Source organism: Clostridia bacterium, assembly GCA_034926675.1.
Classification (GTDB): Bacteria; Bacillota; DTU025; order DTU025; family DTU025; genus JAYFQW01.
Genome location: JAYFQW010000029.1, coordinates 1 through 50,938 on the forward strand (window position 1 = coordinate 1; position 50,938 = coordinate 50,938).

At 56.9% G+C, this 50,938-nt stretch carries 40 protein-coding genes and 6 pseudogenes; 13 read left to right on the forward strand and 33 right to left on the reverse strand.

Translation table 11 applies throughout. The features are described from left to right. Positions 1-105 precede the first annotated feature (105 nt). Complete coding sequence (locus VB144_08675; protein MEA4883715.1) at positions 106-336, forward strand: ATP-binding protein; 231 nt, start codon at positions 106-108, stop codon at positions 334-336. 190 nt (positions 337-526) lie between these two features. Here the strand turns inward: VB144_08675 and VB144_08680 are convergent. Together VB144_08680 and VB144_08685 are read right to left on the reverse strand one after the other, a co-directional pair. Further along, positions 527-591 (reverse strand): annotated as a pseudogene (locus VB144_08680) (hypothetical protein). A gap of 949 nt (positions 592-1,540) precedes the next feature. Then, positions 1,541-2,302, reverse strand: a pseudogene (locus VB144_08685) (IS3 family transposase). Positions 2,303-2,486: 184 nt separating this feature from the next. Between VB144_08685 and VB144_08690 the strand changes: the two are divergent. The 4 genes and pseudogenes from VB144_08690 (at position 2,487) to VB144_08705 (ending at position 5,214) form a co-directional block, all read left to right on the forward strand. Continuing rightward, positions 2,487-3,296, forward strand: coding sequence for an ABC-2 family transporter protein (locus tag VB144_08690; protein ID MEA4883716.1), 810 nt, complete (start codon positions 2,487-2,489; stop codon positions 3,294-3,296). Next, a complete protein-coding gene (locus tag VB144_08695; protein MEA4883717.1) occupies positions 3,297-3,983 on the forward strand; it encodes a hypothetical protein in 687 nt (228 codons plus the stop codon). 317 nt (positions 3,984-4,300) lie between these two features. Further along, the gene (locus VB144_08700) at positions 4,301-4,894 is read left to right on the forward strand and encodes a type IV toxin-antitoxin system AbiEi family antitoxin domain-containing protein (protein ID MEA4883718.1); all 594 of its coding nucleotides are present in this window, start codon (positions 4,301-4,303) and stop codon (positions 4,892-4,894) included. Then, positions 4,894-5,214 (forward strand): annotated as a pseudogene (locus VB144_08705) (nucleotidyl transferase AbiEii/AbiGii toxin family protein). Before VB144_08700 ends, VB144_08705 begins: the two are co-directional and overlap by 1 nt. 174 nt (positions 5,215-5,388) lie before the next feature. Here VB144_08705 and VB144_08710 read toward each other — a convergent pair. The 9 genes from VB144_08710 to VB144_08750 form a co-directional block, all read right to left on the reverse strand. Beyond that, positions 5,389-5,559: a hypothetical protein gene (locus tag VB144_08710; protein ID MEA4883719.1), complete on the reverse strand. Its 171-nt coding sequence runs from the start codon at positions 5,557-5,559 to the stop codon at positions 5,389-5,391. 138 nt (positions 5,560-5,697) lie between these two features. Then, positions 5,698-5,889: a hypothetical protein gene (locus tag VB144_08715; protein ID MEA4883720.1), complete on the reverse strand. Its 192-nt coding sequence runs from the start codon at positions 5,887-5,889 to the stop codon at positions 5,698-5,700. Between the two features lie 304 nt (positions 5,890-6,193). Then, complete coding sequence (locus VB144_08720) at positions 6,194-8,944, reverse strand: phospholipase D-like domain-containing anti-phage protein (GenBank protein MEA4883721.1); 2,751 nt, start codon at positions 8,942-8,944, stop codon at positions 6,194-6,196. 9 nt (positions 8,945-8,953) lie between these two features. Further along, positions 8,954-11,770, reverse strand: coding sequence for an anti-phage-associated DUF1156 domain-containing protein (locus tag VB144_08725; protein ID MEA4883722.1), 2,817 nt, complete (start codon positions 11,768-11,770; stop codon positions 8,954-8,956). Then, on the reverse strand, positions 11,767-12,318 hold the full coding sequence (locus VB144_08730) for a DUF3780 domain-containing protein (protein MEA4883723.1): 552 nt from the start codon (positions 12,316-12,318) through the stop codon (positions 11,767-11,769). Before VB144_08730 ends, VB144_08725 begins: the two co-directional genes overlap by 4 nt. Beyond that, entirely contained in the window at positions 12,315-15,449 is a 3,135-nt protein-coding gene (locus VB144_08735) for a DUF499 domain-containing protein (protein ID MEA4883724.1), read from the reverse strand. The genes VB144_08730 and VB144_08735 overlap by 4 nt, the downstream gene beginning before the upstream one ends. Positions 15,450-16,245: 796 nt before the next feature. Next, a complete protein-coding gene (locus VB144_08740) occupies positions 16,246-16,896 on the reverse strand; it encodes a hypothetical protein (GenBank protein ID MEA4883725.1) in 651 nt (216 codons plus the stop codon). A gap of 105 nt (positions 16,897-17,001) precedes the next feature. Beyond that, complete coding sequence (locus VB144_08745) at positions 17,002-17,154, reverse strand: hypothetical protein (GenBank protein MEA4883726.1); 153 nt, start codon at positions 17,152-17,154, stop codon at positions 17,002-17,004. A 57-nt stretch (positions 17,155-17,211) separates the two neighbouring features. Next, positions 17,212-17,868, reverse strand: a complete 657-nt coding sequence (locus VB144_08750) for a DUF4277 domain-containing protein (protein MEA4883727.1) — start codon at positions 17,866-17,868, stop codon at positions 17,212-17,214. A 234-nt stretch (positions 17,869-18,102) separates the two neighbouring features. Here VB144_08750 and VB144_08755 point away from each other — a divergent pair, with 234 nt between their 5' ends. After that, a complete protein-coding gene (locus tag VB144_08755; GenBank protein ID MEA4883728.1) occupies positions 18,103-19,065 on the forward strand; it encodes a hypothetical protein in 963 nt (320 codons plus the stop codon). 16 nt (positions 19,066-19,081) lie between these two features. On the opposite strand, the pseudogene VB144_08760 reads toward VB144_08755, so the two are convergent. Beyond that, positions 19,082-19,377: pseudogene (locus tag VB144_08760) on the reverse strand (ABC transporter permease subunit). Between the two features lie 365 nt (positions 19,378-19,742). Here VB144_08760 and VB144_08765 point away from each other — a divergent pair. The 4 genes and pseudogenes from VB144_08765 (at position 19,743) to VB144_08780 (ending at position 23,503) form a co-directional block, all read left to right on the forward strand. Then, a complete protein-coding gene (locus tag VB144_08765) occupies positions 19,743-20,972 on the forward strand; it encodes a transposase (protein ID MEA4883729.1) in 1,230 nt (409 codons plus the stop codon). Between the two features lie 207 nt (positions 20,973-21,179). Then, positions 21,180-21,404: pseudogene (locus VB144_08770) on the forward strand (GNAT family N-acetyltransferase). Between the two features lie 316 nt (positions 21,405-21,720). Then, positions 21,721-22,953 (forward strand): ATP-binding protein, encoded by a 1,233-nt coding sequence (locus tag VB144_08775; protein ID MEA4883730.1) that lies wholly within the window; start codon positions 21,721-21,723, stop codon positions 22,951-22,953. A gap of 190 nt (positions 22,954-23,143) precedes the next feature. Further along, entirely contained in the window at positions 23,144-23,503 is a 360-nt protein-coding gene (locus VB144_08780) for a hypothetical protein (protein ID MEA4883731.1), read from the forward strand. 79 nt (positions 23,504-23,582) lie between these two features. On the opposite strand, the gene VB144_08785 is transcribed toward VB144_08780, so the two are convergent. The 4 genes from VB144_08785 to VB144_08800 form a co-directional block, all read right to left on the reverse strand. Then, positions 23,583-23,897, reverse strand: a complete 315-nt coding sequence (locus VB144_08785; protein MEA4883732.1) for a hypothetical protein — start codon at positions 23,895-23,897, stop codon at positions 23,583-23,585. Between the two features lie 67 nt (positions 23,898-23,964). Next, positions 23,965-24,288, reverse strand: a complete 324-nt coding sequence (locus VB144_08790; GenBank protein MEA4883733.1) for a hypothetical protein — start codon at positions 24,286-24,288, stop codon at positions 23,965-23,967. Next, the gene (locus tag VB144_08795) at positions 24,224-24,502 is read right to left on the reverse strand and encodes a hypothetical protein (GenBank protein MEA4883734.1); all 279 of its coding nucleotides are present in this window, start codon (positions 24,500-24,502) and stop codon (positions 24,224-24,226) included. The genes VB144_08790 and VB144_08795 overlap by 65 nt, the downstream gene beginning before the upstream one ends. Next, positions 24,499-24,867 (reverse strand): hypothetical protein, encoded by a 369-nt coding sequence (locus VB144_08800; protein ID MEA4883735.1) that lies wholly within the window; start codon positions 24,865-24,867, stop codon positions 24,499-24,501. Before VB144_08800 ends, VB144_08795 begins: the two co-directional genes overlap by 4 nt. A gap of 145 nt (positions 24,868-25,012) precedes the next feature. Between VB144_08800 and VB144_08805 the strand changes: the two are divergent. Further along, a pseudogene (locus VB144_08805) lies at positions 25,013-26,173 on the forward strand (IS256 family transposase). A gap of 353 nt (positions 26,174-26,526) precedes the next feature. Here the strand turns inward: VB144_08805 and VB144_08810 are convergent. The 8 genes from VB144_08810 to VB144_08845 all read right to left on the reverse strand — a co-directional run bounded on the left by VB144_08810 (position 26,527) and on the right by VB144_08845 (position 36,612). Then, positions 26,527-27,165, reverse strand: a complete 639-nt coding sequence (locus VB144_08810; protein MEA4883736.1) for an O-methyltransferase — start codon at positions 27,163-27,165, stop codon at positions 26,527-26,529. A 51-nt stretch (positions 27,166-27,216) separates the two neighbouring features. After that, positions 27,217-28,860 (reverse strand): ABC transporter ATP-binding protein, encoded by a 1,644-nt coding sequence (locus VB144_08815; GenBank protein MEA4883737.1) that lies wholly within the window; start codon positions 28,858-28,860, stop codon positions 27,217-27,219. A gap of 247 nt (positions 28,861-29,107) precedes the next feature. Beyond that, positions 29,108-30,472 carry a TolC family protein gene (locus tag VB144_08820; protein MEA4883738.1) on the reverse strand — a complete coding sequence of 455 codons (1,365 nt, stop codon included), beginning with the start codon at positions 30,470-30,472 and terminating at the stop codon, positions 29,108-29,110. Beyond that, a complete protein-coding gene (locus tag VB144_08825) occupies positions 30,469-31,617 on the reverse strand; it encodes a TolC family protein (GenBank protein ID MEA4883739.1) in 1,149 nt (382 codons plus the stop codon). Before VB144_08825 ends, VB144_08820 begins: the two co-directional genes overlap by 4 nt. Before the next feature lie 75 nt (positions 31,618-31,692). Next, positions 31,693-32,358 carry an ABC transporter ATP-binding protein gene (locus VB144_08830; protein ID MEA4883740.1) on the reverse strand — a complete coding sequence of 222 codons (666 nt, stop codon included), beginning with the start codon at positions 32,356-32,358 and terminating at the stop codon, positions 31,693-31,695. Between the two features lie 68 nt (positions 32,359-32,426). Continuing rightward, positions 32,427-33,767 carry an HlyD family efflux transporter periplasmic adaptor subunit gene (locus VB144_08835; protein ID MEA4883741.1) on the reverse strand — a complete coding sequence of 447 codons (1,341 nt, stop codon included), beginning with the start codon at positions 33,765-33,767 and terminating at the stop codon, positions 32,427-32,429. Positions 33,768-33,782: 15 nt separating this feature from the next. Further along, positions 33,783-35,213 carry an ABC transporter permease gene (locus tag VB144_08840; GenBank protein ID MEA4883742.1) on the reverse strand — a complete coding sequence of 477 codons (1,431 nt, stop codon included), beginning with the start codon at positions 35,211-35,213 and terminating at the stop codon, positions 33,783-33,785. A 4-nt stretch (positions 35,214-35,217) separates the two neighbouring features. Further along, positions 35,218-36,612: an ABC transporter permease gene (locus VB144_08845; protein MEA4883743.1), complete on the reverse strand. Its 1,395-nt coding sequence runs from the start codon at positions 36,610-36,612 to the stop codon at positions 35,218-35,220. 318 nt (positions 36,613-36,930) lie between these two features. On the opposite strand from VB144_08845, the gene VB144_08850 reads away from it, so the two are divergent. Next, a complete protein-coding gene (locus tag VB144_08850; protein MEA4883744.1) occupies positions 36,931-37,671 on the forward strand; it encodes a DNA alkylation repair protein in 741 nt (246 codons plus the stop codon). Positions 37,672-37,814: 143 nt separating this feature from the next. Then, on the forward strand, positions 37,815-39,602 hold the full coding sequence (locus tag VB144_08855) for a 1-acyl-sn-glycerol-3-phosphate acyltransferase (GenBank protein MEA4883745.1): 1,788 nt from the start codon (positions 37,815-37,817) through the stop codon (positions 39,600-39,602). 65 nt (positions 39,603-39,667) lie between these two features. Here the strand turns inward: VB144_08855 and VB144_08860 are convergent, their stop codons facing one another. From VB144_08860 to VB144_08900, 9 genes are all read right to left on the reverse strand, one after another. After that, on the reverse strand, positions 39,668-41,518 hold the full coding sequence (locus VB144_08860) for a methyl-accepting chemotaxis protein (protein ID MEA4883746.1): 1,851 nt from the start codon (positions 41,516-41,518) through the stop codon (positions 39,668-39,670). 129 nt (positions 41,519-41,647) lie between these two features. Beyond that, entirely contained in the window at positions 41,648-42,856 is a 1,209-nt protein-coding gene (gene icd / locus VB144_08865) for an isocitrate dehydrogenase (NADP(+)) (protein MEA4883747.1), read from the reverse strand. A gap of 58 nt (positions 42,857-42,914) precedes the next feature. Beyond that, positions 42,915-44,429, reverse strand: a complete 1,515-nt coding sequence (locus VB144_08870) for a tripartite tricarboxylate transporter permease (protein ID MEA4883748.1) — start codon at positions 44,427-44,429, stop codon at positions 42,915-42,917. 13 nt (positions 44,430-44,442) lie between these two features. Continuing rightward, entirely contained in the window at positions 44,443-44,916 is a 474-nt protein-coding gene (locus VB144_08875) for a tripartite tricarboxylate transporter TctB family protein (protein MEA4883749.1), read from the reverse strand. A 91-nt stretch (positions 44,917-45,007) separates the two neighbouring features. After that, entirely contained in the window at positions 45,008-46,012 is a 1,005-nt protein-coding gene (locus VB144_08880; GenBank protein ID MEA4883750.1) for a tripartite tricarboxylate transporter substrate binding protein, read from the reverse strand. A 124-nt stretch (positions 46,013-46,136) separates the two neighbouring features. Continuing rightward, entirely contained in the window at positions 46,137-48,065 is a 1,929-nt protein-coding gene (locus VB144_08885) for an aconitate hydratase (protein ID MEA4883751.1), read from the reverse strand. A gap of 142 nt (positions 48,066-48,207) precedes the next feature. Continuing rightward, positions 48,208-48,888: a GntR family transcriptional regulator gene (locus VB144_08890; protein ID MEA4883752.1), complete on the reverse strand. Its 681-nt coding sequence runs from the start codon at positions 48,886-48,888 to the stop codon at positions 48,208-48,210. A 186-nt stretch (positions 48,889-49,074) separates the two neighbouring features. Further along, complete coding sequence (locus tag VB144_08895) at positions 49,075-49,539, reverse strand: hypothetical protein (GenBank protein MEA4883753.1); 465 nt, start codon at positions 49,537-49,539, stop codon at positions 49,075-49,077. Positions 49,540-49,545: 6 nt separating this feature from the next. Further along, the gene (locus VB144_08900; GenBank protein MEA4883754.1) at positions 49,546-49,911 is read right to left on the reverse strand and encodes a class I SAM-dependent methyltransferase; all 366 of its coding nucleotides are present in this window, start codon (positions 49,909-49,911) and stop codon (positions 49,546-49,548) included. Positions 49,912-50,938: the final 1,027 nt, after the last annotated feature.

Below are 50,938 nucleotides of genomic sequence, written 5' to 3' on the forward strand. Positions count from 1 at the left end.
GTGACCATCTTAAGCAATTCCTTTCCTCCTGTTGCCGGTAGATCGTTCACCTATCAGCATACAGGAATAGGTTCTTAAGGTGGTCAACTTCTCGACGCCCACAGTCTGTACTGGTGGTCAAGTTTTAGATTAGCATACACACTCGAGTTCTCTCGGTGGGCTGAGGTGTTCGGAGACGTCACCATGACGGCCGCCTTACTAGATCGGCTGACTCATCACGTTCATACCTTTGTCCTAACGGGTCAATCATACCGACTGAAGCAAAGCAAGACACGAAGCGGGGTGACGAAGATGACGGATGCCGGAGCATACTCAGATCAGCCAGTGACATCCTAAACAGGTAGGATTTAGTGGTAAACTTTTCGATTGTCATTCACAAGAACTGGCTGTACTGGATCCCATCGGGGTTTGCCTGCTTGTACTCATACCATAAAAGGTGCAGAGTAACGGACTTCTTGCTTTTGAGCTCGCGGTGAATCTGTTGATCACGTCGCCGACGGTGCCGTGGGCAACTTGCAGGCTTTCGGCAATCTGGCGACGGCTCAACCCCATCTCGTGATAAAGCCTCAGAATCTCCCTAATCTTGCGCATCGACGACCTCCTATTTGCCACGGCCCCCAATCACCCTCCCAAAAGCATCTTGCTTACGGGAGTTCGGTGGCTTCACTTGGCGATCCTCCTGTGGCATAGTTGCCGGCGCGCATCAGCTCCGAGCCAAGGTCATTGCCCTGGACGATTTGCCCCGGAATCAGTGGACGATTTGGACCGGAATGTGCACCTGATCTTGATCTCGACGATATCGATTGGTCCTTCAGCCGACTCGCGGCTAGCTGCAGCATGTGTGCCAATTTGTCGACAGGTTGATGCAAATGAACTGTAACAAGGAGGGGTCTGGGTGATCTGCGGCATCTACCGGCCTCACAGATCCATAGGGGCAGACCTAATTGATCGCGGATGTTGTTGAGACATAGGTTCATCCCCCACTTACGGTTACTTTTCTTAGGGCTCGGTTTCGCAGAAAGAGGTATATCATTGCGGTAATGCAATTCGACAAGAGCAGAACAATAATCTCTCTACTGGCGTCTATGTGTCTCCCAAGCATTAGCTGTATAGGGTTGTAGAATAGCCCTTCAAACGGAAGCGCTCTTATTACTCTTAGCACCGTCATGGGATAGAAACTAAGCGGGATTGCCCTTCCAGATAGCAGACTCACTAGGGCAATCTTAAGCTTTGATATGCCCCAAATGCTGCTAGTGTAGAATATGGTGGACCCCTTCGTCAAGACACCGTTAATAGGTTTCCTAAGCAATGCCCCGTACGCTTGTGAGGGGTGAGGGTGGTCCTTGGCGTAGGCCCCAGGGGGTGCTCTGCGGGACCCGGGCGCAGGGGGTGTACTTCGCCGGGGCACCGGGACGCTGGCTTGACCCACACATGGCGAGACTTATGCACAGGGCGCCATGAGCGTGCAGAGGACCCCGCCTTAGCATCCGCGGATCGCACCTCCCCCCACACTGAAGGCTGCTGGGGCGGTCCGCCTGTTTTACCCCAGATACACCTCAGCCGGAGTCCTGTATGCTAGCGCTTGATGAGGCCTGAGGTCATTGTAAAACCCGATGCAGTCCCCAATGCCAAGTCTGGCCTCGCGCGGGATTGAGTACTCCTTATCTCCAAGCCCCGAAGCAGGTAAGGATATAGCCTGCTCTGAAGATCGCGGCGGCTCAGGTTCGGCCCCGGGCAGATCTCGGCGATCTGCATGTCGCTCATGCAGTGCTGAATCCGCTTTCGGTTAACCTGCCAGCCGCGCCGGCACAGCTCTTCAGTGATGCGCCTTGAGCCGTAGAAAGGGCGCGCAGTATAGATCTCGTCTATCTCCCGCCTGATGGCCACTTCCTCTGGGGATGGAGGCCTGGGAGCGTAATACAGGCTGGATCGGCTCACGCCGAGCAGCTTAGCCTGAACACTGAGCGGAATCTTCGAGCCCCCCAGTTCAAGCAGTTCCACACGTTCAGATTTGGACACGGTTGATGCCAGTCCTTTTTTACCAAGCTAGTTGAGTGTTCAGCCGCCCGATCTCTGCATAAAGCTCCTTCAGCCCCCGTTCGTGGGCGGCTCTCAGCGTTTCCTGCGAGCGCCCTTCGTCAGCGAACAGGCTCGTCATGTTCTCAACGGCAGTAGCTTTCCAGCGAACTAACAGCGAAGGGGATACGCCTAACTCAGACGCAATCTTGGATATGGGCCTATCCTCCCTGAGAAGCGCCATTACGGCTTCGGCCTTGAATGACGGTGTGTAGCTCTTTCTCATGGGCACAGTCTATCGTATTCCTCCTCGCTGCAGTGTCCAGATTCCTGAGTCCACTATATCCTGCCCCATTCAAAATTCATACGGCATTACCAAATGGTCCGAACTGGTTAGCTTGGTATCTCAACCGCGGCAGTCTTGGTATAATTGACCAGAGCCTGCGAGTGTGACGAAGGAGGAGCATACCATGATCTCATTACTGAGAGAAGTAAGGCACAGCTTCTGTGTTTTCGCAGCATATTTGCGAATTGGCTTTCGGTCAATAGCGTACAACACTGGAGACTTTTCTGTTGGCATAGTCACAATAGTCTTTGAGAACGCCTTAAGCCTAGTCCTCTTGTCCTTTGTCTACATGCGTGTCGATCGTGTAGCTGGGTGGCCAATCCATGACCTGCTTTTTCTATATGCGTTCAACTCCCTGGGGGTATCATTGTGGTCATTCTTCTTCATCAACACGATTACGTTGCCGTACTACCTGAGGAATGGGGAATTTGACAGGTTTCTTGTTAGGCCACTAGCACCCTTGGCTCAGATACTGCTAGATGGCCTTGATGAAGACTCAATTGGCGACATCGTGGTGAGTGTAGCATTGCTGTCAATTACCGTTCCACATACCTCGATATCCAAGTCCAGGCTGGTTTTGATCGCCCCACTACTCATATGTTCATGCCTCATATATGCAGGAATGTCGATACTCTTATCATCGTTGAACTTTGCATTTCAATCAAACGCCAACTATGCAAACATTACTATGCGCTTGTCTAGCTACGGGAACTATCCGCTTCGGATATTTCCCGTAGGACTAAGGGTTGTGTTTACGGCCGTTTTCCCAATTGGGCTGGCCTCGAGTGTTCCATTTCATATACTGAACCTGGTGAGTATGAAGACGGCCATTCTTTGGACGGCTGGACTACTAGCTATTGCAGTAGCCTACTTCTTTATGACGATGGCGATCTGGAATCGGCTCTTGAGGAGATATGCTAGTGTAGGATCATGAATGAACGCAAGGGGAAACCGCGGCGACAACTTTTGGAGGTTCTCTGGCCACCTGATGCGTATTCCGATGAAATCGGTTGTACATGATGTGAGGCTACTGATTGTCCGTGTGCTCTCTTTTCTTGGTGTCCTCGCAAGTCTAGTCTGGGTCCTCCTTCCGAATGGGGAATACGACTTCCAGTGGCGTTGGGATCGCGTCATTCTCTTCCTAACAGCACTAACGGCATTCGTCGGTAGTGAAGGCGCAGATATTCGCCGGAGCGCCAGACGAAGCCACCCACGTGACGTAACCCTCGCTGACGAGTTCTTCAAAGCACTGCCTCCAGGCGGGACAGTGAGGTTCCTGAGAGTACATGATTTCGGAGGCACGTTTCGCCGCCACGACACAGAGCAGCTGTTCCGTTTTATTCATGACTGGGACGAACCTGACAAGGAGTTCATTGACACCGTGATAGAGAGACGGCGGAAGGAGCTTCTACGTACCGGCAAGGAACTGCACGGGTCAATCGGTGAGTATACATTCACCTTTCTTGACGACAGGCAGTCGGTTGCACCCAAAGTCCCGCAAGACAGACCGCGTTCTGAGTCTGACATAAGGCGCGCAGAGGCCCTAAATGAAGCCGCAACACGATTTGTCGAGAAGTATGATGAATTCTGCCGGCTAGTGCGCAGGAGGATACACGAGTGATTCGTGTGCCGGACCAGTTTATCAGGCGCATCCAGCAGACAGACCTGATCATAGCTCTCACCTGAAACTGCGGCGTCAATGATCAGTAGTTTCGTAGATGTGGCGCACATATCGGAAGAGCTCGGACAAGCGAGGAGACTAGAGGAGATTCGGGAGTCTGGATCCGAGGAGAATCGCAGCGGCAGTTTACACTACTTGACACAACGTGACCAGGGCAAGTGCCTGCAATGCAGAGCGAGATACTGCCGAAGTTGGCAAGAGCTACTTACTGTCGTGCTAATTTTGATTATGATATTAGCACGAAGGGATTGAGCGCCATGGTGCAGTATGAACGACTTGAACAGCTGATTTCCGCGAATCGCGGAATCGTTCAGACGGCAGAAGCTGTTGCCGCCGGCATTTCGAAACCGGTGTTCTACAAATTTGTTAAAGACCGAGATTTCGAGCGAGTTTCCCACGGTGTCTATGCCGCGCCGGACGCATGGATCGATACAATGTATCTGATTGGCCTGCGCTCTAGGCAAGCTGTGTTTTCCCATGAGACAGCTCTGTTTCTCCACGACCTGGCCGACCGGGAGCCAACACAATACTCCGTTACCGTAAAGACAGGGTACAATCCATCAAAGCTGAAGGCAGACGGAATCAAGGTCTACACAGTCAAACGAGAGCTTTACGAGATCGGTATGTCGGAAGCGCAAACGCCATTCGGGCACTCGGTTCGCGTGTATAATCCGGAGCGTACCGCTTGTGATATCATCCGCTGCCGGAGTGGAATTGAGATTCAGACCTTCCAGGATGCCTTGAAGCAGTATGCTAAACGAACGGACAAGAATCTGCGCCTGCTGATGCAGTATGCACAGGCATTCCAGGTGGAGAAAATCCTGGACCGCTATCTGGAGGTACTGCTGTAATGATCAAATCATCGCGCCAGTTAAAGGATCTGGTCCGCAATCTCTCAAAAGAAAAGAAAGCGGATGCGCAAATCCTGATGCGCAATTACATGATGGAGCGCTTCCTGGAACGGGTTTCACTGTCGGCATATAGGAATGCATTTATTCTTAAAGGTGGTATGCTAGTGGCGGCTATGGTCGGGCTGGATGCCCGTTCCACAATGGATATGGATGCTACTATCAGGGGTATACGGGTTGACGTTGATGCTGTTGCCGGCATGATGGCAGAGATGCTGTCCGTACCGGTTGATGACGGGGTAGAGTTTCACATCAGGCAAGTTTGTGTATGATTCTCGAGTACGCGCGGCAGGCTTTGTAACCCGAGTTTGACAACTGAGGATCAGATGGCCAGTTAAAGCGCGTTTAGTGTAGTCGGAGTAGTCGAGAGCACACGTCTGTTGCGCTCGCAGAATCGAGCTCAGCGAAGGTTCCCAAATGAACGGCGCAGCATGACTCTATATCAGTGTCTGTACTCTGCTTCCCGCTGTGATATCACTGAAGGTAGTCGAGACGAACGGAGATGCCGGGTGTTTCTCAAGACGACCGTCAGTCGAGCCGGCGATGGGAGCAAGCTCAGGTATTACACTATCGTCAAGTCTATCAGACGGGACGGAATTCCTAGGCATGAAGCGTTGCACTACCTCGGAGCCTTAACCGACGAAGAGGCTCAGGGCATTCGAAACGCTCTTCAGGCAGCTAAGCCCATTTTCCGCAGTAGGGGCCCATCGAGTTAATCGCTACAGGACGGAGGGGATGGAACACAGTCATCCTTGAGGGCGACGGTACTCTCCGATCAGGAGTCCGAGTTTGTCGAGGATATGGTAGTGAAAAGGCAGGGCGTTTTCGACGTGGCTTACCTCGGCGCCGTTGGGTAACTTGACCTTGGTCAGGGCAATCTGGTCGAAATCGAGGAACAGCTCACGGACGGATTCATCCATGCCGGTTTTTTTCAGCATGTGCTCGAGAAGGCAATAGACGACAAGAGCGAGGTTCGTGACAAACGCAAAAGGAGTTCCAGGCAGCGCCCGAGTTTGTCGTCGTTGAGCAGAGAGGGAGATATGCCGAAGAGGTCAACGGTGGATACATGATCCGCCTAATCCTCGACCTTGAACAGCGGCCTGGGAGAGTTGAGCCTGTTGGATACGGGTTGAAGGTTCCTCGGTGCTGCTTTTTGGGATTTTTGAGTGCCATGCCTACAGAATCAGGCGCTTTCGTGACTTGTCAACCAGATGGCCCAAGCTATCAAGAAGGAAATCACGCTTACCAACCATGCATGAGTTCCTGCCATTCGTCGGATTTGTCCAATACCACGGCGCATTTTTCCCAATCACCGCAGTCGGGGATTGCTTCCTCGTATTTGAGGATAAACGGGTTCTTCTGCGGCAGTTTGCTAATCGCCAATTCTGCGCGGGCCTCGTCTTTCTGGGCGATAGCGATCCACACATCTTCCAGTACATCGGGGATTTGCCCGAACAGGGCATAAATGCCCTGCAACCTGCCGGAGAGCTTGCTGTGAACCTTGTCCTCAACCGAGTCCTTGTAACGCATGTTGTATATGTAAATCTTGTCGGCCAATTGCCCTATACGCTGAATACGTCCTTTGCGTTGTTCGAGCCTTGTCGGGTTCCATGGAAGGTCGATATTGATGAGCGATCCCAGCGCCTGAAGGTTTAGCCCTTCGGACGCAGCATCCGTGCCGACTAGAATTAGAAGCTCCCGAGCCTTTACGAGCCGCTTGATTTCGTCCTTGCTCTCCTTCCTGAACAAGCCATTCAGGTATGTGCCGGACTTATCGCCGCCAGCGTACAAGCCGATGCGGGCATCCGGGAAGTCTCTTGATAACCGTTCCGCCACATACCACGCGCTATCAAAGTATTGAGAGAACAGAATGCAGCCCTTGTCCCTCCACGCGCCTTCGCCTTCTACGCCTTGCCCAAGGATCGTTTTGACGCGGTTATACTTCGGGTCGGTATCGGTGTTCGAGTTCAAAACCGCTACCAGTTTGCCCAGGCACTCGGTTTCTCCCGGCGTGAGGTCTTTGATGTCACTTTGACCGGTTTCCTCTGGTTCATCATCATCTTCGCCCGCAAACTCATCGCAGAGCGAGCGGAGTAGGTCTTTCCCTTCTGCTGTCCAGGCAAGCATCTTCTTTGCGGTGTTTTCGCCTGCGATCATTGTGCTCCCGATACGCTTCAGGAGCAGTGTGGACATAAAGCCGCCACCATTAACCCTTGATGACAGCATATCGCAGAAGTCCTCGGCTATGCCGTATGCCTGCGCCAGATAGCCGGAGAGCTCGAGAGCTTCATCATCCTTTTCGCCGAGCAGAACCGGCTCTATCTTTTTGAGATAAGGTTCGCCCGTGTCGGGGTTTTTGTGGGTCTCCAAGTAATCACGGGTACGACGGACAATCGTGCGAATATATGGATTGCGGTTCTGTATGAAGTTATCATCGTTGTAGATCAGCTTAACTCGGTTCTTCTGCGGCCAGTTTAGCTTATCATACACATTTTGCGCGAGTACGTTTTTGTCGTCGGGTATGCCGAGCTGTTGACGTAGAATCTCAAAGCTCTTGTCCTCGCTTCGCGGCGGGAAGGGGTTACGAACAATCTCCCACATCTCGGCTTCCGCGGATGGATACGGTTCTTCACCCTGAATGTACTTAATGCCTGTTCCCGGCGTTCTTCTCCAGACACTGTAATTGTCGCCCAATACCCGATCCGCGTCCGGGGGATAACCTAACGCCGATAGCAAATCGAACGCCTCTATCGGGTCAATCTGAACGGGCGTGGCCGTTGCGAGAAGCAGGCTCTTTGTACGGAGCGTGATCTCGTTCAGGAACGCCAGAAGATTGTTCATCTGCGGCTTATGCTTGTCGGGATCCTTGCCGAGATTCTTGCGTCTCGCACGATGCGCTTCGTCCAGTATCACACAAGAGAAGCGTAAAGACTTCAATAGCTCTGCTGACTCAGACTTGCGAATAATCAAACCCTGTGAGATTATCCCAACCCTGCGGGGGCATCTCAATATCGCCTTCGCGCTGTCGGCAGGATATTCGTAGCCGTTTTCATCAACCCAATAGCGCCCCGTCCATACGGCAGACGGGAGGTTGAGCAGGGTCTTTAACTCATCTTGCCACTGAAAGAGCAGCGTTTTTGGCACGATAATCAACACGGGCTTATCGTCATACAGTGCAATGAGTTTTGCTGACATCGCGAGCTGAACGGTTTTTCCCAGGCCTACCTGGTCGGCAAGCAGTAATCTCGCGCCCCCGCGCTGTTTATGTTCGTTGAATGCACGGGCGACGAAATACTTTTGGTGCGCCCATAGCCCAAACTCGTTGCGATAAATCGGTTCCTCGACAGCGACAGCGGGAATCGTTTGGTCATCCGATTCACGCCAGTCTTTCAGAGGGATAGAGCGGCGTTCGGATATGCGTTTCACGTCGTCAATCACATAATCGGAAAGCGAGATGGCGTGAGGGTTACTCCAGAAGAAATCGAACTCCGCTTGCACCCATGCGACGGACTCGGGATCATCATCCTCCCACACCATCTCATAGTTGGTGGTAAACGCGCTTTTCGTTTCGTTGATACTGCCGAGGAAAGAGGTCTTGCTGCCATCAGCGTAAGTGATCACGCCCGCCTTGCCATGCATAAGTCCGTATATCTCATCGGGAAGCACCCTAACTTCCAGTTTACCGGAATTCAAGAGCTCATACAGCCTTTTCAAGCGTGCCATTGCACCGGGGGTCGCATATACCTCCTCTGGTTTGAAATCATTCCATTCCTGTCGCATGCCGAGCTTGGCGACGGCAACATCGGAAGGGGCAAGCCCTGAGTTGCAAATCACTCTGACCTTGCCCTGGACCGCTTCTATCGCTTCGCCTGCCACCTCCAAAATGGATGAGCAGAAATAGCCGGCTATGCGATTATAGCCAACCGCGCCCTGCAGTTTGGCGTTTAGGAATTGCTCGCCCAATTTGCTTCTGCGGGATGAATACCGGTTCATCTATTCACCTCAAACGTGGTCGTTGTCCACCAAGACGAAGATATGCTCAGCCATCTGCGCCGCCTCTCTCCAATGCGGCATATTGGCGATGTCCTTCGTGTCCTTTAGGAAGATGAGCAGCTGTTTCAGCATGTCTCGGCTGCCCCAATAGTCCGGGAGGTTGTTTTTCAGATGCCACAAGCCCTTATCCGGCTGTTCATCCTCTTTCAGTGCGATATGGATCGCCGCGAGGACGAGTCGCAAGGTCGATTCCTCAAAACCCGGCACGTCGCCCACCGTCCGCATTGCAAACTCGGACGGCGTTCTCAGGCGGCAGGTGTTCGCCCGCTCGTTGGCCATCAGTTGACTGTAGCTACTGATAGCAAAGCCCCGGGCGTACTCCTGATACGTCGAAATCTGATAGCCGCCGTTCTTTTCGTTCTCCAAGCCCTTGATGTAAAACCGCTCGGCGGGTGAAAGCTCTTTCCACAGGAAGTTATCGAAGCCGGTCGGGATGATGCAGTCATAGGCTTGTTTCTTCGCCCGCTCGATCAGCGCGACAATCTTGGAGTTTTTCGGGTCGTTGATTGCCTTGTCAAGCTCGTAATCAAGATCAAGCTCGCCAATAGACGAGTATGAGGTCAGCACCTTCAGACTCGCGGCATAGGCGGCAAGCACATAATCGGGGTCGGAGAAATTCGGGTCTTCCTTGTCATCGAGCCGCTGCATACTCTCAATCTGGGCGATAACCTCGCATTTGATGTCGGCATTGATCTCGTCAAGAAAAGCCTCGCTCGTACCTGTGTGTTTGCGCAGGACGAGCAGCACCGTACCCTTGACGTAGTTGCCGTCTTTGAGCCCCGATGCGTCGGTCTCGGTGGCGATGTTCCAGGCCGCCGTAACTTTCAAGCCCGCCTTCCACATGATCAGAGCAAGCTGCGCCCATACAGCCGGGTCGGAGTGGGTGAACATCACAACCTGCATTCCGTTGTCCGGCATATGCGCTGTAAGATTCGAGAAAATATCAATCATGCTCTGCGCGAAGCCATCGCCGCCGCGCACAGCCAAAACCCGCTTGCTATCGGCGTACCAGTCGGGGAATGCCTCTATCAGCAACCGCTTATCCCAGGCGAGAAAGAACTCCGAGAGTTCATGATAGTTCACCGCATCGGCATATGGTGGGTCGGTTAGCCAAATGTGGGCTGTGCGGCTTATTGAGCGGGCATCCATTGTTTTGACTTCAAATTCTGTGGCGGACCTAAAATGCTCCACATCGATATGCCATTGTGTATCCAACGCAAGAAGAGCCCTCACACCAGAAACAAATACCGTATTTAGTGCTTGGTTATAGAATGTATGGGATGTTATATCTCTACCAGGATGCCATCCACATAATAGAGAACAACACTCTGTCAGGCGATTCAGTGCCAATAACCCTGTTGCTTCTAACAAGCCACTATTAGCTGATGAAGCGATTCTTGACGCAAACCTGCTCAATACCAGCAGTTGCCGCGCATTGAACAGGTGGTTCCAATGCGTCCATCCGCGCTCTTTCAGAAGACGTTCTGTCTCATCGCCGCGCTCGATAGCCGCACTCGGCACAAGCCCCTGTTCCTGCCATTTGACGATGTTCTCGGCGACAGTGCGGCGTACTTTTTCCTCGTTTGCTAAATCATGCTCATTCGGGGTACGGTAATAACGTTTGGTTTTCTTCCTGCCTTTCTCAACGTACTCATGTTCATATCGGACGGCATAGAGCCGCTCTTGAAACACATCATCAGGACGCGGCTCAAACTCGCTTTTTTCCCATTGTCGCAATCCATAGATTGTATTCCCATTCTCATCCCTGCGGTCGCGGCGCAAAACGCCAATCGGTGTCGATTTGCCACAGTTGGGGCAAGATAAAGTGTTTGCGGTTGCTGTCCCACTTTCTCCTGCGTCCTTTATCTCTTTGGGAGACACGCCTGAAACGATGTCAATGTTGTAGCGGTCGCCATCCTTCTCCAGCTTTGCCACAACGCTTCCGGCGCGTTTGCCTACGACGAGCGAGGGCATCATAGGGACAACTGCGCCACACTCCGGGCAAGTGGCTTCTACGCAGTAAATATATGACAGGGCTCGGTCGCCTTTTTCATTAAGCTCGATACCGAGTTCGGTGATCTCCTTGTCGACGGCGTTATAGACTTCCTGCTGAAAGCGTTTTATTTCCTCAGTTTCTGCTTCTGACGCGCCACAGATATTGATGGCTGCCCATGTCAGTAATCCCGCCACGGGGTTCAAGTCGGAGGCGTACACATCAAGCCCCATTCGAGCCGCCTCGAACGGCACCGAGCCACCGCCGCAGAAACAGTCGCCAATGACAGCGTTTCGGCCGAATCGCTTTTCAGACAACTGCCGTGTCAAGTCTTGCAGGTTGTACGCGTGAGTCCCTAAATGATGGTTTATCTCGTTCCAGGCGTGGTCGCCAGTGGGACGCTCGAACTGCTCCGGCCGGACGCAGGCTTTCAGCTTTTCGTCATATCCGAGCTTCTCAAACTCACGACGGAGTTCTTTCTCCCGCTCCTGCCAGTATTCGTCACTCTTCTTTTCCCACGCTTTATGGCGGAGCCACAACCCGCCATCATCCATACTCATGATTTTCAGGAAGATTTCCGTGTCGCGGCGCGGGTTGTCGTTGGCGGGCATCAGGCAGCCTAGTATTGCGGCGCGGACAAGCACGAGCGGCTTACGCCCCCACCATTTACCAAGTCCTGTTAGCGTCTGGCTCTGTGCCGCTTTCCGCTCCTTGTAGCTCTCTTTTGAAAGCTTTGATACGGGGAACTGCCTTTCAATGAATGACACGGTCATAGCTTCAGGTCCTCCAATATTTGGCGCTCAACCACAGGATTCTCACACAGCGCATAGCGCAACGCCGTACGCCAGCCCTTCTTGTCTTTCAGCCCCCCTGTAGCAGCGTTCGTCATCGTGTACAGCCACCAACGCTCCTCCGGCAGCAGCCCTTTCCAGTTGCGGATAGCGGCGGGGATGACGGAGGGGTCGCTGTCCTCGATGCTCCACAGTAGCACCATCATTTCTTTGCCGAATAGCCGTTCCACGGGTGTGCCGCCGCCGACGGCGTGGAATCTGCCGTTCTTCAGGCCATCCTTCTTCAGCCGAGAGTTGAACTCAGCCGTCAATGCAGCTTTTACTGCGTTCCATTTATGTTTTGAGATTTCAATCCGCATTACATCCGCAGGATCAAGCTGCTGTTCGTCGCCCTCAGTCCAAGTGTATCGTTCATAAACTTGAATGGCTGGCGGCGAAGCTGAATTCGGGTCTTTCGGCGGGATCAGCACAAAGAAGTGGTTCTTGCTTTGTGCCGGATCTACGCCGAAGCCGTAGGTCTGTTTCTTCACTGTCTGATTTCTCCCTTTCTGCTGAGCTCACTCGAATCCAGCCTGTTCACTTCCACCCACTGCTTGAAAGCAGCCCCCGTGGCAAATAAGATGATCTTGTATTCAAATTCGACCTCGACATCCTTGCCCCCAAAGGCCGTCTCACGGATCAGGTCAACCATCGACTGCAGGTTATCGGTATCCCAGGGCACCTTGGCGGTGGTGATCTCCATGTAGTTGTCGAGGTTGTCCTTTTGGCTGATCGTCACGGTGAATTGACGGATAAACGTCCCGGGCAGCTGTTTCAGCTTGGCAAACTCGGCATAAGCCTGTTCCGTGTCGCCGCACTTCTTCTGCGAGTTCATCGTGTATTCAAGAGGAGCTGCATCCTTTATCTCCACCTTTTTCTTCGGTTGCGCGGCTGTTACGTTGATAGTCTCTTCTTGCACAAGCGTGTCCTTGTAATACACTGCGACGGGGACAAAGCGGCAATCTGCGGGAAGGATAATCTCACCAGTATATGAACCCCCGCTCTCCTTGGGATTCGATCCGTCAGTGGTGTAGCGAATCTCAAAGTCTTTGTGTGTTTTCAGCGCAAGGACGTTATTCCCGTCCGCGCTCAGCCGCTGTTCCCGTTTCAGCGGAACGGTGCCGAGCCACTTCTTGGCCGTGCCTGTCGGATGCGGGTTCTTACCTCCAGCCGTGTCAAAGCATACGAAGTACGCCGAGGGTTCTTTGAGCGTCAAAGACTGCTGCTGAATCTCGCTAGACGCTTTTGTCGGTTCGGCGCCAAAGTCATAATACACGCGGTCACCACGAACGGGCTTCACTTTTAGGGTAAACGCGCCCATCTGCTCGCTATAGTCGGTCTGCTCAACAATAACATCGGTAGGCTCTTTTTCAAAAGGCCCCTTGGCGATGTAACCGCCAATCTCACGCCATGCGTCACTGTTGAGGCACTTCTTTTTGAGCTCGTCCATCTGCTTTGGGTGATACCACTGCCACGATGGTTCCGTTGCCGCCCTTTCCAATATTTGGCTCCACGGCATCTCTTTTTGTGTGAAGATACGGGCTTCGGCTTTCTTACGCAGGGCGTCAACAAAAGGCTCCTCCGCCTGAAAATCCTCAAACTTCATCGCTTCTTTGAGGGCCTTGATAATCTGGTCTTCTCCGTCAAACTTGTTCGCCGCGAACTCTAACTTGAAGTCTTCGCGGGACAGCCCATTCTTCGACGGATAGTATATGGTAATGAATGTTTCGCGGATCGTCTGGAGCAGCGCGGTGGTTGCCTTGTCCTGTTGGCTTTCGGCCTCCTTGTACTGCTGATCACTTTCGGGTACGTGTTCTACTTTCATATTGGCGAGTATCTGCCGGATAGCCGTGAGCCGCTTGGCGTTGGCGTACAGCTTCTCCATCACATTCCGTTGGCCCGAGAGGAAGAAGACGCGGTTCTTGTAGGCGCAGTTGTCATAGAGACTCTGCAAGTCGGGGTGAAGACCCGTTCCGGCATACGGCTCGAAAATGACCAGCGACACCCTGTTTTGATCGATATGAATCTCGTCGATCGCAGGTAGAATGAAAAGCTGCTCATAACACTTCTTCAGTTTCGGGTAGAAATTGGCTTCCAAGAATCTGCGGAGTTCCTTCTTTGCACTTTCGTTGGAATATGAATCCACGAGGGTGTTCATCTCGGCGACCATATTCTTCGTGTTTTGGAAATAGAACCGCCCGCGATTGTCCGTCTTCAAATACCAGCATTGCGAAACAATCTCGTCCAAGGCCTTCTTAAAGCTATTGAGATCAGTGCCCGGTTCGCAGAGGAAGCCGAGAACATCTGATTCCGTTAAGCCCAGCACGCCATTGGGCGTTTCATTGAGCGACGACATCAGCAGGAGTCTGGCAACATCCTGGGAGTACCGTTCTCTCTTTTCACCGTTTTGTTCGTCAATGATCTCGGCGACAGATTTTCCTCCCTGAGCGATGTCGTGACTGATAGCCGCTTCAAGCGAGGGCTTTACTTGCTTAATAAGCGAGAGCATATTGCGCTCGTTTAGGTCAACATCAAATACATTAATGAGGTTCTTCCTCTCGGCGCTGCCGCTATCGTAGAAACCGCGCACCACCTGACGCATCAGCCTTATCAGCCCGCGTGTTTGCTGGAAGCCAGGGTTCTCCTTGAAACGGGCATAGAGCTCCTTTATTGATGGATGGAATGGGTACGAATCCTTGATGCCAAGGTACACCGAGTCCCCGGTATGCCCTGTCAAACCAGACTTCCCGGCGCTCACAAGGGCCTCTTTGTACGCTACCGCTATTTCATTCACCGCTGACGAATTGGGCGCGGAGCACTGTTCAAACAGACGCTTACGGAGAATATCGTAGACCTCGTCTGTGTTCAGTGCGACAGGCTCCAGATTCAACGCAACGCGATTGGCTTCATTCTCCAGTTCCTTGAAGCTAGTTGCGAGCAGTTGGCTCCCCGACTCGTACGTGGCACGGAGATCGGAGAGTACAAGGCAGACACGAGCAAGCTGCCCTTTGCCTATGGCGGTAAAGAGGTTGGACAATGCGGTTATCGTGACTGTGCAGAGGTCTGATTGTCCGATTTCAATGGACTTCGCGTTCACAAGATAGGGCGGCAGCTCATCGAGAAGGATAAGTACCTTCTGGCCTTTGAGTAGGTTGACCCACGCGCCTTCACCCGGAGCTTTCAACGGAGAGTAGTGATCGGCAAAGAACTCTTTTCTGCCAAGCTGTTCCGCAATGCTGCCCCAAATGCCAAACGCCGCATCGCTTTCGCGCCCGGAGAATGCAACAACCTTGATTTCACCAATGCCGTCATAGCCGCCGCCTACGAGTTTTCTGCGCCAGTCCGGGTTCTGGGCGAGTAGAGCGAGGGCAAGCATATTATGGGTCTTACCGCCCCCCATTGCCTGTGTCAGCTTGATAACGCCCGTGTCAGACTTGCCGGAGAATCGCTTGAACGCTGTTTCAAACAGGATTTCCATACCCTTCGTTTTGAAGTTCTCATCGAAGAACTTCGCGGCATCAATCTTGCCTTCAATCAGGTCACTAAGGTTTAGGACGTCATCACGCGTGGTGTCAGAGAACACACTAGCACGTGGTTTGCATAATGCCGAAACGGTCTGCATATCTCTACCTCCCCGAGACTGTCATGACTCGAAAGCGCTAATCTTGCGTATGCCTGGGGCGCATTCTCATCCGGAATAAGCTCCATAAGAGCTCGCTCACCGAGGATATGCTTCAGGACATCGATGACGCCGTTCGGCATCGGCGTCCTGCAGACCACAGATACAACGAGAACCGTTGGGATACCCGGGTTCTTCAGCGGTATGTCCTCGATACCTATGGGAGGGAGTACTCCAATGAATGGATCCGGCAAGTGCGTCACAAGCTCGGTCATTCATGGGCCCCTATGCGCAGTATTCCAGGCTGGCCCATCGTGCGGTGCGATAATGAATGCACGGCGTGTGCCGATTCCTGCGTCGCGGCCCTGCGGACGGAGTGGTTGGGATAGTGATAGATGGGTCCGCCCGGGAGCTAGATCATCTGGGTAGGCCTCGCCTGTGTGCAACAACGCCACGGCGATGCCGGCGCCATCAGTAGCGTGGAATTGGTTGCATCCTTGTCTGCCCGGATTCCCTGGGCGCCGCTATACAGCCGCATGTCGCTGAGCACGGTGGGCTGCACGCCAAGCGGTCCAGCGGCCTTCTTCAGTTGTTTCTACATCTCGAGGCGACGGCGGCACTCGCTGCGCGCAGGGACTCACCATGTATCCAGAACACTCTTCGCCAACCGCCGCACCATCTCAAGTGCACAGTCGATCACAGATATTCGTCAAATTTGCTCGTCAATCCTCCTAAGCTCATTTTCCGCAGTAGGGGCCTATCAAGTTAAGCGTTACAGGACGGAGGGGACAAGATGCGGTCATGCCTGAGGGCGGCGGTATTCTCCGATCAGCAGTCCGAATTTGTCGAGGATACGGTAGTGAAAAGGCAGGGCGTTTTCCACGTGACTCACCTCGGCGCCGTTGGGCAGCTTGGCCTTGGTCAGGGCGATCTGGTCGAAATCGAGGAACAGCTCACGGGCGGATTCATCCATGCTCGCCTCTTTTAGCATGCGTTCGAGAAGGCAATAGACGGCAAGATCGAGATTGGTGACAAATGCAAGCTCCTTTATCCGCATATCCGATTCGAGAAGCACGGGTCTCACTTTGAGCTGGCTCTTGAGGCGCCGCATGCGTGTTTCGATGCGGCTTGGTTTCCTGGAAGTGCGGAATATGTCGGCGGCGCTGACGGCAGGATCCATTTGGTTTGAAACCACCATGTACTTGCCGTTGAGCGCCATGAGTCTTCGCAGGGCCTGTTCGTCGACGGACCAAGTGAAGTCGAGACGGGCGTCGTCGCTTGCCGCTTTGGGGTTGTAGATCTTCCGGTGCTTGCGCAGAGGACCGCCAAAGAAAGCGTCTATCCGCTTTTCGACGTAGTCGAGTTTCTTGTAGCGATACTTGTTTATCTTGCTGTCGCGAACATCACGCAGCCAGGCGTCGATTGTCTCCGTCTCTTTGGATCGTTTCATCTCGTCGACCTTGAGTTTGCTTGGGCTCTTGACGACGATTGCCCGAAACCACCTGGATTCGTACTTTCGTTCTTCGGGTTCAAGTTCTCGATGGAGGCCGATGCCTCATTCAGCGATGAAGAAGGGCTCGCCGACCTTGGATTTGTAGTCCGCTTCCTGGAACTCGTCGTCGCCCGTGTCTAGAATTAGTTGAACATAGCGGGCGTCATCGTCGGCTGAAGCCACGAACTTCGTGTTCCTTGAGTCCAGCAGGAACACGTTATCTACGCCTGCAAGCGCTCTATCCGCTACTACAACATAGTCGGCGCGGCCTGCTTAGCTGAGTGTGGCCTTCAGAGTCTCGATGTTGTCGACGACAAGGTCCGCATCGTCTCTTCTGCCCGGCTCTCGGCCGCTGGTGAGAGGTATGCCAGTGTCGGCATCCATGCACATGCCGACGCGAACGCGCTTGGCGTCAGTTCTTCCTTCCAGGGCATATCCGAACGTCACGAACTCGGAGTTCTCGTATGCCCCTTCGAAGTAGAACGAGGTGCTATCCCATATCACAAGCTCGGGGGAGACCCCGAAGTCGCGCATGGGTTTGAGACAGAACAACGCCTCTATGTCGCCGGAGTACGTAGCTAGGAGTTCCAGGCAGCGCCCGAGTTTGTCGTCGTCTAGCACGGCGGAAGGTATGCCGAAGAGGTCAACGGTGGATACATGATCTGCCCAGTCCGCGACCTTGTCCAGCGGCCTGGGAGAGTTGAGCCTGTTCAGGACGAGGATCTTGCACACCTCGCCTACCGATACCCTGGCCCTGTTCGACGCAAGGAGACAGACGCTGTCCACGATGTCCTCGAGGCCAAGCAGAGCCATGACCGGTTTCAGGAGAAAGAGGTTCCCGATGACCCTTGACTCGTACCCCGAAAAGACACCCGATGGATACGGGTTGAAGGTTCCATGGTGTTGCTTCTTGGGGTCCTTGAGCGCCATGCAGACCAGCCCCTCGTATCTGTATCGGGGCTATGTTCGACATGAGTGTTGCCAGTACCTTCTCAGAAGATTCTGGTTAGAGTTCGAAAATTCAGCCTTTTCTACTGCGGAAAATGAGCTAAGCCGTGTGACATGGTCATCTTCCGACGGTCAACCCCCGCAGTTCCAGCACCAGTGGTTCTGCAAACACGTCGCGGTATGACATCCTGTGAGTCGCGTGGGCTCGGACGATGAATGACATCCGTTTCCATACTGGAATTCGCCGGCAAGGCCCTTCTCCCCGAGCTTGGAGCTGGGGGATTTGCGGCCTCGTCATTCTATTGCCGATATCCCCTACCGCCGGCTCGCTCCTTCGAGACGCTCTCAGGGCTGAGGGTACGATTGGTGTCGGGCAGCTACTGGACCGGCCCAGGCAGCATCGGCGACGCCCGGCGGATAGTCAACTTCAACCACGGCGACGATACGAATGCGATTGAGCAGACAGCGTTGCATGTCACCGTCACCAACGGCTACAACCTTGTGCCCCCCGAGTGGCTCAGGTTCTGGGAATCCAGCACTGGAAAGCCCCTTACTGTGGGCATGTTCGACATGTGGCTGTTTAGCAGCGGATATGCCTTCCCTGACATCGGCGGCGGAAAGATCGGGTCGCCCATGCACACCCACCAGATCAACATCTCTCTGGGACTACTCGACTATAACCTGAAGAGCAGCGCGGCGGCGCACGTAAGGCGGCAGGACTGGGCACGTGAAGAGTCTGACCGCATTGAACAGGACTTCAAGAAGTGGCTGGATGAGCATCCTCATACCTATGAAGACTTCCATCCAAAGCCGGGGCAGTCCGCCAAATTCCTCGAAGCCTATGGGGCTCGAAAGGCCCAGCGGGAGGAAGAGAAGAAGGCTCTGGAAGAGCGCATCAAGCAGGCTGTCGAAGACCACATCGCCGCCCACCCCGACGAGTGGCAGCGGCGACGGTCAATCGAGATCGCTTACGTCGTGGCACACGAGCTAGGTCACGGCGTGGGAATCTCGCACCATGCAAACGATTCCGGCAATGCCATGTGCATTATGACAGTGTTCCAGTGCGACTACGACACTGACCCATACGACGTGCTGGATGCCCGTCAGCTTCACAAGATCCCGAACAAGATCTGCCCAAGCTGCATGAAGCAGATCGTCGTGTCGGATGCGAAGGGATAGCACGGGCGGGATATGATCAGCCCTTGACAGAGCCAATGGTGATCCCCTGGGTGAAGTACTTCTGAAACGCAAAGAACACTATCAGTATCGGCAGGGCTGCAAGGGTTGCGCCTGCCATGGGCACCACAATGCGCGTCAGGGTTTTCAGCTCACTGCAACCATCGATCTTGGCCGCTTCCAGGATCTCGCTGGGAATGGTCTCGCTGAACTGCTCTATCAGGAAGACGCCAAACGGCCAGCCTACTGCGGGCAAGATCGCCGCTGCAAGCGTATTGTGGATACAAGGCGCACTAAGGGGACAAGTATCACCTGCACGCGCGCAATCTCTGTGACGCAGTGGCACCTGTTCGAGAAGAGCACGATATGCGCCCTCTGCGATACCCGCCCTGCGGCAGTGCATCTCGTAGTCTCCAAGACTCGGACCTCGTCATCGTCGAGTTGTCGTACGAATCGCATCTGACCTACCCCTTCCTCGACGCCGAATAGGCGTCTAGGAATCTGTTCGGAAACTCTCGCGAACCCGCTGCATTTCGGTGACGGCAAGCGATGTGGGGTCGCTTGGGAGCGAAAAAGGCCTCTCGATTTCGTAACATAGTACTCCATTTTGCGCTCCAGAGGAGTCCTGGTTTGACGAGCGATGCAAGTATGCGCTGGGGGTCAGCAGAGACTTTCCGGGAATGGACGCGGTTACTCTCTGCGACCATCGAACAAGGTTCATGCAGTCCGGCATCATATTCGCGCTTTTTGCCGACCTCTTGGCCCAAGCCAAGGATAAGGGCCTTATCTCCGAGGATAGACTCCAGATAGTAGACTCCTTCATGGTCGGAGGGGCGGGTGCCGTTCAAGACACCTACACCCTTCTGCGCAAGGGGATCGTTCGTCTGCTCAGAGTCGCCGAATTCCACGAGCTGCGCTCCAGGCTTGAGCCGGTCCTTGCACGTCAAGACTACGGAGTCGATTCGAAACCCAAGATCAACTGGGACGATCCCGAGGAGAAGCGCAAGCTTCTGGAATCCTACGTGATCGATGCGCGCAATCTTGTGGCCACCGTCCGCGCTCTGCGCCCATTGCCCAAGAATCTCAGCGATGCATCCGATCTGCTGGAGCGCATCGCCAGCCAAGATATCGACAACGGCGACGGCCAGGTAAAGATGAAGAAGGGCGTTGCCAAGGATAGGGTGATATCAGTGACTGACCCAGACATGCGTCATGGGCGCAAGACGTCCTCTGCAAAAGCGAACGGTTTCAAGGCGCACATCGCTACCGATGGAGACTTCGTGACTTCCGTCGTGATAACTGCGGCTAACAAGCCGGATACCGAGCCCTTGCCTGAAGTCCTGAAGCAGTGCGAAGCTAACGGAGTTAAGCCCAAACAAGTTATGGGCGACAGCGCCTACTGCATCTGGCTGATCAAGGAGAACATGGCCCTGGACGGAATCGAGCTCATCGCAAAGGCACCATCCGAGGCGAGAGTGTACGGAAGGTATCCCAAGAGCATGTTCGACATCGACACACTGGCTGGGGTTGTTCGCTGTCCCGAAGGATCGCAGGCGCGATCTGGCCCGTCGGTGATCAAGTCGCGCACGGGAGCGGTCGTATGTTTATCAGACTGCGCGGCGTGTCCGTCCAGGACGGAGTGCACTCGGGCCAAGGTGGGCCGTACCATATCGGTTCATCCTTACGAACCGGAGATGGCGGCAGAACGGGAGAAACAGGATACCGCGGAGTTCAAGGAGTTCTGTGTTCAGCGATCTGACGGCGAAAGGGTCATAGGCCATCTGACGAGGCATGGAGCCAGAGATGCAGGGTACATCGGAATCCTCAAAGTGTGGTGCCAGGAGATTCTCGCGGCACTCAATTTCAACATCAAGGCCTTTGCCGGGCTATCGGCAGCAACCACCGGATAGCAATGCCAAGGGGGTAGTGTCGGTTCTGGACGAAAGAAGGCCTGAAAAAGGCAGACAGGCCGAGCCTTCAGAGACGCGAAACCTTGAATCCGCGGTTCGGAGCGTGCGATAATTCAGTTCTTGCCCATATTGTGCCATTGTCCGGTTCTCAAAGAGCCTGGTACGTTTCCGTCAGCGCGCATTTCGAGCAGACTCCTAGAGGTGACTGGGTATGGGAAAGCTCTCATGGAGTTTCTGTTCTCCTACTATCCTGATTGCAGGACTATGCTTGTCGGAACAGGCGATAGCTCTGCCGCTCTGGACTTCTATAGGAAGTGCGGCTTTACAGAGTCGCATCGTGTCAGGAGTTTCTTCACTGACAACTACGATCACCCAATATACGAAAACGGCAAACAGCTTGCTGATATGGTCTACTTGAGAAGGGAACGGTAAGTCCCGGCTTGTTGGCTATTGACCAGGGAGTCTTGGTGCTGAAGCCAGCAGACTCCGTGGCGCTGGAGAGAACACACGCATGGGGAGAGGACCGTAATGCCATTGTCCGGCATGTGGATTGGGCGCGGAGGGATACAGGCAGAAAGCTTCATCCGTCGCGATCACGACTGAATGGTCGGCTTGGTGTTGGCATGACGCGGGGGTCGCTCTATGCTTCGGTGAGCCACGGGGATACCGGTTGACATTCTGCTGGATTGCGGCTAAAATGCAAGAGCAACGGATATTTGCCGCAAACCTGGCGGCGGAATGGGTGAGCATGAAGTACATCAAAAGAAGTATGGAAGAGGTCTTTCTCCGGCTGAGCGCCGAGTATCCGGCGATCCTCGTCACTGGGCCGCGCCAGTGCGGCAAGACCACAATGCTGCAGAGGCTCATGAGTCAAGATGGAGGCGGACGCGAGTATGTCACTCTTGACGACATAAACGAAAGGCGTCTGGCCAAGACTGATCCGGCCATGTTCCTCCAACTGCACAGGCCGCCTTTGATCATCGACGAGGTGCAGTATGCGCCTGAGCTGTTCTCCTACATCAAGATGTATGTGGATAAGAGCCCCAACCAAGGGGCTTTCTGGCTGACCGGATCTGAGCTATTCAAGCTGATGGACGGTGTTCGAGAGTCCCTTGCCGGGCGCGTCGCGCTCTTGTACCTGTGGCCCCTTTCCCAGCAGGAGATGTACCAGTCATGCGAGGCTGCGCCGTTTGCATTGGATCTTGCGGCGCTATCCCTGAAGCAAAAGAGCGTCCAACCGGTCGGTACGCCGGAGATGTTCGAACGCATATTCCGAGGCGGCATGCCCGCTCTTGCAGGCGGCAGGTACAGTGACACGACGCGCTACTACTCGGATTATGTGAGTACCTATCTTGAGCGTGATGTGAAGACTATATCAGGCGCCATCGACTCTCTGCGATTTGCTGACTTCCTGACGGCGGCGGCTGCTCGTGCAGCTCAGACATTGAACTTCAAGAGCATCGCAGATGACTGCGGCATTGCCCAGGTCACTGCGAAGAATTGGATGAACATCCTGGAGAGGCTTGGGATCGCATTCTGCCTGCACGCTTATTCCAACAACGTATTGAAGCGCACAATCAAGGCGCCGAAGTTGTACTTTGCAGACACCGGGCTTGTTTGCCATCTCACGAAGTGGAGCAGTCCTGAGACGGCCATGAACGGGGCCATGAGCGGCGCGCTGTTTGAAAACCACGTTGTCGGCGAGATCGTCAAGAGCTATCGGAATACTGGCAGAGATCCCTACCTGTACTACTATCGCGACAGGGACATGAAGGAGATCGATCTGCTCATCGAAGGCGATGGGAAGCTATGGCCCATTGAGATCAAGAAGACCGCCGCTCCCGACAGAAAGCTCATCCGAGCGTTCAAAGTCATCGACAGGTCGCCCCTGAAGGTTGGCGTCGGAGCCGTCGTCTGCATGGCCGACAAGCTCGGCGCATTTGACGAAGACAATCTGATTGTGCCTGCGTGGCTCATATAGCCCCGATACTCGCGGTTCGGCCGGGAAAGCGCTAACCATTGTATACACTCCTGAGAGTATCAGACTCCCACGGGGTATGTCACGTTGTTCCTCTTGGGCAGAGAAACCGCAGCTTCGCCTGTGTAACTGCATTCAGTAACGAAAGGAGTTGGACGGTGCGTACATCAACGGGCGCTTTGGGTTCAGTATCGTGGTGCTGGAAGAATTCGGCATGGGACCGGAGCCCGCGAACGGAGACGGCAGGCACCTCTATGACAGGGACGGTTGTTATGTCACCGCGTCGGGGCGCCACAACTACCTTGGAGCGACCCTGGAGTCGGAGATGGAGGAAAGAAAAGAGGGCTTCGACTCGGTCGCCTATGAGAAGAAAGGGAAAGGATGGTTCGTCCTGTCATGGTATAAGGAGGATGATATCCTGTACCTGAAGGTATATGTGGGACCAGGGGCCATCAGTACTCTACATGTCCAGTACCCTGCGAGTATGAAGGAGCGGTACGACGAAGTCGTGACAATAATGTCCAGGTCCTTCCGGCCCGGGGATCTCGAATAGTCCGATCTCGCAATATCGCGCCTTTCGTGCGTTTGCGACCGCCTCACGAGCCACAGTTCATGTGCTTCGGCTTTCATTCCTACTCCTGCGCCGGGGCAGGGGCCATGATGGCGATGATGTCGTCCTTCTTGACGTAGGCGGCGAATCTGCTGTGGACTTCGGTGAAATCCTTGAGGATCGCTTCGGCCATCATATCGAAGGGAACGACCACGTAGCGCCCCAGAGGGGACCGACGGGGGTTGTACAAGAGGGTTCCCGTGACCCATCTTCGCTCATCAACATCTTGATGGGCCGCACCCTGGACAAGATATTCGATGCCGGCGCCAAGAAGGTGTTTGGAGCTGCGGCTATGAGGGCGGCTCTCAGGGAAGACGTCAAGTTCGACGTGGTGCATTCAGGGAGGGGTGCGTGTAAGGATTGTGGCACTCAAGGATTGGCATCTCTTCCTCGTGGGTGGCGCATTAGGCTGCCCGTAGGATGTTTACTGGATTCTGTATGCTCGAATTGGTTCTCTGCCTCCGCCTCTGCCAGAATTCGTCCCACTTGCTGTTCAAGATGCTTGTTCTCAGGTTCAGGACTTCCTGTGCTCCCTCCACGCTCCAGCGCATCCCTGGCCTCTTGTGCCGTATCTGCACCACGTTCTTGCATGCGCTCTCCACCACGCCGCTGCCGATGTGGTAACCCTTGGCCCGGTATTCGTCATACCTCATTCTCTCACGGCTAGTCTGAAGGTATCTTGCAGGGTTGTCGCGCTCCGCTGCCGATTCGTCGGCCAAGTCCGTCATAGAGCCTACTCGAACACGAGGTCGAGTTCAGTCCATCTGTGACTGCGATTGCCGCTTGTGCCTCAAGCTCCTTGTCCATCTCGGCGCCAATCTCCTCCGAAAGGATCTGTGCTTCCTTCGGAGACACGCTGATCCCGGAAAGCCTCTCCATGATCTCCGAGGCCGATTCAAACGGCAACTGGGCACAGCAATAGCTTGTCGCCTCCACGATCATGTCGCTGAAATGCCCTGCGGCACCCCTAGCTGCTCATCAAGGGGAACCCTGGAGGCCCCGCACCGCTTGCAGTGATAGTAAGCTCTCTTATAGGTAATCTGACCGCACCACGTTGTTAGTGTTCGACTACGGTCACCGGCAAACCTGAGCGTGCCGCCGCATTCGCAGGGCATCGTACTGCCGACGTAACCACTGCCCATTTCATCAATCTGGGCTTGGAGCAGCAACTCCCCAATTTGATGCATCGCAAGCTTGGCGCTGACCTCGATGTCATGCAACGTAACCTCATGGTCGCCACTCATGTTTTCCTTAAAGAGCCTATCGACTAGCTGCGGTATTGCTGAGACAATAGTAATGCTATTCATCTGTATCCTCCTCGATAGGCCAGCTAAGGGCCCTTTTCGAGGAGGATATCACTTTTCCGCCCATTGTCCCGTTTGGAGATGTCTACCGGTTTCCCCAGCCGTCCTTGCCACAGAACTTACACGCACCCTTCAGGGAGACCGTGGCCTGGCCGATCTACTTGAGGCCGTGCTCAACCAGGTGCTGCAGGCGCAGGCCACTGAGTACGTGAAGGCTGAACCCTATGAGAGAACCGAGGAAAGGGTGGGGTACCGCAACGGGACTAGGGATCGGCCGCTTACGACGCACGTGGGCACGCTGGTTCTTGAGGTTCCTCAGTTCAGGAACGGCAAGCTGCCGACAGACATGTTCTAGCGATACCAGCGCAGCGAGCAGGCGCTGATCGTCACGCTCATGGAGATGGTGGTGAATGGAGTATCCACTCGCAAGATCAAGAACATCACTAGGGAACTATGCGGAACCGAGTTTTCCAAGTCCACAGTGTCGGACATGCTCAAGGGGCTGGATCCCGTGGTGCACGAGTGGATTGAGCGACTCCTTGGTACGTATCCGTTCCTGATCGTCGACGCCATCGTGATCAAGATACGCAAGGGAGGTCGTGTCTGGAGCCAGAGCGTGCTCATGGGCACTGGCATAAACCCCGAAGGGATCCGCAGGTCCTTGGTCTCCGGCCTGCGGACAGCGAGAAGGAGACCTCCTGGAGAGACTTCTTCAGGTGGCTGAAGGGCAGAGGCCTTGCGGGCGTAGATCTGGTGGTTTCCGACGACCATGGCGGACTGGTCAATGCGGTAGCCGTGGAGTTCCAGGGCGCATCATGGCAGCGTTGCCAGACTCATTTCATCAAGAACATTCTGGATGCGTGCCCGAAGGCCGTTCAGCACGAACTGCATTCGAGGCTGCGCCTCATGTTCGAAGCGCTCGACATGGACACTGCAAGGGTATTGCTGGATGGGATAATCGACGACTTCGGCGGGAAGGCCCCCGGGGCCGTAAGCAGGCTCGAGGCTGGGTTTGAGGATGCGATGGCGGCCATGGCCCTGCCCGAAGGCCTTCGCAAGAGGCTGCGAACGACCAACCAACTGCGCGGAACGCCTAAACGAGGAGGTCCGAAGGCGCGAACGGGTCATCAGGATATTCCCGAACGACGAGTCCGCCATTAGGCTGATCGGAGCTGTGTTGATGGAGATAGACGAAGCTTGGTCAACCGGTCGCCGCTACCTGAACATGGAGGAATATTGGCGATGGAAGCAGTCATGCGAGTCGGGCGAGGCTCAACTGCTGCCGACCGGAGCGCAGCGGGCGGCATGAAGCCCTGAACATGACACCCCAAGCCGGTAGCTGCCGTCCCCTCCGGCGCAGGCCGAGAGGCAAGCGGCATGCACAATTTCCCCCTCGATGTGAAGCGCCGCCTGTATTCCCGAATCGCCGGTGCTCTCAAGGCCATCGGAGAGGATGGCCCCGTAGACGGTAAATACCACATAGACATCCCGCTGAGCGTCCAGCCGCAAGTCTCGATGCTGAAGGACTCCGGGTTTGTCGATGTCGAAGTAGTGTTTAGTCAGGGCGTAGCTGCCGTTTTCTGCGCGAGAGCGGGGTGGTGGAGCGCCCGTGCCGCGCGGGCACGCCCGGTTGACCAATCGCCTGCCCAGTCGCCTGGTAGCCTAGACACTCTGCGCTTTCCTCACGGCAACTGTGACCCCGTCGCCTACCGGGAGGATAGTGCTCTCGAACTCGGGACACTCGGCAACCAGCCGGTTGAACTCGTCTATGGGCGGGATGAGATCATGCCACTTCGGATCGAGGTTGATGACGGGGAAGAGGGTGTCTTCGGCCACGAGGAGCCCCTCTTCCTTGAGCAGGCGCGCGCATTCTGGAAGCAGCGGCGGGTACAGCCGCTTGTCCACATCCAGGAAGATGAAATCGAACGCATCGAGCTGCGGGAGCACTGTCCGGGCATCGCCGAGGATCTGTTCGATGCTGCCCGCCACGCCGGCGCGTTCGAAATTCGCGCGGGCCTGCAGCGACGCCTTTTCATCCTGCTCGATGGTAGTGACCGTGCCGCCCCATTCGGCCACGGTCTGCGCTATGCAGGCAGTCGAGTACCCTATGCTCGTTCCGATCTCCAGTATTCTCATGGGGCGGGTCAGCCATATGAGCACTCTGAGCAGCCTGGCCACGTCGTCGTCTATAACGGGGCCATAGGTCTTTAGGTCAGTGGCCGCTCTGTAGAGTGCCTGGTTGAGCGATGTCTTGCCTGAATACAGGCGCGCGATGTAACTTTCCGCGTTCTCGGTGTTCATCGAACTTATCCCCCTTGTGCCGCCTGCCGCCGGTGCTGTCCGGGCAGGGAATCACCTGCTGTAGGCCTTTCCGCCGTCTATCCGGATTTGCGTCGCTGTCATGACTGCGAGTTCGGGGTCGTGTGTCAGTATGATGCAGATCTTGTTGGAGAACAGCGCCTGCAAGACTTCCCTCAGCAATTCGCGCATCTCTGCGTCGAGGTGTGCGGCGGCCTCGTCGAACACGACGACATCGGCGTCTCGCAGCAGCGCGCGCAGTATGGCTACGATCTGTCTTTGGCCGCCTGAAAGACGCTTTCCGCCTTCGCCCACTCCGGTGGCGAGCCCCTGGGGGAGCCGTTCGAGCAGTCTCGCGACGACGGGCGTATCCGCCTGGTTTTTCGCCAGCATGTCCCGGACGCGCGCGCTTTTCCTCTTCCCGTCCTTGTCCATGTCCTCGTGCGCTTTTTCATCCCCTTGCTGCGCCGGAGCCGCCAACTCCAGATTCTCCTCGACGGTGCCGTCGAACAGGAACGGGTCCTGGGAGACCACGGCGATCCGCCGCCGCAGCTCGATGATGTTGAGGTCGCGCAGTTCACGACCGTTCACTGCGATCTTGCCTTGGTAGCCGGGGTAGTAACCTAGGAGCAGTTTCACAATGGTGGATTTGCCTGCGCCGTTGGGCCCTGCGAAGCTGAGGCTTGCGGGCCGGGTTGCGCCGAGGGTGACCCCGTCCAGCACGGGCCGGTCGGGCGCGCTTGGGTAGGCGAACTTGACGTCGAGCAGCTCGATACGGTCGATACGCCCGGGCGACGGCTTGTCGGAGAATTCCTCTTTCTCCGTGGCATTGTCCATGAACTCGCTCACCCGCTCCAGGGAGGCCAGGGCTGGCTGGACCATGAGGGCGTAGGTCATGAGGTGCGCGAAAGGCGCAAGGAGTTTTCCGGTGTACCAGGTGAAGGCCATGTAGCCGCCGAGCGTGAACGTGCCTCCCACGATGCTTCTTCCTGCGAGATAGAGGACTGCCACTGTGATGAGGCTGGTGATCAGAGTGAGCAGTTGGCCGCTCACCACGGCCAACGCGCCCTGACGCACGCTGGCGCTGGCGAATTCGTCGGATAAGCTGATGGCCTTCTGCGCCCGATTGTCCTCTGCTCCTAGGTTCTTCACTTCTTCTACGCCGTCCAATGTTTCCTGGAGATTGGCGGACATGACCTCCGCCGTCTCCATCAGCTTCTTCGAGGAGCTTCGATAGCCGCCCGACAGGAACCTGACCGCGGCATAGTACAGGGGAAGCAGCGCGAGCAGCATAACGGTCAGACGTGCGTTCATGGCGAGCATGATCGCGAGCGCTCCGACGAACCCCACTACGGATACCAAAATCTTGAACGTATTGGGGCTGAACAGCATGCCGACGGAGGAAATCTCTCCGAGCCGCGCTGTAAGATAGCCTGTCTGTCGTTGCTCCAGGAACTCTATGGGCAGACTCAGCACGCGCCGGAACACTGTGCGGCGTATTTCGCTCAGGATGGATTGGCCGGTCACCAGGAAGACGGCGTTGGCCGCGAAGTCCGCGATTGTGCTTGCGATATACAATCCGGCCAGGGCCGCCGCAAGTCTGCCGAGAAGGGCCAGATCGCCGCCGACGATGGCGACGTCCACGATGCGCTTCGTTACGAGCGGCGGAAGCAGGGCAATTCCCGCCACGATCAACATGAGGAGGCTTCCGAGCGCTACGGCAGGCCACCGCTTTCGAACGCTTACGAGTATCAGCCGGCGGGCGCCGCCCGCTGTGGCGGCGGCCACGCCGGCCTTCGAGTTTGGCCCACCCGTTGGGGCTGCTAGCGATGTCGCTGTTGTCAATGTCGTGGCGCCTCCTCAGCACTTGTACTCTGCGGCGCAGTGAGGATCTCTGGCCTTGCTCCGGGCGCCGCTTCAGCTACTCGATGGGCGCCCTGAGAGACTACAGCGATTCGCCGCTGCCAATCGCCGCTCGGAGCTTGGGCTTCGCGATGAAGCATGCGGCCACGGAAGAGGCTAGATCGGACTTCGCCTTGCGCACCGTCTCAATGGCCTCGGATACCTCCGCATATGACACTGCCCCCATGCGGCACTGCTCTTCCTTGACCTTTAGGGTTGCCACGGCAATGCCTACCGTTGATTGCGCCAGTTCAACCGCGGTTTCGGCATCGCGAAGGCTGTAGAAGGCTTCGGCGACTTCAAAGATTATGGAGTTTACCGTCTCGTCTACATTGGCTCTGGCCTGTTCCAGCAGGTCCTCTGCGGACTTGATGGCAATGTCGGCGCCATAGTCCGGGGTGAGCAGAGCCGAGACTTCAAGCCCTGCATTCCATTTCCCCCCGGACGACAGGCGCCCTTGCAGTGACACACCCGGACACTTCGCTGCGATCGCGCAAGCCAAAGCTACCTCGGCGTCACCCACATCCTGCTGCGCCATGAGGATCTCTGGCCTTGCCCCGAGCGCCGCCTGCACACACGCGTCTAGATCCATCTCTGCAGGCCACGCCATATACTCTCCTACTGGGGCAATATGCACTGTCGCCGCTAGTTCGACGCCTATGGCTCTGTTCAGGTTCATGCGGGCGATAGCCAGTCCATTCCGGTCAGACTCAGTTGCCGCCTGGGCTTTGGCCATGCTCGCCCTGGCGCCCAGCAGATCAAGATCCCCCGCGTTGCCCAAAGTGTATCTCGATTCCACAAAACCCGCGTGTTCTCTCGCGCGGGCAAGAGCCTGATCGGCAGCAGCAACCCTGTCCTGCGCTGCAAGGACATTGAAGTACGCAGCTTGCGCTGAGGTCCGGGCCTGGCGTATTGCCTCTTCCAGACGTGATTGGGCCTTCAGTGCCTGAGATTCGGCGGACCGAACCGGATCTGCGGTTTTCTTCTCCGGGCCCAGTATCGGCATGAACAGGCTTGCGCCCCAATCGCCCTTTCCCTGCGGACCCGGCTCTGATAGTAGCAAAGACATGCTGGCCGACAGCGACAGAATCCCGCTTCCGAGCGGGATTCGCACCTCCCCGCCCACGCTGCTCGTGGCCGGAAGCTCGGCCTCAGCCCGAAGAGGCGCAACGCGCAGGACCACGGACGGTCGTCCTTCTGCTTCAGCCGCCTGTAGCTGAAGGCGAGCAACCTCCAGAGCTCGCCTGGCAGAAGCAACTGACGGAGCACAGGATTCGGCCATTCGCATGGCGTTTTCCATGGTCAGCGGCGGGACCTCAGGGGCGCCGTAGCAGGCGCAGCAGGCCGCTGCGAGCGCCAACGTTGCCAAGCATGCCGTGGCAAGAGCGCGCAGGGGACTCTTGTTCATGAAGACTCACCGGGTTCAGCGTCTTCTGCCGGGTAGTTCGTCCACGCGTCGAACCGCAGACGTTCGATGTTGTAGTTCATCACCGCCTGAAGCTCAGCCAGTCTCGCCTGGGTGAGGCCGAGCTGCGCGCCCAGTAGCGAGTTGGCGATTTCCATGCCATGCTCGTACCGGAGTTTCATAATCCTGTAGCTTTCTTCTGCCTGCTTAGCCGCGGCAGACGCAATTGAGATCGCTCTGCGCGATTCTTCCAGCGACAGATACATCCGTCGAACCTCAACTCGCACTCCTTGTTCGGACTTGGCCGCAGCCAGCCTGGCTTGCTCAAGTGCATTGTTCAGCTGCCGCTTGGTGAGTTCAGGAGTATACTCGTTATCCGCGAATCCGACCTCGAGCTGGGCAATCTCCAATGCTTCGCGGGCCTGCACAATCTCTGGCCGGCTCTTGAGAGAGCGAGCGAGGGCAGCCTCGTAATCCACCTCGCCTGCGATCGGCTGGGCGGAATCCACCACTACGACGGGCATTCCAAGGTCAACGCCCAGCGTCTGCTTCAGAGCTAGCTGCGCCAGTTCGAGCTGGTTCTCGGCGGAAACGGTCTCCGCGGCCGCACGCTCCAATGCGATCTCGGCCGACATTACGTCCATCTTGCTGGCCAAACCTGCCTCCGACTTCAGGCGCACGATTCGGAGGCTCTCCCGCGTTTGCTCCTCGGACCTGCGCATTATCCCCATGCGCTCCTGAGCTGTGACGAGGTTGTAGTAGGCTTTGTCGACCTCCAGCATCAGAGACTGCTCCTTGGCAACCAGGGCGCGTGCAGCGTCTTTTCTGGCGCTAGCTGCACGTTTGGATGCGACTACAGAGGGCCTTAAGAGGGCGTCCGCCTCAGCCATCTTGAACTGGATCTCCGATGCTTCGAACTCCAACTTCGCTATGGAGTAGTCGTAATTGCAGCCCATCGCGCGGCCTCGGGCTTCATCGAGCGCAAGCTTCACAGGTTCGTTCTGAGCGGCGGCGCATCGCGCGCCTTCATGGGCGCAAAACACTAGCGTCATCAGAGTGACAATGGCTACAGCCAGAGCGGTTCGTGCGCACCAGCTGCGGGCGGCCGCGCCTCCGGCCGGCCCAGAGCGGAACATTCTTGTGATCATCATGGTCAACTCCTTTCCAACAAGGCCTTGGCGCCTGGCAACTGATGGCCCTTCGCGTGCTGGAACGGCGCCCGCTTACGCCGATGCCGACTCCGATACTGCCGCTCGCTGGTCCGAGTCTACCTGCCCGTCGCGCATGGTTATGACCCGGCTTGCCCGGGCGGCAACTTTCTCGTCATGGGTGACCATCACGATGGTGACTCCTCGCGTGTTGAGCCCGTCCAGGATGTCAAGTATCTCTTGGCCCTGCTTTGTCGCCAGGTTTCCAGTGGGTTCGTCGGCGAATATCGCATCGGGGTCGTTGGCCAGGGCCCTTGCAATGGCCACACGCTGCTGTTCTCCCCCTGACAGCTGATTCGGAAGGTGCCGGAGCCTGTGGCCCATTCCCAGAGAATCCAGAAGCTCCGCGCCTCGCCTGGCGCGCTCCGCCGGCGCGACGCGTGCGTATGTCATGGGCATCATCACGTTCTCAATCGCCGTGAGTTCGGGGAAGAGGTTGTAGCTTTGGAAGACGAACCCGAAGTGCCGGCATCTAATCCTCGCCAGTTCAGCGTCGGGCAGGCGGGTCACCTCCACTCCTTCGAGCAGGTACTTGCCGGATGTAGCTACATCCAGGCCGCCCACGATATTCAGAAGAGTGGACTTGCCCGACCCTGACGGCCCCATGACCGCAGCGTATTCCCCGCGCTGAATCCGAAGCGATACGCCGCTGAGGGCCGCAACCTTCACGTCTCCCATCATGTATATCTTGGATATGTCCTCAAGTTCTATGAAGGCCTGGGCCTGAGCCTGAGCTTGTCCATTATCATTCACTGAGCTTCGCGCCCTCCCTCCGGCACAACCTTGATCTTTCGTCTGTCCTTGAATTCCTCGTATGAGGATGTGATTACGCGCTCTCCAGCCGACAGCCCGTCCACGACTTCGATCAGGTTTCCAAATGCACTGCCGAACCGCACATCGCGCTGAACCGCGCTGGTCCCTTCGATGATATAGACGAACATCTCGCGACTGCTGCCCAGGTATGGGCCGCGGGGCAACGACTGAACGTCCGTGCGCTTTCGGACCTGGATCTCGACGAATGCTGCGCTGTTGGGCGGCACATCGGCCGGCTGCGAGTCGAAGTCGATCGTCACCTCGACGGTAGCTCCCTGCCCACTTGTTTCGGCCTTGGGGGCCACGTTCCGGACTGTCCCCGTTGCCCTTTTGCCCCCAAGGTTGATGGAGACCAGCTGCCCAACTGTCACCAGACGCACGTCGGTCGAGGGGACTTTTGCCTTGACAACCAGGTTGCCCGTGTCGGCTACTTGGGCTACGTTTCCGCCCTGGCTTGCAGTAGCGCCCGGAACAACGCTCAGCTCCAGCACTTTGCCTCGAATGGGCGAACGCACCACCAGCTGGGAGATAGCGCCCTCGGCAGCACGCAACGCATCTTTGGCCACGTTCACCTGCCTCGCGGCCGTCTCCACAGAAAGCGCGTTCGACTTAACGGCAGCATCGAGCTCTGACCGCTTAGCCTCGAGCGACATGCGGGCCTGGCTTTCTGCGCTGCGCGCCTCATCCACCTGGCTCCGCGGCGCCGCGCCGGCTTCAAACAGCTTTTCCATGTCGCCCCGGCGCGCGGCTGCATCGGAGACCGCTTGCTTGGCGATGACAACCTCTCGTCTGAGCCGCTCCTCGAGTTGAACAGAGTCGAGTTTGGCCTTAGCCAATGCGTCTTCGGCTGCGAGCACTTGCCGTCTGGCCTCTTCGCGACGGGTGACGAGTTCCGGAGACTGAAGGACGCAGATCGGTTCTCCCACATTCACCTCGTCGCCTGGAGCCACGTTGAGCTGGGCGACTACGCCGGAGACGGCGGCGCGCACGTCTACGGTGTTGACCGGAGCCACGGTGCCCGGAGCGGTCACCGAGTCGACGAAATCAGCCGAACGGACCTGAGCAAATGTGTAGTTGGAGAGGGTATAAGGCTTCTCCCTGGGCATAAGAAAGCGGACAGCCAGGGCCGCTGCACCAACCAGGACAGCCAGGACGAATATGAGCATACCCATGTCGCGGCGCGTCCGACTCGATGAGGTCCGCGCTGGACTGGTGACTATCGGCTGATGCTTCTTCCCGCCGTCTGAGTTCTCTGTCCCTGGTGAATCCGACGTCACGGTAATCCCCCCAGCCTAAAGATCTCGGATTATCTCTGCAGGCTGAACCCTAGTGGCCTGTGCTGCAGGCATCGCCCCAAACACCGCGCCGGCCGCGGCGGAGACAACAATTCCTGCGAGAACGGCCCATCCTGCAGGTCTGGCGCTGACGCTCAGAATCCCTCCCGGGCCCATTCTGGAAAAAACAGAACGCATGAGATATGGATAGAGGGCAAATGCCAAAAGCCCTCCGAACACGCCCCCAATTGCTGCCAGAACGGCCGAGTCCACGGTGAACTGCGACACAACAGAACGTCGGGACGCGCCAAGGACGCGCCTGAGGCCGATCTCCCGAGTGCGTTCGGCAACGTTGATCAGCATAACGCTCTGGACCCCCAGCGCGCTTACGATGATCGCCACGAGCGTCGCGCCTCCCAAAAGCAGCATCGTGGTGGTCATAGACGAGCCGACCATCCGTTCCACGTCTCTGGCCGACTCGAATATCACCGAGGCGCCGCTGCCTTCGGCGTTCATGCTTGAACCTGCATCTGTGCCTGCGTCTGAACCGTTCGCGGCGACTGGCCCATCGACGTCCATCTCTACAGATCCACCCTCGACGAACATGCCCCCGCCGCCGCTGGACGAGTCGGGATGGGGGCGGCCCGACACCATGGCAGTGATGCGGTCGCGCACGGCAGCAGCCTTGCCGGGAACGGCCTTGATCATCAGCGTGCCATATGGGCGCCCGCCGGTCGCGCGCGCCCAGCCTGAAGAGGCGTCGTGGATACTATTAGGGTCAGCCGTCACTGGCCACATAATGGAGGCGGCGCCTCGTCTCCACCCGCTCCCTGGATCCCCAGGGCGCACGTCATATACGCCTATAACACGATACTCGGTGGGCGAGACAGGCGGGGCCGCGTTTTGTTCGCCAGCGGACGACGGCCGCGCCCAGTCGGGAACAAGTCCGAGTGTTCTGCCTACGTAGGGGCGATCGCCGAAAAGGATCCGGCCGAGGGCCTCCGAGATGACTACCACCCGGGCGCGTGCCTCCAGATCCGCTGTGGTTATGGAATCGCCTTCAGTCATGTTCAGGTCGGCTGCCAGCCGATAACCCGGACCAACGCCGGCGCCCGCGGAGAGCTGATAAAGTGTTCCGTTCACTTCGGCTTGCACTCCCCACGAATCCATGTAGGGGGTGACTGCCTCCACGAGGGAGGTCTCAGCGGTTAGCTCGGCGATGTCATTGTCGTCGAAGATGTTGTACATCGTTCGCATATACCCGTTTCGGGTGCGTGTTTCCGTGCCGCCCATGACGATTACCGTGTCTTCTGTGGAAGCTCTGAACTGATCAACAGCTGCCGACACGTTCATTCTGTAGCTTGCCACCGATACCATGCAGGCCACGGCCAGAGCTACCTGAAGGATTGTGAGGAAAGACTGCATCGGGCGGCGACGTATGTTCATCATCGGGCTAATCCCCCCTCAGAGCATCTGCCGGGACAACGCGGGCGGCAAGATACGCAGGATAGAGGCCGAAAAGAACGCTGGCGGCAATGCAGGATGCAGCCCCCGCCAGAATCCCGGTAAGCCCGACCGATACGGTCAGCCCCTGGGTGATGTGCGACATCAGCCTGGCCAGGCCGAACGAAAGCGGAAGGCCCAACACGCCCCCGCATATCCCCAAGACCAGCGCCTCCGCAAGGTTCTCCCGGAATACGTCGCGTCGGCCGGCGCCCAGGGCAGCTGAGATGCCGATCGCTCGCGTGCGCCGCAGAACCCTTGCGAGCATCAGGTTGAGGACATTGATAGACGCAATAACCAGCCCCGCCGACGCCAGAACCAGAATTCCAGTCGCAAGACTGCGTAGTTCTTGCATACTCTCTTTCATGTAATCCATTACGGAGGAGACATGAAGGCGTCCATGGCATTCTGCCTCGACGACCTGCCTTATCTGATCTAGGGCCTGCGCTGCGCCTCTATACGAGAGTGAGGCGGCATGGATCTCGTTGACGTGGGGATTTGGACCGTCCATACCGGGAGCTGAAGTTATCGGAACGTAGGCCCTGCCGTCGGCAGAGTAATCTGGGGAGCGGGTGTCTTCTTCTTCTGGATTTTCTCTCGCTTCGGTCAGCAATGGGGATTTCACTGGCGCCATGACTCCGATCACCGTGTATACCTGGCCGGTAGGAGAAGGCTCGAGTTCGCCAGACGGGCCTTGGCGCCATTCGTCCTGCCAGACCAACTTCTTCCCGAGGGCCGGTTCGTCCCCAAACAGGCGCGCTGCAAGCTTGCTGCCCAGCACTATGCACCGGTTGCCGGAGGCCACGTCAGATCCGGAGAACCCTATGCCCTCCCTGAACTCGGCGCCATACGCGAGGAACATGTCTTCAGTGGCAGCAACTACGTGGACCAGCCTGGACACAGTCCTTGTCTCCCCATGCGCTGGAGAGGCTGGAATGGAACTGCCCTGCGCGATGCCTGTTGGCGCGTCGCCTTTCAGCGCTATCTGTGTGAAGAAGTCCTCGTACGCATAGACCTTAACATCAGGAGAAGTTCTCGATTTGATGCGTTCCACATCGTTGAGCGTCAGAGAATACGGAGGCCCATCCGTCCGAGTGACAGCGACCGCAGGCACATCAGCTGAGAAGCTGACATCTGTGCGGTCGGATTTGGACTGGATGATAATCTCCCTGGCTTCCAAGCTTTCGGCAAACGCGCGGTTCCGCGCTCCTACTGTGCCGATAAGGCCTGCAAAAGCAGCTGCCACTGCCACCCCAAGGGCGATCCCTAGCACGATGAGTAGGGACTCCAGGAGCCTCGCACGGCACCGCCGCACGGCTGTGGCGAAAACGTCGGCGAACCTCACGCAGCCACCTCCAAATGCACAAGACGCGGACTTGCGGGTGCTTTACAACACTATCCATTATAGCAGAAGCCGATCCACTAATGGACGCAACCCCCTGGGCGCCGCCATATCAAGCCACAAGGCGATGCTGCCCACGCATAGAGCAGGTGATAGACACAGACAGCGGCAGGAACCTGCGTACTCAGGGCGAATCACACTGATCAGCGCTGTGTTGGAAGGTGCGCGAGCGATGAGCGGTGAAGGCGGCCAGTATCTCGAGTGACTGCTTTGTGGACTAGTCCGCGCTGAACTCGCTCAGGAGAAAGGTGTCGTGATGGCTTGAACAGCATTTCCACGTCAGTGCATGAAGAGATCAGGGCTTTCTGCGTTGCTCATTCAGACGAGCGCATAGTCGAGAAGTATGCGCGGTTCTTTCGGGAGGGCTATGACGCCTATGGTGTGGACAGGGACTCCATTGCAGAGTGCACCAGGGCTATTCTGACCCGGTACCGCGATGAACTGGGTCTTGACGGGTTCCTGGATCTCGGCGACAGTCTCATGCAGAGTGGCAAATGGGAGGAGGCCGGTTTCGCGGTGCGCTTCATGAGCGCGTTTCGGAAGAAGTTCACTCCTGCCACACTCCCGCGTTTTCGCAGATGGTTCGATCTGTGGGTCCGGGACTGGGCTACATCTGACGGATTATGCTCGGGTGTGCTGCCCCGCTTTTTCGACATGCCTGAAGTCGGGCTGGATGGATTCGCAACATGGCGGGGTTCAGAGTCCAAGTGGAGCCGAAGGGCGGCGCCCGTTGCCATGCTATCTCTCCTCAAGAGGTGTGACGATGTGGGCGCCTTCCTTGAGTTCATCCGTCCGCTCATGCTCGATGAAGAACGCGTGGTTCATCAGGGCTTGGGCTGGTTCCTGAGGGAGGCCTGGAAAGTGAGGTCCGATCAAGTGCAACCGTTCCTAATGGAATGGAAGGAAACCTCTGCGAGGCTGATATTTCAGTACGCCACCGAGAAGATGGCGAGCGAATCCCGGGCGTGCTTCCGCCGCGAGGGCAAGAGTCGGTGTCTGTGATGGGCCTACTGCCCAACAACCAGTAGAGGAAAGCCGCCTTCCTGCTGTCATATGTGCAGGGACTCTCAGCATTCTCACTGAATGCTCACGTTGCCCGAGCAAGTGAAACCGGCGCCATTGCCCACGCGACTGGAGGTATGCGCATGAGTTATCAGGAGAATCTGGAGCAAACAGGGTTCTACGGATGGAAGCTGGCGCTCACAGGAGCACAAACAGCTTTCTACTTCGCTATTCTGCCATCATACATGATCAGGCTCTCAGCCGGGCTTGATGCCTCACTGCCTGCTATCCCGTTGCCGATGGCGGCCACCGCGACGGGCGCAGTGCTCACTCTTCTCGGCCTATACGTAATGATTCGGGCATTCCTCGTGTTGTCGTACGTCGGCAAGAACTGGCCCGGAAGCGCGACGGCTTACCTCGTCGACAAGTGCATATATGGATTCGTCAGACACCCACTCTTCTGGGGCTACGCACTGTTCTGGGCAGGGATGGGGTTCCGGAGGCGGTCTCCGGGCCTCATAATCCTCTCAGGCGGGCTGGGCCTGGCGTTCGCTGCATGGGCTAGTGCTGTTGAGGAACCACGGTTGGCCTCTGCATTCGGAGAACGATATGCGGAATACCGTAGGCGTACGCCAGGGGTGATCCCCAACTGGGCGGCGCTTCGCTCTGATGCCGAACAACTGCCGACAGTCGCGCTTGCGGTGATGGCTGCCGCTCGCCTCTTGGGTGCTGTGATGTGGAATATCAGGGCGACAGGCATCGAGCACATACCGACGGAGGGCCCGGTGGTGTTCGCGTCCAACCACATGAGCATAGCCGACCCGCATGCCCTCGCGTTCTTCGTCAACCGTCCTATCCACTACGTTACAGCTGACGAGGCTTTCAGGGATCCGATTCTCAGATGGTTTCTTCATGCGAACAAGGCCATATGCAAGCGGAAGTGGGGAAGGGACATTTCGGCGCTGCGTGCAATGCGGCGCTGTCTGGACGCAGGGGAAGCTGTGGGCATATTCCCGCAAGGCCAGTACAACTGGGATGGCGGTGTGAATGTAGTAAGCGATGAGGTGTACCGTGTCCTTCATTACCTAGGCGCACCTGTCGTGCCGGTGACATCCATGGGCGCCCACGAATCGTGGCCCGCCTGGTCTACGTGGCCCGCCATGTGTGACTGGGAAGTGCGCTTTTTCCCGGCGGTTAACCCCGCCGACTATCAGTCCGTAACCGGTTTTCGGCAGGCCCTTGAGTCCAAGATGTTCTCAATCGCGGGGGAACCTCCGCTTCCTAGGCGCGCCCTGGCATCGCACAGAGGCATTACGATTGTGGCATGGGGCTGCCTCGAATGCGGCGGAGCGCACACTCTAGGGGAGACTTCTTCAGGGCTGGAGTGCTCCAAGTGCGGCGCCAGATGGACCGTTACGCGCGACCTCAGAATCGTGAATGAGAAGACCGGGCAGAACATGGTGGAGAGTGAGTACAGGGCTGCTCTCATTGAGAAGCTGCGTAGGGGAGAGATGGAGGACGCGCCGGACGGGGTTTACGACCTGGCGCGTCCTGCTAGAGCCTACCGTATTGGCTCATCGTCCAGCATTGCCGACCTCGGCAGCGGAACGTTGAGGCTTGCCAACCACGCGCTCACGTTCTCCTATTCGGGTGGTTCGGTCGAAGTGCCGATTTCGGACGTGAACTTCACCTTTCTTGATTCCCACGGCCACTTGGTCGTATCAGAGCCGGAAGGGGCGTACGAGTTTGACATCAAGAACGACTCGACCCTTCGGTGGGAGGATTACCTCATGGCGGCTAGAGGCTTGACCACGAGGAGGTGGCCGACAGCCGAGGAGATCCGCGCCAGGTCTGGCGGCAGGTCCAGCGCGAGACCTAGCGCCAAGTCCGAGGAGCGGGAGGGCGCCCCGGTAGGTGTGTTCCAGCAGTAAGCCGCTGCGGGGCCGGCCTGTGGAGCGCCTCAAGGCTCTCCTGCGGGCTCTCCCGCGGGCGCCGATTACACCGTCTTGAACCTGGCTGCCAGCTGCTGCAGGCGGTTGGCCATTTCGGACAGTGACGTTGAAGCCGATGTCATCTTCTCTGTTGAGGCGCTCACCTCTTCCGCGGAGACGGAGACCTCCTTCGCGGCTTCAGCGTTCTGTTCTGACTCGGTCGCGATGTTCTCGATGACCTTGTGGATCTCGCTGGCGCTGGCGGTTATCTCCTGGGCGGCAGCTGTGTTCGTGTCCGCAACGGAGACGGCTTCAGCCATGGACTTCTTGACCATACCGGTGGCATCCATCACGCTCTGGCCCGACTTGACCGCCGACTCTACTAGGTGAAGATTGTCGGTGGCGTGTTGCCGTATCTGCTGGAGCGACGAGGTGGATGCGCTGACCATTGGCATGCTTTCCGCTACCAGCCTGCCGGAGGCGGCGATCGCAGTTGAGACTCTCTTAGTGTCGGCGACTGTCTGTTCTATCAGTCGCGATATCGCCTTTGTTTCGGACACTGATCTCTCTGCCAGCTTACGGACTTCCTCTGCGACTACTGCGAATCCTCTGCCCTGTTCTCCGGCGTGGGCGGCCTCGATCGCCGCGTTTAGGGCCAGGAGGTTGGTCTGATCGGCTATCTCGCTGATAACCTGCACCACGCGACCGATCTCGCGCGAACTGCGGTCGAGGCTGGATGAAGCAGCCTCGACCTCCCGTGAGGCGTCCTCTATCCTGGCTATGCCCTGGGCAACCCGGGTCACAGAGCGATCGCCTTCTTCCGAAGCATCAACCGTGAGCCGCACTGCTTGTTCCATCTGGCAGAGGCATGCACTGATGTTCGCGAGTTCGCTCACCATATGCGCAACAAGCTCCGAGGCCCGGTGCAATTGCTGGGTTTGCTCAACTGCGCCTGCGGCTATCTGGGCGGTGCCCGACTTGATGTGAAGGCTGGCCTCAACCGTGCGAATGGAGCTGGAACTCTGCTGTTCAGCACTTGATGACATCTGCTGAATAGTGGACGTTATTTGCAAGACGGCTTGCGCAGACGCTTCGGCTGACGTCGATAGCTGGAGGCTGGCGTCTGCAACGTTGTCCGACTCGGCCCTGATCTCCATGAGCAGACTGGTCAGATTGTGGACCATGGCCTGTGTGGCATCATTCAGCTCCTGTATCTCGTCACCTGTCCTGATGGGCGGCACCGACACTGTGAGATCCCCATCTGCTACCGCCTCCGCCACCGTTCTTACCTTCACTACGGTGTTCGCGATGCTCCGGGTAAGGCCAACGCCTATGGAAATCGCTGCCGAAGCGCCAACTATCACCCCGATTATGCTTACTAGGCGGCTGCTTCTGCTAACTGACTTCGCGTACGCGATTCGACGGTTGTTCGCATCCGACACTAGCCCGGCCAGATCCGCAAGAAGCTTCTCAGACGTGGCGGCCAGCTGACTAGTGCCTGCTGTCAGCTCAGTCATGGCTTCGTTCGAATCAAGATACGCAACCCGGGTCACTAGGTTGTTGTAATCATTGTTGGCTTCCTCGATCTCGGCAAGAAGTTTCTGGGATTCCTCATCAGGAAATGCTGCGCGAGCTGCCTCGATCGTTTCCACCAGCTTCGCATCAAAATCATAGAACTCCGTGATGTACAGTCCATCCTTGGATATCACGAAGCTCTGGATCGTGGATCCTTTTTCGAGAATCCCGCTCTTGATCTGGTGCACAATGGAGTACAGCGGAATCCCCTGATCAATGACACTGCTGTAGTTCTTGTCCACCTGACTGACTACCCAAATGCCAACAAGCCCTATCGTTAACGTGAGGGCGAACAGCAATGCATAGGATCCGATGATCTTAGCCCGTATGCTGATCTTCAATGGACTGTCACCTCCGCGATGAGGCATGCACGCATGCTTCTTAACATGGCGCCCGTCCATGGGCGCCGTTCCGGCGACCTGTCGTCCACATACTGGCTACGCACGCACTCATGCGCCTGCGGTCGGATCCTACATGTGAGATACTATGGCCGCGGCGAACTCAGAGGTGCGTATCTCTCTCGCTCCCTCCATACCGCGAGCGAGATCGTAGGTAACAGTCTTCTCGATGATGGCGGCTTCCATCGCTGGCGCAATCATGTTCGCCGCTTCAGTCCAGCCCATGTAATCCAGCATCATTGCAGCGGAGAGTATGAGCGAGCCGGGGTTGACTTTGTCGAGCCCCGCGTATTTCGGGGCCGTGCCGTGGGTGGCCTCGAATACCGCCAGAAAGTCACCGATGTTGGCCCCCGGGGCCATTCCGAGTCCGCCCGTTTGAGCCGCCGCGGCATCAGAGAGGTAGTCTCCGTTCAAGTTGGGGGTGACAATGACGTCATAATCGCGGCTCCTGAGGAGAATCTGCTGAAACATGCTGTCGGCGATGCGATCGTTCACAAGGATCTTGCCTTCGGGAATGGCGCCGGATGTCGCGGCCAGCTGATCTTCTGTCACCACTCTGTCGCCGAACTCCTCCATCGCCAGCTCATAACACCATGTCTTGAACGCACCCTCCGTGTACTTCATGATGTTGCCCTTGTGCACTATGGTCACTGACTTCCGCCTGTTGTCGATGGCGTAGCGGAGCGCTTTCGCCATGATGCGCCTGGTCGCGGTCCGAGTCATGGGCTTAATTCCCACGCCGGCCTCTTCGGGCACATTGCATGCCATCTCCCGGTTCAGGAAACGGATGACCTTGACGGCCTTTTCGCTATTTGCAGGCCACTCTATGCCGGCGTATATGTCTTCAGTGTTCTCCCTGAAGATTACCACGTTTATCCACTCAGGATGGACCACTGGGCTCGGGGCGCCACGGATCCAGCGGACAGGCCGAATGCATGCGTATAGATCCAGCTCCCGGCGTAAGGCAACATTTAGGCTCCGGATTCCGCCTCCTATGGGGGTAGTGAGCGGACCTTTAATGGCGACTATATGCTCGCGAATGGCCTCAAGCGTCTCCCGGGGAAGCCACTCGCCTGTCAGCCTGTGGGCCTTTTCTCCTGCGAGGATCTCTTTCCACGCTATCTGCCTGCGCCCTGAATAGGCCTTTTGAACAGCGGAATCTACAACGGTCCTCGTGGCTTTCCAAATGTCGGACCCAGTGCCGTCTCCCTCAATGTACGGGATGATCGGGCAATCAGGGACGTGAAGTCTATCATCGACGATCGTTATCCTCTGTGGCATCAAGACTCGCTCCTTCCTGAACGCCATTGGGATGAGCAGCGTGCGTGTCATCTAGCTGTCACTGACCTACTGTGGCCGGGCGCTGGCGGCGCTTCAGGAGCCACGTGGATACGAATGGATACGCTACAGACAACGCTGAGAGCATCAGCAACGTGATCGTGATCCCTGACCTGAAGAAAATGCCCATACTCCCATCTGATAGGATGAGAGACTGCCTGAAGGACTGTTCCAAAGGAGACCCGATTACCACGGCGAGTATGAGCGGCGCCGAAGGAATATCGTACTTCCTCATGAAGTAGCCGAGTAATCCGAACACGATCAACAGGTAGAAATCTACGATGCTAAAACTGATGGTGTACACGCCCAGGAACGAAATCGCTATGATGAGGGGGTACAGGATCCTTGGCGGAACAGCCAGGAGCCTAACCAATATGCCGGCGAGCGGCAGATTGACTATCAGGCATACGATGGCCCCCACGAACATGCTGGCGATAATGCCCCACGCGACGTCCGGGTGGTGCTGGAAGAGGAGCGGACCAGGCTGGAGACCTGCTATCATCAGAGCTCCGAGCATGATTGCCGCAGTGCCTGACCCGGGGACGCCCAGTGTGATCATAGGCAGAATCGCCCCGATTGAGCACGAGTTGTTCGCTGCCTCAGGTGCGGCAAGCCCCTCTATCGCGCCTTTGCCGAACTCCTCCGGATGTTTGGAGATCTGCTTCTCGTTGTTGTAGGCCATCATAGTAGCAACGGTGCCGCCGGTTCCGGGCAGCACGCCAATCAGGAAACCCACGGGAGTCTGCCTGAGAATAGGTCCGATTGACCTCTTCCATTGCTCCTTGGTGATCCAAATGCGTCCGAATTTCGTCTGCATCGGCGTGTCTCCCGCTGTGCTGATCGTCTTGTAGTTCTCGAGCACTTCAGTGATGGCATATAGTCCGATGATGACGACCACGAACTCGATTCCCATCTGCAGCTCGGGCACTCCAAACACGAATCGCTGCACTCCGGACTGCAGGTCAATTCCAATGGTAGTCACCATCAAGCCGAGCAACAGAGCTATGAAGCCCTTGAGCAGCGATTCTCGGGAGAGAGATGTCGTCGCTGCCAGAGCGCACACCATCAGTGTGAAGTACTCTGGAGGGCCGAATCGCAGTGCGAATCTGGCGATGGGCAGGGCTGCCGCCATGGCGGCAATGGCAGCTGCGATCTGCCCGATGAACGAGGCCAGCGCGGAGATGGCCAGGGCAGCTTCGGCCTGTCCTTTCAGGGTCATTGGATATCCATCGAAACACGACACAACTGAGGACGCATCTCCGGGTATGTTCAGCAATATGGAACAGCGCGAACCCCCGAACATCGCCCCGTAGTAAATGGCGCACATCATGATGAGCGCCGCCGCTGGCTTGAGTGCGAATGTCATGGGCAGGAGAAGGGCGATGCCAGTCGCTGGCCCTATGCCTGGCAGCATGCCCACAACGGTTCCCATGATGCATCCAGCGGTCAGCCAGATCATGTTCATGGGTTGCAAAACCACAGACAACCCGTACAACATGTTTCTTATAACGTCCATGCAGTCTCCCCCCTTACGGCAGGCTAATCATCAAGAGCCGATCGAAAGTGAACCAGATGCCGTACGTGAAAAGCACCGCGACAGCGATATTGGCTCGCCATCCTTTGAGGCCGTTCACGAGGAAAAGCATTGCTCCCAGGAAGAGGATCGTGGAGACTATGAAACCCAGCTTGTTGAAGGCAACCGCATACAGGATGCACAGTGCGATAGTGCCGAGAGCCAGTTTGGGGAACTCCTTATCCACCTGAGGCTTCTTTTCTGGTTCCTTCGCTTCCTTTGGCCCCTTCGACGCAACGGGCCTCCGCTTTCCGATGTTCTTCAGGCACAATGCCGCGCCAAGAACCGTCATGAGCACTCCCAGAGTGAGGGGAAAGTACACAGGCGCCCACGGGTTTCCGATCATGGCCTTTGGAAGCCTCAGCGACTGAGCCGAGTAGATGACCCCGATCAGCACAGCCAGCAGTCCTACTGTGAAATCGCCATTCATGTGCTCACCTCCAGCACCGTTGTGCTCTGTGGAACGGCTTAAGCCGTTCCACAGAGCATCGCCTTGTATGAGAAGGAACAGCGGGCAGCTCTTACTGGGCGAGCAAGCCGATATCCTGGAGGAGTGATCTGTACTCCTCGTTGGTCACTTCCAGGAACTTGCCGAATTCCTTGGGCCCTAGGAAGGCCTCATCCCATCCGTTCTTCATGCAGATGTCCTTCCATTCCACTGTTTGAGCCATCTCGGCAAGAGCCTTGCTGAGGAACTCAACGGCGTAGTCGGGCATGCCTGGAGGTCCGAAGAGCCCTCTCCAGTTCACGAACTCCGTATTGATGCCGAGTTCCCTGAGAGTGGGCGCCTTTGCCATCGGGCCCTGCTTGATGCGGGTGGGAGCAGTGATGGCGAGCACGCGGATATCCCCGCTCTCCATCGGGCCCACGGTTTCCGCCATTCCTGTTGTCAGGAGGTCGACATGGCCGCCCATGAGGCTTGCAAGACCCTCGCCGCCCTGGAAGGGTATGTACTGAATTCCCCTGATGTTCGTCACACCCGCCACCTTGGCGGCCTGCATGAACTGGATATGGTCCATGCTTCCGGGGGAGGAGGTGCCTGCGATCTTGACGCTCTTTGGATTCTTCTTGAGTGCGTCCATAACGTCGTTGATTGTGTGATAAGGCGAGTTCTTGGGCACTGCAAACGCTCCGTAGTCGCATATGAGCCGCGCGATCGGTGTAACGTCCTTGTAGCTGAGCTTTGTCTGTCCTGTCAGCCGTATTAGGAGCAACGGAGGCGAGTACACTGCAACCTCATACGGGTCGCCCTTCCTGGTCTGCAAGTAGGCTAGTGCCACCCCGCCGCCACCGCCCGGCTTGTTGACAACAGGCATGGGTTGCGTGATGATGCGTTTCTCGCCGAGAACCCTGGCAACCATTCTGATGGTAGTATCCCAACCACCGCCAGGTCCGGCAGGAGCGATGAACTCAAACGGGCCGCTGGGATACTTCTCTGGGGCAGTAATGGCATAACCACTCAGAAGACAACATGCGAATACTATCGCCAGGATGAGCCCTGACTTGGCAAACCGTCGATATGACATGCCGTTCACTGTTATCCCTCCGTTCAGTTTGTTGCCTACCGCGACGAACGATATCCCCACGTCAAACAGGGGTTTCCCTGCGGCATCCCTCCTTTTCGCATATTCGCGCTTGTTTTAGGGCCGCTCAGCGAAGCCCGCCCGCCCAGCTCAGCAGTCCTCCAGCCAGGACCACTTCCTTCTGCCGGTCAGACAGGTTGTGCTCTAGCTCGATGGCCTGCCCGTTTGTCACATCCATCACCACCACTACGTCCGAAAGGATCTGCTCTCTTGCATGGTCCATCCGTAGTTCATGGCCCTGCTGCACGGCCTCGTACGCCTCTGCCGTGCGGAAGGTGAGCGGAAGTATTCCGAAGTTGATGAGGTTCTGACGGTGTATGCGGGCAAAGGACTTGGCGATCACAGCCCTCACCCCAAGGTAGAGAGGCGCCAATGCAGCATGTTCTCTGCTCGAGCCCTGTCCGTAGTTGGCGCCTCCGACAATGAACCCGCCCCCAGCAGCGCGGGCTCTCTCGTAGAAGGAAGGATCGACGGCTTCGAAGCAGTGTTTGGAGATCTCCGGTATGTTGGAACGCAGCGGAAGCACCTTTGCTCCCGCGGGCATGATGTGATCAGTGGTGATGTTGTCGCCGACCTTCAGAAGCACTGTGCCGCTGATCGAGGCCGGCAGCGACTCCGACCTTGGGAGGGGCTTGATGTTGGGCCCTCTAACTATCTCCACACCGCTGCCGTCTTCAGGAGGAAGCACGATCATGGAGTCGTCGACAGAGAATGGCAATGGCCCTGACACTCTGATTGGCGCCCCAAGCTTCCTTGGGTCAGTGATGACACCGGTTAGCGCGGATGCCGCTGCAGTCTCAGCGCTCACCAAGTACACCTGAGCGTCCTTTGTTCCGCTTCTGCCCTCGAAGTTGCGGTTGGACGTTCTCAGAGACACTCCGGCGGATGCGGGCGCTTGCCCCACACCCACACAGGGGCCGCATGTACATTCCAGGATCCGCGCCCCCGCCTCAACTAGGTCGAACAGGGTCTCGTTTCGCGCGAGCATGCTGAGAACCTGTCGCGAGCCTGGTGCGATCACGAGGCTTACATTGGGTGCGATGGTCTTGCCCTTGAGTATGGCCGCCACCTTCTGCAGATCGGCTGCCGATGAGTTGGTGCAGCTGCCGATGAACACCTGGTCCACGCGTGTGCCCACTGTCTCGGATACTTTGACCACGTTGTCGGGGCTATGAGGAAGGGCAATGAGGGGTTCCAGCAGGTCCAGATATATGTCGTAAACCTCGTCGTAGACTGCACCAGGGTCCGCAGAAAGCGGCACGAAGTCTTGTTCGCGGCCTTGAGCCCGAAGGAACTGCCAGGTGATGCTGTCGCTTGGGAATATGGACGCGGTCGCTCCCAGCTCGGCGCCCATGTTGGTGATTGTGGCCCGCTCGAAAACGCTGAGGGAGCCTACGCCGTCCCCGCTGTATTCTATGATTTTGCCCAGTCCGCCCTTTACGGAAAGCCTATGCAGGACCTCAAGTATTACGTCTTTGGCAGAAGTCCATGGAGCCAGGGAGCTGTGGAGTCGAATGCCCACGATGGTCGGCATCTGAAGGTAGAAAGGAAGTCCTGCCATGGCCATTGCGACGTCGAGGCCGCCCGCGCCGATGGCGAGAGCGCCCATTCCGCCTGCGGTAGGAGTGTGGCTATCGGCGCCAAGCAAAGTCTTGCCTGGCACAGCGAACCTCTCGAGATGAACCTGATGGCAGATGCCGTTGCCGGGACGGGAGAATCTGACGCCGAACTTCGCTGCTGCAGTCTGGAGAAATCTGTGATCATCAGCGTTTTCAAAACCCGTCTGCAGTGTGTTGTGATCTACGTAGCTAATGGATAGTTCAGTTCTCACGCGCGGTATGCCCATGGCTTCGAACTCGAGGTATGCCATGGTTCCGGTAGCGTCCTGGGTGAGGGTCTGATCGATCCGTATTGCGATCTCGCTGCCAGGTTCGCCCGTTCCGTGAACGAGATGAGCATGGATGATCTTCTGGGCTAGACTACGCATGACACACATCATCTCCTACAAGGTCATTTGCCAAGAGGAATCTGTCGGAGTCGCACGTAGATGTGGACTTGAGGGCTAACGCCACACTATCGCCTGCCCAATGCCGTTTTCGCCAGTCTGAAACCTGGCAGGCATACCTCACGTTCCTATGCTATTGAGTCACCCGGCCGGCGCGCACCTCCAATGCTCTCAGGTACTCCTCACGGGCAGCCGTCAAGTGCTGGCGCATCAACTGCTCTGCAAGCGCCACGTCCTTTTTCTCAACTGCCGCCAGAATCGCTACGTGCTCTCGCAACGCAGAAAGCTTTCGAGACTCCTCGGATAGAGTCACCCCTCTGAACGCGGCCTGATACTCCTGGTAGGTGTCGATCAGCCTAATCAACTGAGGCATTCTCGATGACCTGAATAGCGTGTCGTTAAACTGCCGAGCGACCCCCAATAGCTCCGCAATGTCGCCCTCATCAGTAAGGCGCCTCATTTCGGCTACGAGCTGGTAGAGCGTTCCCATCTCCTCTTCCGTGATGTTCTGGATTACGAAAGGGATTACCGCCACTTCCAGAGCCTCGCGAATGGCGAAAACTTCTATGGCAGCCTTCGGCGTGATGCCGAGGACCACGACGCTCCTCCGAGGTTGGTATTCGATCAAGCCCTCCGTTTCCAGTTTGCGCATTGCCTCGCGAATGGGCGTACGGCTGACTCTCAGTTTCTCGGCCAACTCCTTTTCTATCAGACGGTCGCCGTCTTTCAGCTCGCCTTGGAAAATCGCCTGCCTGAGGGTTTCATGGACGAGCTCCCTTATTGTTCTCGCGTTGGAAGGGTCGAAGGAAGCCATTGGGGCTTTCATCCTGATGATCACTCCAATACTGCACATGCTACGGATACTGTATTTCGGTATACGGGATACCTTGCTGACTATTCTGCTTCATTCTCCGTTGACGGGGCAAGTCCTTTCGGTGCACTGGGTATTTCTGCAGGTACATTGCCGCCCATACGGTTATCGGCTAGGCTTTCCTGGCGATTACGATGCACTCATCTCCAGATACGTATGGACTATAGGCCGAAGGCCACGCCCCGCCCGCGGCTTTCTGCCCTCATCTCCAGATACGTATGGACTATAGGCATAATCCGAGTAGAACCCCTCCGCGCGAAATCCTTCTCCCGCAAGCATCTCCTTCATGCGGGACGGGGAGCAGGTGGACTCGAGGCTTGCCTCCACTGTGATCTGGGCGTGTGAACCATTGTGCCTGTAGCTGATCTGATCGACTAATCTGAGCGTGGGGTCAATCGTCTTCATTTGAACCGTTTGAACCACGATCCCCCCAGTGTCCGGGTTGATGTCTTGAATGCCAAGCCATGGATTGGACTCGCCCGGCTGGCATGTGCCGGCGTCGAAGTCAAAGGCCAGTAACCCTGAGTTCTCGAGATGGCGGTATGCGGAGCGGAATACGCGCTGTCGTTCCTCGTCGGCATGCATGTAGATCATGGTGAACTATGGAATTATTATTAGTGAGAACCTGCGACCCTCAAGATCGAACTCCCTCATATCACCCTGATGCAGAACCGGCTCGAAGCCGAGCGTCCGGGCCTTTTCCCTGGACATCTCCAGCATGGGAGCGGATAGGTCAAGCCCCACGACCGTGTAGCCGCTGCCGAGCAGATGCAGCAAGACCCGACCAGTTCCGCATGCGATATCCAGCACCGGTCCGCCCTGCTTCTTGGCAAGGTCGCGGTAGAAGGCCAGGTCATCGGTAAACTGAATGGTGCGGTCATAGAGGTTGTCGTTTCCGTAGGAGTCGACCGCCGTGGCCAGACCGTTGTCGAGGAGCCTCCTGGCCATCCCAAAGTACAGGTCCATGCAATTGCCTCCTCTATGTATGCACTATTGAACGCTTCCGAATGCCAGTGGCACATTCCGGAATGGAGCCCTGGATCAGAGGATTCGAACTGATGCTCGGAATTCCTCCATGTTAGGCGAGTGCCGACTGGGCTTCCGCATGCCGCAGCGGGCGCAACGCGCGTAGCTGGGCATAAAGGAAAGGCGGCGCGGCGGCGCCGCCCACCGCCTATGCTCTTGTGCTTGTTCGGGCGAGCGGTCGCCTGCGATGGCGCCGAGATTCTCATTTCTGAGTGAAACGGCGGGTGCAGATTCTCATCCGTGAGGATTTTGCGGCGGCCCGCACTCAAAAACGAGAAACTTCGCCCGTCCCCAGGGCGCGCGCCATCGGGGCGCGACTGAGTGCCGGTAGCGGGTCGCCGGTGGAAGGATGCCTGCAGCGGGTACAAAGCGCGTAGCTGGACATAAAGGAAAGGCGGGGGAATGGCGGCGCGGCGGCGGCCCCTACCGCATATGCGCTTGTACTCGTTCGGGCGAGCAGTCGCGGGTGACGGTGCCGGGATTCTCATTTTTGAGTGAAACGGCGGGTGCAGATTCTCATCCGTGAGCATTTTCCGGCGGCCCGCACTCAAAAATGGGAAACTCGGTCCGGTCCCAGGACGCGCGCCATCGGGGCGCCGTTGAAGCGCCACTGAGTGCCGCCAATGGATTGCGAGCGCCGGGATGCCCACGAAGGTCACACAGCGCGTAGCTGGGCATAAAGGAAAGGCGGCGCGGCGGCGCCGCCCACCGCATATGCTCCTGTGCTTGTTCAGGCGAGCAGTCGCGGGTGACGGTGCCGGGATTCTCATTTTTGAGTGAAACGGCGGGTGCAGATTCTCATCCGTGAGGATTTTCCGGCGGCCTGTGCTCAAAAATGGGAAACTCGGTCCGGTCCCAGGGCGTGCGCTATCGGGGCGCGACTGAGTGCCGGTAGCGGGTCGCCGGTGGAAGGATGCCCGCGGCGGGCGCAACGCGCGTAGCTGGGCATAAAGGAAAGGCGGCGCGG

Excerpts from the sequence above, each read along its gene's own strand:
- VB144_08690 (MEA4883716.1), top strand. The coding sequence starts at position 2,487 with ATGATCTCATTACTGAGAGAAGTAAGGCACAGCTTCTGTGTTTTCGCA.
- VB144_08695 (MEA4883717.1), top strand. The coding sequence starts at position 3,297 with ATGAACGCAAGGGGAAACCGCGGCGACAACTTTTGGAGGTTCTCTGGC.
- VB144_08700 (MEA4883718.1), top strand. The coding sequence starts at position 4,301 with ATGGTGCAGTATGAACGACTTGAACAGCTGATTTCCGCGAATCGCGGA.
- VB144_08710 (MEA4883719.1), bottom strand. The coding sequence starts at position 5,559 with ATGCCTAGGAATTCCGTCCCGTCTGATAGACTTGACGATAGTGTAATA.
- VB144_08715 (MEA4883720.1), bottom strand. The coding sequence starts at position 5,889 with ATGCTGAAAAAAACCGGCATGGATGAATCCGTCCGTGAGCTGTTCCTC.
- VB144_08720 (MEA4883721.1), bottom strand. The coding sequence starts at position 8,944 with ATGAACCGGTATTCATCCCGCAGAAGCAAATTGGGCGAGCAATTCCTA.
- VB144_08725 (MEA4883722.1), bottom strand. The coding sequence starts at position 11,770 with ATGACCGTGTCATTCATTGAAAGGCAGTTCCCCGTATCAAAGCTTTCA.
- VB144_08735 (MEA4883724.1), bottom strand. The coding sequence starts at position 15,449 with ATGCAGACCGTTTCGGCATTATGCAAACCACGTGCTAGTGTGTTCTCT.
- VB144_08740 (MEA4883725.1), bottom strand. The coding sequence starts at position 16,896 with ATGAAACGATCCAAAGAGACGGAGACAATCGACGCCTGGCTGCGTGAT.
- VB144_08750 (MEA4883727.1), bottom strand. The coding sequence starts at position 17,868 with ATGGCGCTCAAGGACCCCAAGAAGCAACACCATGGAACCTTCAACCCG.
- VB144_08755 (MEA4883728.1), top strand. The coding sequence starts at position 18,103 with ATGACATCCGTTTCCATACTGGAATTCGCCGGCAAGGCCCTTCTCCCC.
- VB144_08765 (MEA4883729.1), top strand. The coding sequence starts at position 19,743 with ATGGACGCGGTTACTCTCTGCGACCATCGAACAAGGTTCATGCAGTCC.
- VB144_08775 (MEA4883730.1), top strand. The coding sequence starts at position 21,721 with ATGAAGTACATCAAAAGAAGTATGGAAGAGGTCTTTCTCCGGCTGAGC.
- VB144_08785 (MEA4883732.1), bottom strand. The coding sequence starts at position 23,897 with ATGCACCACGTCGAACTTGACGTCTTCCCTGAGAGCCGCCCTCATAGC.
- VB144_08790 (MEA4883733.1), bottom strand. The coding sequence starts at position 24,288 with ATGACGGACTTGGCCGACGAATCGGCAGCGGAGCGCGACAACCCTGCA.
- VB144_08795 (MEA4883734.1), bottom strand. The coding sequence starts at position 24,502 with ATGATCGTGGAGGCGACAAGCTATTGCTGTGCCCAGTTGCCGTTTGAA.
- VB144_08800 (MEA4883735.1), bottom strand. The coding sequence starts at position 24,867 with ATGAATAGCATTACTATTGTCTCAGCAATACCGCAGCTAGTCGATAGG.
- VB144_08810 (MEA4883736.1), bottom strand. The coding sequence starts at position 27,165 with ATGAACACCGAGAACGCGGAAAGTTACATCGCGCGCCTGTATTCAGGC.
- VB144_08815 (MEA4883737.1), bottom strand. The coding sequence starts at position 28,860 with ATGTTGATCGTGGCGGGAATTGCCCTGCTTCCGCCGCTCGTAACGAAG.
- VB144_08820 (MEA4883738.1), bottom strand. The coding sequence starts at position 30,472 with ATGAACAAGAGTCCCCTGCGCGCTCTTGCCACGGCATGCTTGGCAACG.
- VB144_08825 (MEA4883739.1), bottom strand. The coding sequence starts at position 31,617 with ATGATCACAAGAATGTTCCGCTCTGGGCCGGCCGGAGGCGCGGCCGCC.
- VB144_08830 (MEA4883740.1), bottom strand. The coding sequence starts at position 32,358 with ATGATGGGAGACGTGAAGGTTGCGGCCCTCAGCGGCGTATCGCTTCGG.
- VB144_08840 (MEA4883742.1), bottom strand. The coding sequence starts at position 35,213 with ATGATGAACATACGTCGCCGCCCGATGCAGTCTTTCCTCACAATCCTT.
- VB144_08855 (MEA4883745.1), top strand. The coding sequence starts at position 37,815 with ATGAGTTATCAGGAGAATCTGGAGCAAACAGGGTTCTACGGATGGAAG.
- icd (MEA4883747.1), bottom strand. The coding sequence starts at position 42,856 with ATGCCACAGAGGATAACGATCGTCGATGATAGACTTCACGTCCCTGAT.
- VB144_08870 (MEA4883748.1), bottom strand. The coding sequence starts at position 44,429 with ATGGACGTTATAAGAAACATGTTGTACGGGTTGTCTGTGGTTTTGCAA.
- VB144_08875 (MEA4883749.1), bottom strand. The coding sequence starts at position 44,916 with ATGAATGGCGATTTCACAGTAGGACTGCTGGCTGTGCTGATCGGGGTC.
- VB144_08880 (MEA4883750.1), bottom strand. The coding sequence starts at position 46,012 with ATGTCATATCGACGGTTTGCCAAGTCAGGGCTCATCCTGGCGATAGTA.
- VB144_08885 (MEA4883751.1), bottom strand. The coding sequence starts at position 48,065 with ATGTGTGTCATGCGTAGTCTAGCCCAGAAGATCATCCATGCTCATCTC.
- VB144_08890 (MEA4883752.1), bottom strand. The coding sequence starts at position 48,888 with ATGGCTTCCTTCGACCCTTCCAACGCGAGAACAATAAGGGAGCTCGTC.
- VB144_08895 (MEA4883753.1), bottom strand. The coding sequence starts at position 49,539 with ATGATCTACATGCATGCCGACGAGGAACGACAGCGCGTATTCCGCTCC.
- VB144_08900 (MEA4883754.1), bottom strand. The coding sequence starts at position 49,911 with ATGGACCTGTACTTTGGGATGGCCAGGAGGCTCCTCGACAACGGTCTG.